This window comes from Sphingopyxis sp. NJF-3 (assembly GCF_053514865.1).
This window is the reverse complement of the sequence record NZ_CM130726.1, coordinates 3,104,542-3,160,360: the sequence shown is the minus strand read 5'-3', so window position 1 is coordinate 3,160,360 and position 55,819 is coordinate 3,104,542. Positions and strand designations below refer to the sequence as shown.

55 protein-coding genes and 3 pseudogenes (2 of these 58 running past the window's edge) are annotated in these 55,819 nt (G+C 65.4%); 31 read left to right on the top strand and 27 right to left on the bottom strand.

Going from position 1 to position 55,819, the window contains the following annotated elements; genetic code table 11:
• Positions 1–87: the beginning of a hypothetical protein gene (locus ACOTSS_RS15390; protein ID WP_448688969.1), read on the bottom strand. It extends 630 nt beyond the left edge of the window; the window shows 87 of its 717 coding nt (coding positions 1–87); the start codon lies at positions 85–87; the stop codon falls past the left edge of the window.
• Positions 88–251: 164 nt separating this feature from the next.
• On the opposite strand from ACOTSS_RS15390, the gene ACOTSS_RS15385 reads away from it, so the two are divergent.
• Entirely contained in the window at positions 252–482 is a 231-nt protein-coding gene (locus tag ACOTSS_RS15385; RefSeq protein WP_294029592.1) for a hypothetical protein, read from the top strand.
• A gap of 20 nt (positions 483–502) precedes the next feature.
• On the opposite strand, the gene ACOTSS_RS15380 is transcribed toward ACOTSS_RS15385, so the two are convergent.
• Genes ACOTSS_RS15380 through ACOTSS_RS15365 form a run of 4 tightly spaced genes read right to left on the bottom strand, consistent with a single transcriptional unit; the run spans position 503 to position 2,819 of the window.
• Positions 503–1,534 (bottom strand): JAB domain-containing protein, encoded by a 1,032-nt coding sequence (locus ACOTSS_RS15380; protein ID WP_448688968.1) that lies wholly within the window; start codon positions 1,532–1,534, stop codon positions 503–505.
• Positions 1,444–1,914, bottom strand: a complete 471-nt coding sequence (locus tag ACOTSS_RS15375; RefSeq protein WP_448688967.1) for a hypothetical protein — start codon at positions 1,912–1,914, stop codon at positions 1,444–1,446. Before ACOTSS_RS15375 ends, ACOTSS_RS15380 begins: the two co-directional genes overlap by 91 nt.
• A gap of 41 nt (positions 1,915–1,955) precedes the next feature.
• Positions 1,956–2,291, bottom strand: a complete 336-nt coding sequence (locus tag ACOTSS_RS15370; protein WP_448688966.1) for a hypothetical protein — start codon at positions 2,289–2,291, stop codon at positions 1,956–1,958.
• Positions 2,292–2,351: 60 nt separating this feature from the next.
• Positions 2,352–2,819, bottom strand: coding sequence for a LuxR C-terminal-related transcriptional regulator (locus ACOTSS_RS15365; protein WP_448688965.1), 468 nt, complete (start codon positions 2,817–2,819; stop codon positions 2,352–2,354).
• A gap of 319 nt (positions 2,820–3,138) precedes the next feature.
• On the opposite strand from ACOTSS_RS15365, the gene trbB reads away from it, so the two are divergent.
• The 13 genes from trbB (at position 3,139) to ACOTSS_RS15300 (ending at position 17,497) form a co-directional block, all read left to right on the top strand.
• Positions 3,139–4,068, top strand: a complete 930-nt coding sequence (trbB, locus tag ACOTSS_RS15360) for a P-type conjugative transfer ATPase TrbB (RefSeq protein ID WP_448688964.1) — start codon at positions 3,139–3,141, stop codon at positions 4,066–4,068.
• Positions 4,069–4,070: 2 nt separating this feature from the next.
• On the top strand, positions 4,071–4,403 hold the full coding sequence (locus ACOTSS_RS15355) for a TrbC/VirB2 family protein (protein WP_037553363.1): 333 nt from the start codon (positions 4,071–4,073) through the stop codon (positions 4,401–4,403).
• On the top strand, positions 4,403–4,672 hold the full coding sequence (locus ACOTSS_RS15350) for a VirB3 family type IV secretion system protein (protein ID WP_037553365.1): 270 nt from the start codon (positions 4,403–4,405) through the stop codon (positions 4,670–4,672). Before ACOTSS_RS15355 ends, ACOTSS_RS15350 begins: the two co-directional genes overlap by 1 nt.
• Positions 4,669–7,110 carry a conjugal transfer protein TrbE gene (gene trbE / locus ACOTSS_RS15345; RefSeq protein WP_052181969.1) on the top strand — a complete coding sequence of 814 codons (2,442 nt, stop codon included), beginning with the start codon at positions 4,669–4,671 and terminating at the stop codon, positions 7,108–7,110. Before ACOTSS_RS15350 ends, trbE begins: the two co-directional genes overlap by 4 nt.
• Entirely contained in the window at positions 7,107–7,823 is a 717-nt protein-coding gene (gene trbJ / locus ACOTSS_RS15340) for a P-type conjugative transfer protein TrbJ (RefSeq protein ID WP_037553367.1), read from the top strand. Before trbE ends, trbJ begins: the two co-directional genes overlap by 4 nt.
• Positions 7,824–7,918: 95 nt before the next feature.
• On the top strand, positions 7,919–8,074 hold the full coding sequence (gene trbK-alt, locus ACOTSS_RS15335) for a putative entry exclusion protein TrbK-alt (protein WP_448688963.1): 156 nt from the start codon (positions 7,919–7,921) through the stop codon (positions 8,072–8,074).
• Positions 8,071–9,357 carry a P-type conjugative transfer protein TrbL gene (trbL, locus tag ACOTSS_RS15330; RefSeq protein WP_037556046.1) on the top strand — a complete coding sequence of 429 codons (1,287 nt, stop codon included), beginning with the start codon at positions 8,071–8,073 and terminating at the stop codon, positions 9,355–9,357. The genes trbK-alt and trbL overlap by 4 nt, the downstream gene beginning before the upstream one ends.
• A gap of 4 nt (positions 9,358–9,361) precedes the next feature.
• On the top strand, positions 9,362–10,045 hold the full coding sequence (trbF, locus tag ACOTSS_RS15325; RefSeq protein WP_037556047.1) for a conjugal transfer protein TrbF: 684 nt from the start codon (positions 9,362–9,364) through the stop codon (positions 10,043–10,045).
• Positions 10,042–10,878, top strand: a complete 837-nt coding sequence (gene trbG / locus ACOTSS_RS15320) for a P-type conjugative transfer protein TrbG (RefSeq protein ID WP_081933119.1) — start codon at positions 10,042–10,044, stop codon at positions 10,876–10,878. The genes trbF and trbG overlap by 4 nt, the downstream gene beginning before the upstream one ends.
• Positions 10,875–12,098: a TrbI/VirB10 family protein gene (locus tag ACOTSS_RS15315; RefSeq protein ID WP_052182310.1), complete on the top strand. Its 1,224-nt coding sequence runs from the start codon at positions 10,875–10,877 to the stop codon at positions 12,096–12,098. The genes trbG and ACOTSS_RS15315 overlap by 4 nt, the downstream gene beginning before the upstream one ends.
• Positions 12,095–12,310 carry a DUF2274 domain-containing protein gene (locus ACOTSS_RS15310; protein WP_037556048.1) on the top strand — a complete coding sequence of 72 codons (216 nt, stop codon included), beginning with the start codon at positions 12,095–12,097 and terminating at the stop codon, positions 12,308–12,310. The genes ACOTSS_RS15315 and ACOTSS_RS15310 overlap by 4 nt, the downstream gene beginning before the upstream one ends.
• 158 nt (positions 12,311–12,468) lie before the next feature.
• Positions 12,469–14,229, top strand: a complete 1,761-nt coding sequence (locus tag ACOTSS_RS15305; protein WP_037556049.1) for a competence protein CoiA family protein — start codon at positions 12,469–12,471, stop codon at positions 14,227–14,229.
• 61 nt (positions 14,230–14,290) lie between these two features.
• Positions 14,291–17,497 (top strand): hypothetical protein, encoded by a 3,207-nt coding sequence (locus ACOTSS_RS15300; protein ID WP_448688962.1) that lies wholly within the window; start codon positions 14,291–14,293, stop codon positions 17,495–17,497.
• Here the strand turns inward: ACOTSS_RS15300 and ACOTSS_RS15295 are convergent, their stop codons facing one another.
• Positions 17,498–18,766, bottom strand: a complete 1,269-nt coding sequence (locus ACOTSS_RS15295) for a site-specific integrase (protein ID WP_120218387.1) — start codon at positions 18,764–18,766, stop codon at positions 17,498–17,500.
• A gap of 516 nt (positions 18,767–19,282) precedes the next feature.
• On the opposite strand from ACOTSS_RS15295, the pseudogene ACOTSS_RS15290 reads away from it, so the two are divergent.
• A pseudogene (locus ACOTSS_RS15290) lies at positions 19,283–19,603 on the top strand (ATP-binding protein); the annotation flags it as partial.
• 110 nt (positions 19,604–19,713) lie between these two features.
• Here ACOTSS_RS15290 and ACOTSS_RS15285 read toward each other — a convergent pair.
• Positions 19,714–20,508 carry a tyrosine-type recombinase/integrase gene (locus ACOTSS_RS15285; RefSeq protein WP_448688961.1) on the bottom strand — a complete coding sequence of 265 codons (795 nt, stop codon included), beginning with the start codon at positions 20,506–20,508 and terminating at the stop codon, positions 19,714–19,716.
• A gap of 409 nt (positions 20,509–20,917) precedes the next feature.
• Here ACOTSS_RS15285 and ACOTSS_RS15280 point away from each other — a divergent pair, with 409 nt between their 5' ends.
• From ACOTSS_RS15280 to ACOTSS_RS15265, 4 genes are all read left to right on the top strand, one after another.
• Positions 20,918–21,226 (top strand): hypothetical protein, encoded by a 309-nt coding sequence (locus ACOTSS_RS15280; protein ID WP_448688960.1) that lies wholly within the window; start codon positions 20,918–20,920, stop codon positions 21,224–21,226.
• A gap of 136 nt (positions 21,227–21,362) precedes the next feature.
• A complete protein-coding gene (locus ACOTSS_RS15275) occupies positions 21,363–22,574 on the top strand; it encodes an NAD(P)/FAD-dependent oxidoreductase (RefSeq protein WP_448688959.1) in 1,212 nt (403 codons plus the stop codon).
• Positions 22,575–22,591: 17 nt separating this feature from the next.
• A complete protein-coding gene (locus ACOTSS_RS15270; RefSeq protein ID WP_448688958.1) occupies positions 22,592–23,671 on the top strand; it encodes an SDR family NAD(P)-dependent oxidoreductase in 1,080 nt (359 codons plus the stop codon).
• 62 nt (positions 23,672–23,733) lie between these two features.
• Complete coding sequence (locus tag ACOTSS_RS15265) at positions 23,734–24,276, top strand: LOG family protein (RefSeq protein ID WP_448688957.1); 543 nt, start codon at positions 23,734–23,736, stop codon at positions 24,274–24,276.
• A 78-nt stretch (positions 24,277–24,354) separates the two neighbouring features.
• Here the strand turns inward: ACOTSS_RS15265 and ACOTSS_RS15260 are convergent, their stop codons facing one another.
• From ACOTSS_RS15260 to ACOTSS_RS15220, 9 genes are all read right to left on the bottom strand, one after another.
• A complete protein-coding gene (locus ACOTSS_RS15260; RefSeq protein WP_448691362.1) occupies positions 24,355–25,185 on the bottom strand; it encodes an alpha/beta fold hydrolase in 831 nt (276 codons plus the stop codon).
• A 244-nt stretch (positions 25,186–25,429) separates the two neighbouring features.
• Complete coding sequence (locus ACOTSS_RS15255) at positions 25,430–27,289, bottom strand: PAS domain-containing sensor histidine kinase (protein ID WP_448688956.1); 1,860 nt, start codon at positions 27,287–27,289, stop codon at positions 25,430–25,432.
• Positions 27,286–29,292 carry an ATP-binding protein gene (locus tag ACOTSS_RS15250; protein WP_448688955.1) on the bottom strand — a complete coding sequence of 669 codons (2,007 nt, stop codon included), beginning with the start codon at positions 29,290–29,292 and terminating at the stop codon, positions 27,286–27,288. The genes ACOTSS_RS15255 and ACOTSS_RS15250 overlap by 4 nt, the downstream gene beginning before the upstream one ends.
• Positions 29,293–29,315: 23 nt before the next feature.
• Positions 29,316–29,696, bottom strand: coding sequence for a response regulator transcription factor (locus ACOTSS_RS15245; protein ID WP_448688954.1), 381 nt, complete (start codon positions 29,694–29,696; stop codon positions 29,316–29,318).
• Between the two features lie 94 nt (positions 29,697–29,790).
• Entirely contained in the window at positions 29,791–30,444 is a 654-nt protein-coding gene (locus ACOTSS_RS15240) for a response regulator transcription factor (protein WP_448688953.1), read from the bottom strand.
• The gene (locus ACOTSS_RS15235) at positions 30,444–30,980 is read right to left on the bottom strand and encodes an RrF2 family transcriptional regulator (RefSeq protein WP_448688952.1); all 537 of its coding nucleotides are present in this window, start codon (positions 30,978–30,980) and stop codon (positions 30,444–30,446) included. Before ACOTSS_RS15235 ends, ACOTSS_RS15240 begins: the two co-directional genes overlap by 1 nt.
• Positions 30,981–31,083: 103 nt before the next feature.
• Positions 31,084–31,689, bottom strand: a complete 606-nt coding sequence (locus tag ACOTSS_RS15230) for an outer membrane protein (RefSeq protein ID WP_448688951.1) — start codon at positions 31,687–31,689, stop codon at positions 31,084–31,086.
• 76 nt (positions 31,690–31,765) lie between these two features.
• The gene (locus tag ACOTSS_RS15225) at positions 31,766–32,191 is read right to left on the bottom strand and encodes a hypothetical protein (protein WP_448688950.1); all 426 of its coding nucleotides are present in this window, start codon (positions 32,189–32,191) and stop codon (positions 31,766–31,768) included.
• A 22-nt stretch (positions 32,192–32,213) separates the two neighbouring features.
• Positions 32,214–32,963, bottom strand: a complete 750-nt coding sequence (locus ACOTSS_RS15220; protein WP_448688949.1) for an SDR family NAD(P)-dependent oxidoreductase — start codon at positions 32,961–32,963, stop codon at positions 32,214–32,216.
• 98 nt (positions 32,964–33,061) lie between these two features.
• Between ACOTSS_RS15220 and ACOTSS_RS15215 the strand changes: the two genes are divergently transcribed.
• Entirely contained in the window at positions 33,062–33,949 is an 888-nt protein-coding gene (locus ACOTSS_RS15215; protein ID WP_448688948.1) for a LysR substrate-binding domain-containing protein, read from the top strand.
• A 151-nt stretch (positions 33,950–34,100) separates the two neighbouring features.
• Here the strand turns inward: ACOTSS_RS15215 and ACOTSS_RS15210 are convergent, their stop codons facing one another.
• Positions 34,101–35,015, bottom strand: a complete 915-nt coding sequence (locus ACOTSS_RS15210) for an MBL fold metallo-hydrolase (RefSeq protein ID WP_448688947.1) — start codon at positions 35,013–35,015, stop codon at positions 34,101–34,103.
• Positions 35,016–35,398: 383 nt separating this feature from the next.
• Between ACOTSS_RS15210 and ACOTSS_RS15205 the strand changes: the two genes are divergently transcribed.
• The gene (locus ACOTSS_RS15205) at positions 35,399–35,887 is read left to right on the top strand and encodes a GFA family protein (RefSeq protein ID WP_448688946.1); all 489 of its coding nucleotides are present in this window, start codon (positions 35,399–35,401) and stop codon (positions 35,885–35,887) included.
• A 537-nt stretch (positions 35,888–36,424) separates the two neighbouring features.
• Here the strand turns inward: ACOTSS_RS15205 and groL are convergent.
• The gene (gene groL, locus ACOTSS_RS15200; protein WP_448688945.1) at positions 36,425–38,044 is read right to left on the bottom strand and encodes a chaperonin GroEL; all 1,620 of its coding nucleotides are present in this window, start codon (positions 38,042–38,044) and stop codon (positions 36,425–36,427) included.
• Positions 38,045–38,091: 47 nt separating this feature from the next.
• Positions 38,092–38,406, bottom strand: a complete 315-nt coding sequence (gene groES / locus ACOTSS_RS15195) for a co-chaperone GroES (RefSeq protein ID WP_448688944.1) — start codon at positions 38,404–38,406, stop codon at positions 38,092–38,094.
• A gap of 261 nt (positions 38,407–38,667) precedes the next feature.
• Between groES and ACOTSS_RS15190 the strand changes: the two genes are divergently transcribed.
• Complete coding sequence (locus ACOTSS_RS15190) at positions 38,668–38,895, top strand: hypothetical protein (protein WP_448688943.1); 228 nt, start codon at positions 38,668–38,670, stop codon at positions 38,893–38,895.
• Positions 38,892–39,161, top strand: coding sequence for an usg protein (locus tag ACOTSS_RS15185; RefSeq protein ID WP_184644391.1), 270 nt, complete (start codon positions 38,892–38,894; stop codon positions 39,159–39,161). Before ACOTSS_RS15190 ends, ACOTSS_RS15185 begins: the two co-directional genes overlap by 4 nt.
• Before the next feature lie 102 nt (positions 39,162–39,263).
• Here the strand turns inward: ACOTSS_RS15185 and ACOTSS_RS15180 are convergent, their stop codons facing one another.
• From ACOTSS_RS15180 to ACOTSS_RS15170, 3 genes and pseudogenes are all read right to left on the bottom strand, one after another.
• Positions 39,264–39,743 carry an Hsp20 family protein gene (locus ACOTSS_RS15180; RefSeq protein ID WP_448688942.1) on the bottom strand — a complete coding sequence of 160 codons (480 nt, stop codon included), beginning with the start codon at positions 39,741–39,743 and terminating at the stop codon, positions 39,264–39,266.
• Between the two features lie 228 nt (positions 39,744–39,971).
• Positions 39,972–40,157: a YdcH family protein gene (locus ACOTSS_RS15175; RefSeq protein ID WP_448688941.1), complete on the bottom strand. Its 186-nt coding sequence runs from the start codon at positions 40,155–40,157 to the stop codon at positions 39,972–39,974.
• A 502-nt stretch (positions 40,158–40,659) separates the two neighbouring features.
• Positions 40,660–40,971, bottom strand: a pseudogene (locus ACOTSS_RS15170) (transposase); the annotation flags it as partial.
• On the opposite strand from ACOTSS_RS15170, the pseudogene ACOTSS_RS15165 reads away from it, so the two are divergent.
• A pseudogene (locus tag ACOTSS_RS15165) lies at positions 40,970–41,290 on the top strand (ATP-binding protein); the annotation flags it as partial. The pseudogenes ACOTSS_RS15170 and ACOTSS_RS15165 sit on opposite strands and share 2 nt — an antisense overlap.
• A gap of 169 nt (positions 41,291–41,459) precedes the next feature.
• The gene (locus tag ACOTSS_RS15160) at positions 41,460–42,086 is read left to right on the top strand and encodes an aldehyde dehydrogenase family protein (RefSeq protein WP_448688940.1); all 627 of its coding nucleotides are present in this window, start codon (positions 41,460–41,462) and stop codon (positions 42,084–42,086) included.
• Between the two features lie 69 nt (positions 42,087–42,155).
• On the opposite strand, the gene ACOTSS_RS15155 is transcribed toward ACOTSS_RS15160, so the two are convergent.
• Positions 42,156–43,223: a YncE family protein gene (locus ACOTSS_RS15155; protein WP_448688939.1), complete on the bottom strand. Its 1,068-nt coding sequence runs from the start codon at positions 43,221–43,223 to the stop codon at positions 42,156–42,158.
• A 145-nt stretch (positions 43,224–43,368) separates the two neighbouring features.
• Positions 43,369–43,716 (bottom strand): RidA family protein, encoded by a 348-nt coding sequence (locus ACOTSS_RS15150; RefSeq protein ID WP_448688938.1) that lies wholly within the window; start codon positions 43,714–43,716, stop codon positions 43,369–43,371.
• 161 nt (positions 43,717–43,877) lie between these two features.
• Here ACOTSS_RS15150 and ACOTSS_RS15145 point away from each other — a divergent pair, with 161 nt between their 5' ends.
• Genes ACOTSS_RS15145 through ACOTSS_RS15130 form a run of 4 tightly spaced genes read left to right on the top strand, consistent with a single transcriptional unit; the run spans position 43,878 to position 47,836 of the window.
• Complete coding sequence (locus ACOTSS_RS15145; protein ID WP_448688937.1) at positions 43,878–44,711, top strand: LuxR C-terminal-related transcriptional regulator; 834 nt, start codon at positions 43,878–43,880, stop codon at positions 44,709–44,711.
• Positions 44,699–45,799, top strand: coding sequence for an aminotransferase class I/II-fold pyridoxal phosphate-dependent enzyme (locus ACOTSS_RS15140; RefSeq protein WP_448688936.1), 1,101 nt, complete (start codon positions 44,699–44,701; stop codon positions 45,797–45,799). Before ACOTSS_RS15145 ends, ACOTSS_RS15140 begins: the two co-directional genes overlap by 13 nt.
• 4 nt (positions 45,800–45,803) lie before the next feature.
• Positions 45,804–46,778 (top strand): threonine/serine dehydratase, encoded by a 975-nt coding sequence (locus ACOTSS_RS15135; protein ID WP_448688935.1) that lies wholly within the window; start codon positions 45,804–45,806, stop codon positions 46,776–46,778.
• An 11-nt stretch (positions 46,779–46,789) separates the two neighbouring features.
• Positions 46,790–47,836: an alpha/beta hydrolase fold domain-containing protein gene (locus tag ACOTSS_RS15130; RefSeq protein WP_448688934.1), complete on the top strand. Its 1,047-nt coding sequence runs from the start codon at positions 46,790–46,792 to the stop codon at positions 47,834–47,836.
• A 14-nt stretch (positions 47,837–47,850) separates the two neighbouring features.
• Here ACOTSS_RS15130 and ACOTSS_RS15125 read toward each other — a convergent pair whose 3' ends face one another.
• The 3 genes from ACOTSS_RS15125 to ACOTSS_RS15115 are packed head-to-tail and all read right to left on the bottom strand — an operon-like array spanning position 47,851 to position 53,090.
• The gene (locus ACOTSS_RS15125) at positions 47,851–48,783 is read right to left on the bottom strand and encodes an ornithine cyclodeaminase family protein (RefSeq protein WP_448688933.1); all 933 of its coding nucleotides are present in this window, start codon (positions 48,781–48,783) and stop codon (positions 47,851–47,853) included.
• Between the two features lie 29 nt (positions 48,784–48,812).
• Entirely contained in the window at positions 48,813–51,374 is a 2,562-nt protein-coding gene (gene acnA / locus ACOTSS_RS15120; protein ID WP_448688932.1) for an aconitate hydratase AcnA, read from the bottom strand.
• A 6-nt stretch (positions 51,375–51,380) separates the two neighbouring features.
• The gene (locus ACOTSS_RS15115; protein WP_448688931.1) at positions 51,381–53,090 is read right to left on the bottom strand and encodes a tannase/feruloyl esterase family alpha/beta hydrolase; all 1,710 of its coding nucleotides are present in this window, start codon (positions 53,088–53,090) and stop codon (positions 51,381–51,383) included.
• Between the two features lie 209 nt (positions 53,091–53,299).
• Here ACOTSS_RS15115 and ACOTSS_RS15110 point away from each other — a divergent pair, with 209 nt between their 5' ends.
• Both ACOTSS_RS15110 and ACOTSS_RS15105 read left to right on the top strand, forming a co-directional pair.
• Positions 53,300–54,451 carry a C45 family autoproteolytic acyltransferase/hydolase gene (locus tag ACOTSS_RS15110; RefSeq protein ID WP_448688930.1) on the top strand — a complete coding sequence of 384 codons (1,152 nt, stop codon included), beginning with the start codon at positions 53,300–53,302 and terminating at the stop codon, positions 54,449–54,451.
• A gap of 34 nt (positions 54,452–54,485) precedes the next feature.
• On the top strand, positions 54,486–55,819 hold the 5' portion of the coding sequence (locus tag ACOTSS_RS15105; RefSeq protein WP_448688929.1) for an ABC transporter substrate-binding protein. It continues 202 nt past the right edge of the window; the window shows 1,334 of its 1,536 coding nt (coding positions 1–1,334); its start codon is at positions 54,486–54,488; the stop codon falls past the right edge of the window.

The following is a 55,819-nucleotide window of genomic DNA, read 5'->3' as shown; positions in this document are numbered from 1 at the left end:
GTCGCTGGCAAACGGCGAATGGCGGAGAATGCCCGGCGCGAAAAAGACGCGGCCATCTGGCGATTCCTCAGCGAGCGTTTTGGGCACCGTATCTCCTCTTCCGTACGGCTAAATCCATTGGCCACATTATATGGCGACTTTGTCGCTGCTCCTAATTTAGGTTGTCGCTGGCGCTTTGCGCCGGACTGGAAAGTTGCCATCCAAGGCCATAGTTCGATGGTCCGCGAATTGCCTGATTAAAGGAGTTTATCATGGACGAGGATGCGCTTTTTGCTGTTGGTTCAATATTGGCGGCGCTCGGCGGCGTGCTGGAGCGAAAAGGTGTCTGCACGACCAACGAATTTGCCGAAACGCTGGGCAGCGTGGCGCTGATGACGGCCGAGTCCGGGGATCAGTATAAGAACCGTGCTGCCTATATCGGGAGCTGGGCGCAGATGGTGCGCGCGGCCGCCGAACATTCGGGGAGTGCGCGCGACCATTGACGATGCGGCTTCGGCATCGCTCATTCGGCACCGGCTTCGAAATAGGCGCGTATCCGGTGGGCAATGACAGGATCGAGCCGGATGAAAGTCCGGCGCCCGTCGATCGGGTCGGGCACGCGGCGGGTGAGGCCAGCATCGCAGAGGCGCTGCGCCAGCCTCAGCGCGCTGCTCATCGGGATCGAGGATGTGACGCACAGCGCGCTGATGGAGAGGCGCTTGCGTTCGCATTCGTGAACGAAGAGATCGACCAGCATTTCCCACGCGGGATCGCCGAACAGTTCGGGTGCGCCGAACAGCTGCTGGCGGAGCAAACGGCGGCGCATCGCCGCCTTGGCGTTCTCGTATGCTGCATCGACAGAGGCATCCAGCGAACCGGTGCGTCTGCTCCGGAAGGTATAAGACGACGTTTCTGGCGGAGCTCCGGCGAGGGCGTCGCGATTTACGATGTGGTGCGCGTAGGCCGAGGTCACGACGATATGATCGACGACCGCGATATCGAGCGACCTCCCGATCTGATCCAGGCGCCGGGTCGCCTCGATATCTTCCGCGCTGGGCGTCGGGTCGCCGCTGGGGTGATTGTGCACGAGAATGATTCCGGCTGCATTATGCTCGAGGGCGCGGCGAAAAATGGTTCTCGGGTAAACGGCCATCTGCGCCAAAGTACCCCGCTGAAGCTGCTCGTCCGCTATCAGCCTCCGAGATTCGTCAAGAAATAGGACGCGCAACACTTCGTCGCTGAGAGATCCCATCGACGCGATCAGATAGCGACGGAGCGCTGGACTAAACGGGTCGATAGCGATCCCGCGCAGATCGCCTTCCATCGTTTCCAAGGCGGCTTCGCGCGCGCCAACAATTAGCGAAACCACCGCGGACCCGCGGCCCAAGAAGCGGTAAAGTGCTTCGGGCGATGCCGCCCAAATTCTTCCGAGGCTTCGAAATTCGTCCAGAAGCCGATTGGCAATCAGCTCGCTGTTGTCGGGTTCGATTGCGGCGATGAGCCGCGCCAGGATGGCTCGCTGCCGTGTTGCCTCACCCTTCGCTGGTGGCGCCAAGTTGCAATGATTAGGAGCGGGGCCACCGGCCAAGATGACGCTACCTGCATGATCATGTAAGCAGCAGGATGCAGCGCGATATCGAAGTAGCGGCTGAGGTGCGCAAGTAGTGGCAAAATGTGGAGCGCTGCCGCAATCATCGGCCAGAAGCGATAGGCAATTAACGCCAAAAACATCGTCGCACTGGCGCCGAAAATGTCGATCGCGAGGTGGCCGGTGTCGAGTGCCACATATGTCGGTGGGATCAAAAGATGCAAGGTCTGATCCGACGCGATCATGAGGGTTGCTATCGCCGCCATCGCCCTTTCTGGACCGCCCCCCTTTCGGAGAGCGTAACCGATGGCCACGAGCATGATCAGGAGGAAGATTGCTACGCGCATCCTCCTTTCTTTTCATGCTCATGGCTCCCGGTCAAATCGGCTCAAGCTGCTGCCGTTAATGGCACGACATTCGAGTCGGATGCCTTCGGGCACTCTTGGTGGAGATCATATCCGGCCGTCTCTCGGCCGATCTCGACAAGATCGCCATGCACGCGGTGGATGTCGCCGCTGAGGTCGACGAGCGCGAGTTGCGCCGTGGCGAGCCGACGGATGGTTGCATGTCCCTTGACCACGGGAACGCCTGACGTGTCGCGCCGAGCGGCAACGACGCTGCTCATGAGGGTGGAAATTGTGATGAGCGTATCATCCACGCTCGCTTCGGCTGCCGTAACGTCCTGTTGGAGCCGTGCCGCGGTTGGTGCGATTTCATTGGACATAACTTCTCCTGTTCCGGACGCGGCATCCGCGCCGGCAATGGTCGGCGACAAAGGAAGGGGTCAGCGAGTAATCAACGCGGTGAGCGTCTGCCCGATGGACAGCCCGCCAATTCCGATCAGGACGATGGTGCCAACGGCTGCCAAAGTGATCCCGACGCGCACTGCCGAACTATAATCGTGCCTCAACAAATCCCCGAACGGAGAGCGGCTGCTCGATGGCCGACCCAAGATCTGGGAACTGTCGTGCAATTCCATAAGGTTGGGCGGGCCTCCGTCTGGAAAGTTTGATGGCACCAGTTCGGGAACTGCCGGTAGTATGACCGGATCACATGGTATCCGATCATAGGTCTGGCGGAGCCGCGCATAGATGATCGCGGTCTCGTCGCGGTTGGCCGCGCCCAGCGTGTCGCGTGCGGTGGTGAGCCGCAGATCCACTGCCTGCTTCGATATGTCGAGGTCGCGGGCGATCTGTTTCGAGGTTTTGCGTTCCAGCAGCAAATCGAGACAGGCCCGCTGCTTTTCTGTCAAGCGCGTCCACCTCAAGAACTCGTCCGAATGCTGCGACCCCGAATCACTCATCCTGACACTGTTGTCAAAATTGGGCTCGGCACAACCCGCCGACCTTCATTTAATCGCTTCCGAATAGGAACTGATCGCATCACGGCCTACGCCATTCCCTGTCTTTCTTACCCACAGTACGACGCGCGCAAATCTCTGTTGAAAATAGTGAATCTCTGCGTCTCTTACTCATCCCCGTCGAGCCGGGCGCCTTTGCCCGGACCATCCAACGGGGACTATCATGGGCGCAGAACCAGTCCGTTTCGAGGCACAGGGACGTGGTGCCCGCATGCTGCGGACAGCGCTCGGCGGCGCGATTGCCGAGTGGCTTGCCGACCCCGCGGTCATCGAAATCATGCTCAATCCCGACGGTCGGCTCTGGGTCGATCGCCTCGGCGCGGGGATCACCGATAGCGGCATCCTGCTCGCGGCCACCGACGGCGAGCGCATCATCCGGCTCGTGGCGCATCACGTCGGCGCCGAGGTCCATGCCGGGTCGCCGCGCGTGTCGGCCGAGCTTCCCGAAAGCGGTGAGCGCTTCGAGGGTCTGCTGCCGCCCGTGGTCGCGGCGCCGACCTTCGCGATCCGCAAGCCCGCGGTCGCCGTCTTCTCGCTCGGCGATTATGTCGCAGCCGGCATCATGTCCGCACCGGCGGCCGAGGCGCTACGCTCCGGGGTCGCCGAGCGCCTCAATATCCTCGTCGCCGGCGGAACCGGGACGGGCAAGACGACGCTCACCAATGCCCTGCTCGCCGAGGTCGCCAAGACCAGCGAACGCGTCGTCCTGATCGAAGACACCCGCGAGCTCCAATGCGCGGCTCCGAACCTCGTCGCGATGCGCACCAAGGATGGGGTCGCGTCGCTGTCCGATCTCGTCCGTTCCTCGCTTCGGCTTCGGCCGGACCGCATCCCGATTGGCGAGGTCCGCGGTGCCGAGGCGCTCGACCTTCTGAAGGCTTGGGGCACCGGACATCCCGGCGGCATCGGGACGATCCACGCGGGCAGCGCGATCGGCGCGCTCCGCCGCATGGAGCAGCTCATTCAGGAAGCCGTGATCACGGTCCCGCGGGCCCTCCTCGCAGAAACGATCGATCTCGTTGCCGTTCTCGTGCGCGACGGCGCCGGGCGGCGCCTTGCCGAACTCGCCCGCGTCGACGGTCTCGATGCGTCGACCGGCGACTATCGCATCACCCCCCTCTTTACCCCCGAAGGAGACTGACCATGACCCACGCCGCCCGGCGGGAGGCGCCGCGCTTCCTGCTCGCCTCGACCGCTCTCTATGTCGCGCTCGTTACCGCCTTGCCCGCTCGGGCCGGTGGCTCGTCGATGCCGTGGGAAGCGCCGCTGCAATCGATCCTCGAAAGCGTCGAGGGGCCCGTCGCGAAGGTGATCTCGCTGATCATCATCATCATCACCGGGCTGACCATCTCGTTCGGCGACACGTCGGGCGGTTTTCGCCGCATGGTCCAGATCGTGTTCGGGCTGTCGATCGCCTTCGCGGCGTCGAGCTTCTTCCTGACCTTCTTTTCCTTCGGCGGCGGAGCCGTCGTCTGATGGATGCCCCGGCCGAAGTCACCGGTTTCTTCGCGCCCGTGCACCGCGCGCTCGCCGAGCCGATCCTGCTCGGCGGCGCGCCGCGCGCCCTCGCGATCGCCAATGGCACGCTCGCGGCCGGGATCGGCCTTGGCCTCCGCCTCTGGATCGCGGGTCTCGTCCTCTGGATCGTCGGCCATGCGCTCTCGGTCTGGGCGGCGCGCCGCGACCCGCAATTCGTCGACGTCGCCAAGCGTCACCTCAAATATCCTGTCTGGATGCGGCCATGATGAACCTCGCCGAATATCGCTCGAAGTCGGCCTGCCTTTCCGATTATCTCCCCTGGGTCGCGCTGGTCGCCGAGGGCGCGGTGCTCAACAAGGATGGCTCGTTCCAGCGAACCGCGGCCTTCCGCGGCCCCGATCTCGACAGCGCCACCCCCGCCGAACTCGTCGCGGTCACCGCCCGGCTCAACAATGCGATCCGGCGCCTCGGCTCCGGCTGGGCCTTGTTCGTGGAGGCGCAGCGGCTGCCGTCGAGCGATTATCCCGCATCCTCATTTCCCGATCCGGCATCCGCTCTTGTCGACATGGAGCGCCGCGAGCAATTCCGGGAGGAAGGGGCGCATTTCGAGAGCCGCTATTATCTGACCCTCCTGTGGATGCCGCCGGCCGAGGATGCCTCGCGGGCGGAGGGCTGGCTTTATGAGGGTATGGAGCGCTCGGGGGTCGATCCGAAGGAGCATCTCGCGAGCTTCATCGACCGGTCGAACCGCATCCTTCATCTCGTCGAAGGCTTCATGCCCGAGGCCGAATGGCTCGATGACGGCGAGACGCTGACCTATCTCCATTCAACCGTATCGACGAAGCGGCAGCGTGTCCGGGTTCCCGAGACGCCAGTCTATCTCGACGCGCTGCTGACGGACCAGCCGCTCATCGGCGGGCTTGAGCCGCGGCTCGGCGAGCAGCATCTGCGGACCCTGACGATCACGGGCTTTCCGACAGCGACCTGGCCCGGCCTCCTCGACGATCTCAACCGGCTGGCCTTCGCCTATCGCTGGTCGACCCGCGCGATCATGCTCGACAAGACAGACGCGACCAAGCTGCTGACGAAAATCCGGCGACAATGGTTCGCCAAGCGCAAGTCGATCGCGGCGATCCTCAAGGAGGTGATGACCAACGAGCAATCGGCGCTCGTCGACAGCGATGCCTCGAACAAGGCGGCCGACGCCGACATGGCGTTGCAGGAGCTCGGCGCCGATCATGCCGGCGTCGCCTATGTGACCGCGACCGTCACCGTGTGGGACAGCGACGCGGCCCTCGCCGCCGAGAAGCTCCGGCTGGTCGAGAAAGTCATCCAGGGGCGCGACTTCACCTGCACGATCGAGGGCATGAACGCGATCGAGGCCTGGCTCGGGAGCCTGCCCGGCCACGCCTACGCCAATGTCCGCCAGCCGCCGATTTCCACCCTCAACCTTGCCCACATGATCCCCCTGTCTGCCGTGTGGGCGGGGGCGGAACGGGACGAGCATTTCGGAGACGCCCCCTTGCTCTATGGCAAGACCGAAGGCTCGACCCCGTTCCGCCTTTCCCTCCATGTCGGCGACGTCGGTCATTGCCTCGTCGTCGGTCCGACGGGGGCAGGCAAATCGGTGCTGCTCGCGACGATGGCGATGCAGTTTCGCCGCTATCCGGGCTCGCAAATCTTCGCGTTCGATTTCGGCGGCTCGATCCGCGCCGCAGCCCTCGCGATGGGCGGGGACTGGCAGGATCTTGGCGGGGCGCTCCACGATGGCGAGGGCGGCGTGGCGTTGCAGCCGCTCGCCCGGATCGACGAGGCGTCCGAGCGGAGCTGGGCTGCCGAATGGCTCGCCGCGCTGTTCGCGGGCGAAGGCATGATGATCGACCCGGCGGCGAAGGAGCATCTCTGGTCGGCGCTGACCTCACTCGCGACGGCGCCTGTCGCCGAACGCACGCTGACGGGGCTCGCGGTGCTTCTCCAGTCGCGCGACCTCAAGCAGGCGCTCGCGCCCTATTTGGTCGGCGGACCCTGGGGGCGGCTGCTCGATGCCGACGAGGAGCGCATCGGGGCCGCGCGCGTGCAGGCCTTCGAGACCGAAGGCCTTGTCGGCGCCGCGTCGGCGGGACCCGTCCTGTCCTATCTGTTTCACCGGATCGCCGGACGGCTCGACGGCTCGCCGACGCTCATCATCATCGACGAAGGCTGGCTCGTGCTCGACAGCCCGGCCTTCGCGGCGCAGCTCCGCGAATGGCTGAAGACGCTCCGCAAGAAGAATGCGAGCGTGGTCTTCGCGACGCAGAGCCTTGCCGACATCGAAACCTCTAGCATCGCACCCGCGATCATCGAGAGCTGTCCGACCCGCATATTTCTGCCGAACGAGCGCGCGCTCGAGCCGCAGATTGCCCGCATCTACGAGCGCTTCGGTCTCAATGACCGGCAAATAGAGATACTGAGCCGGGCGACCCCGAAGCGCGACTATTATTGCCAGTCGCGGCGCGGCAATCGCCTCTTCGACCTGGGGCTAGGCGAGGTTGCGCTCGCCTTCACCGCGGCATCTTCGAAGACCGATCAGACGCGCATCGCGGAGCTGTTCGCAGCGCACGGCCCCGAAGGGTTCGCGGCCGCCTGGCTTTCCCACCGCAAGCTCGAATGGGCGGCCGAGCTGCTCCCCACCATTGCCGCCCCCAATGAGGAGTGCCCCCGATGAAGAAGAATATCGTCCGCGCCGTCGCTGCCGCGGCACTTGTGTTGCTGCCCGTGTCGGGCGCGATGCTGGCCGTCCCGGCGAGCGCCCAGCTCGGCGGCATCGTCCACGATCCGCGCAACTATTCGCAGAATATCCTGACCGCGGCGCGCACGCTCGAGCAGATCAACAACCAGATCAAGCAGCTGCAGAATCAGGCGACCTCGCTGATGAACGAGGCGAAGAACCTCAACAGCCTGCCGACATCGACGCTGGGCACGCTCGAGGCGCAGGTCGACCAGACGCGCCAGCTCCTCGCGCAGGCAGAGGGCATCGCGTTCAACGTGTCGGACATCCAGAAGGGGTTCGAGGCGCGCTACAAGGGCGGAGCGCTGACGGGCTCTGCCGCCGAGATGGTCGCCAATGCCGAGGCGCGCTGGAAGGACAGCGTCGGCGCCTTCGAGGATGCGATGAAGGTGCAGGCCGGCATCGTCACGAACATGGGCGGAACGCGGACGTCGATCTCGACGATCGTCGGCGCCAGCCAGTCGGCAACCGGCGCGCTGCAGGCCGCGCAGGCGGGCAACCAGCTGCTCGCCATCCAGTCGCAGCAGATCGCCGATCTCGCCGCCGTCATGAGTGCGCAGGGCCGCGCCGAGATGCTCGATGCCGCGCGCGCGGCGGCCGCCGAGGCCGAAGGCCGCGAGCGCTTCCGCCGCTTCCGCAAGGGCAATTGAGATGGGCCGGGCGGGCGGGCTGGTGATGGGGGCAATCGTCCTGGGTCTTGCGCTGACCCTTGCCCTTGTCGCCGCGCTCGATCCGCCCGCGCCCCGTGCGTCCGCCCCCGCGATCTCCGGGGCGGACGCACCCCGATTATGGCGACACGCTTCGTCGCTGCCGAACCGCCACCGAAGCCGATCCCGAATGCGAGGCGGCCTGGGAAGCGAAGCGGCGCCATTTCTTCCGGACCGAAAAGAGCAAGCCATGAACGACACCGGCGTCATCGATAATTTCCTGTCGGTCTTCTCGACCTATATCGACAGCGGGTTCGGTCTGCTCGGCGGCGAGGTCGGCTTCCTGTCCTCGACGCTGATCGTGATCGACATAACGATCGCGGCGCTCTTCTGGGCATGGGGCACCGACGAGGATGTGCTGCAGCGGCTGGTGAAGAAGACGCTCTATATCGGCGTCTTCGCCTTCATCATCGGCAATTTCCAGGCGCTGGCCACGATATTGCTCGAGAGCTTCGCCGGGCTGGGCCTGAAAGCGGCAGGAAGCGCGATGGCGATCGGCGATTTCATGCGCCCCGGCATGATCGCGTCCACCGGCCTCGATGCCGCCGAGCCCTTGCTCGACGCGACCGCCGATCTTGTCGGCCCGGTGGGGCTCTTCACCAACTTCGTCCAGATCCTGATCCTGCTGATCGCCTGGGTGATCGTCGTGATCGCCTTCTTCATTCTCGCGGTGCAGGTCTTCGTCACGATCCTGGAGTTTAAATTGGTGACGCTCGCGGGCTTCGTCCTGCTGCCCTTCGCCTTCTTCGGACGTACCGCCTTCATGGCCGAGCGCGTCCTCGGCCATATCATCTCCTCGGGCATCAAGCTGCTCGTGCTCGCGGTCATCACCGGCATCGGCACGACCCTCTTCCAGCGCTTCATGGACGCGGGGCTCGGGACCGAACCCGACATCCGCGAGGTGATGGCGATCGCCCTCGGCGCCTTGACCCTGCTCGGTCTCGGCATCTTCGGTCCGAGCGTCGCCAACGGCATCGTGGCGGGCGGCCCGCAGCTCGGCGCAGGCGCCGCCGCAGGCACGACCCTCGCGGCCGGCGCCACGATCGCCGCCGGGGCCGCCGGCGCGACGCTGGCGGCGGGCGCGGCGAGCAGCGCCGTCGGTCGCACCGCGCTCGGCGCCTCGCGCGCGTCCGGCAGCGCTTCGGCATCCTATGCCCGGGGCGCGGCCGGGAAGAGCGGGATGCGGGCGTTCGGTGCGGGGCTCGCCAATGTGGCGCGTGACACGGCGCGCGGCGCGGGTTCGCCGCTCCGCGCCGCGGCTGACCGCCTGCGTCAAAGCTATGCCGCGGGGCAGGCGGGCAAGTCCGTGGCCGGCGCTGCCACCGCGAGCGACGGCGCGGCGTCGCCCCCGACCTGGGCGGCCGCCATGAAGCGACGTCAGGCCGTCACCTCGGGCGCCACCATCGCCTCGCAGACCCTCAAGGCCGGCGACAGCCATGGCGCCGGCTCCGCTCCCGACATCAGCCAGAAGGATTGAACCCATGTTTCGACGCCCGTCCCAACATTATGGCAAGTCCCCGGTCCCGGTTACGCCCTACCAGCGCGCGGCGCAGGTCTGGGACGACCGCATCGGCTCGGCCCGCACCCAGGCGAAAAGCTGGCGCCTCGCCTTCTTCGGCTGTCTCGCGCTTTCGGGCGGACTCGCCTCGGCGCTCGTGTGGCAGTCGCTCCGCGGCACGATCACCCCTTGGGTCGTCGAGGTCGACAAGCTCGGCGAGGCAAGATCGGTGGCGCCCGCCGATGCCGACTTTTCGCCGACCGACCCGCAGATCGCATTCCATCTCGCGCGCTTCATCGAGCATGTCCGCTCGATCCCGGCCGATCCGGTGGTGCTCCGAAAGGACTGGCTCAGCGCCTATGACTTCACCACGCCCAAGGGCGCGCAGGCGCTGAGCGATCACGCCCGCGCGAACGATCCCTTTGCCGAAGTCGGCAAGATGCAGGTCGCCGTCGATGTATCGAGCGTCATCCGCGCATCGCGCGACAGCTTTCGCATCGCCTGGACCGAGCGCCGCTATCAGGATGGCAGCCTGGTCGAGACGTCGCGCTGGTCGGCGATCCTGACCACCTCGATCCAGCCGCCCCGCACTCCCGACGCCCTGCGCCGGAACCCGCTCGGCGTTTTTGTCACCGCTATTTCTTGGTCGAAGGAGCTCAGCCAATGATCCGCCTTACCCTTCTTCTCGGCGCTGCCGCGCTCGCGCTGCCGGCGCAGGCGGCACCCGCCGATCCGCGCACGCAGGTCGGCCGCGCGAACGACGCGGCGCGCGTCCAGCCCGAGCGCGCGACCTTCCTCAACGCCATCCAGAAATATGCCTGGGCCGATGGCGCGCTGTTCCAAGTCTACACCGCCCCCGGACAGGTCACCGACATCGCATTGCAGGAAGGCGAGGAGCTTGTCGGTCCGGGGCCTGTCGCGGCCGGCGACACCGTGCGCTGGGTGATCGGCGATACGGTGAGCGGGACGGGCGCGTCGCGCCGCGTCCATATTTTGGTGAAGCCCACGCGCCCCGACATCATGACGAATCTGGTCATCAACACCAGCCGTCGGACCTATCACATCGAGCTGCGCGCGACCCCCGCCACCTATATGGCGGCGGTCTCCTGGTCCTATCCGCAGGACGAGCTGATCGCGCTTCGCTCCGCCGAGACCGAACAGGCGCGGCTCGCTCCGGTTGCAGGCGGGATCGATTTCGCGGCGTTGAGTTTTGCGTATCGCATCTCCGGCGCGAAGGTCCCCTGGCGGCCGGTGCGCGTTTTCGACGATGGGCGCCAGCTCTTCGTCGAGTTCGGTGCTGCGATCGCAACCGCGGACATGCCCCCGCTGTTCGCGGTCGGCGAGAAAGGCGCGGCGGAGCTGCTCAACTACCGGGTCGACGGCCGTTACATGATCGTCGACCGCCTTTTCGATCGCGCTGAACTCCGGCTGGGGAGCGGGCGCGGCGCCAAGGCCGTGCGGATCGAACGCGAAACGCCGCGCGCGCGAGGCCGGTCGTGACGGCGCCCGAACAGCCGGGCACGGAAGCTGTGCCCGCCGAGGCCGAGGTTGCGCCGATCGCCCCTGCGAGCCCCGATGCGTTCCGCTTGGCGGGTGAGACTCCGCGGGTCATGCGTCTGTCACGGAAAACGCTGGCGGTTATCGGCGGGGCCGGCGGTCTTGCGATTGCGGCATCGCTCATGTGGGCGCTGCGAACGCCGGCCCCGGCCGAGCGTCGGGAGCTCTATGAAGCGAGCAACAATGCGCGGCCCGACGCGGTCCCCGGAGCACCCGCCGATTATGGCGCCGTGCCGAAGCTCGGTCCGCCGCTCCCCGGCGACCTTGGCCGGCCGATCGTTGCGGCGCAGGGGAGCGGCGAAGCCATCCCCGTCCCGCCGATCGGCGCGGAAGGGCGCAATCCTCCCGATCCGCGCGTGGCGGCCGCCGAACAGGCGCGGCAGCGGGCACTGCAGGAGCGCGAGAGCGCCCAGACGAGCCGGCTCTTTCTGGGGGGCGGAACCGCAAGTTCCGCAGCAACAGATATTGTGCCCGCCGAGGCGGCCGCGCCCGAACAGGCGGCGGAGCCTCGCACGGCCAATGAGGGGCGGCGTCAGTTTCTGGCATCGGGTTCGAAACGGCCCCTCGAAAGTGGCGAGCGGCTGATCGCCCCGAGCTCCGCGCTGATCGTCCAGGCCGGGACTGTCATTCCGGCAGCGCTCATCACGGGCATACGCTCGGACCTTCCGGGCCAGATCAGCGCGCAGGTGACGCAGAATATCTATGACAGTCCGACCGGGCGTATCCTGCTCATCCCGCAAGGGTCGCGGTTGATCGGCGAATATGACAGCGAGATCGCGGCGGGACAGAGCCGGGTGCTCCTCGCATGGGATCGCCTCATCTTGCCCGGCGGACGATCGATCCGCCTCGAACGGCAGCCCGGCGCCGACGCCGCAGGCATGTCGGGGCTGGAGGATCGGGTGAACAATCATTGGGGCCGGATGGTCCGCGCCGCGCTCGTCTCGACCCTGCTCGGGGTCGGGAGCGAGCTCAGCGTCGGCGGCGACGACGAACTCGCCCGGGCGCTCCGCTACGGGATGCAGGACAGCACGAGCCAGGCCGGGCGCCGCATCGTCGAGCGCGAACTGGCGGTGCGTCCGACGCTCACCATCCGGCCGGGTTTCGCGCTCCGCGTAGTCGTCACCCGCGACCTTATTCTCGAGCCGCAGGCGGATTGGAGATGAGTCGGCTGCGACTTGGGCCGATCGTCGAGGAGAAGCCGGTCAAGGCTACTGTCGAACTCACGGGCAAGCTTGCGCGCGATCTCGCTGACTATGCCGCGGCACATGCGAAGGAAAATGGCCTGTCGGAGCCGTTGTCGATCGAACGGCTCATACCGCCGATGCTGGAACGGTTCGTCGCGACCGATCGCGGTTTTGCGAAGGCGCGGCGTTAGGCGGTAAAGAGTATTTTGTATGCGCACACAGGGTCGATTATGATCGCCCTGTGGACGAGCATTTTGCTCCTGAGCGGCCGACCCAACCTCCGCGGCCTTGCACAACGAAGCCCGATCCCTCGGGCTTGCGGGTGCCATTCGCTGCATGCGGCGATGGCGTGGTTCGGCACGTCGAACAGATCGTATCGCACCGCGACGGCCCCTTTACCTGCCTTGGATGCAAGGAACGACTGACCCTTCGGCTCCCGAAGAAGATGCGGAAGCATTTCGCGCACCAGTCCGACAGCCGATGCTCAGGCGAGACGGCCCTGCATCTCTACGCCAAGCTGCTGCTGGCTGCTGTCCGGTGGGTCACCCTGCCAAGCCTTGTCCTCCGCGAGGAGCGATTGGAGGAGGTCGTTTTCGAAGGCGGGCAATTCGCGCTCGACGAGGTGAGGCTAGAGACATCGGAGGGCGATTTTCAGCCCGATGCCATGGTGTGGATCGGGTCCGATCGCCGCGCGGTGGAATTCAAGGTGTCGCACGCGGTCGATGAGGAGAAGCAGCAGAAGGTCGCGCGCGCAGGCTGCCCGATGATCGAGATCGATCTTTACGGAGTGCGTTGGCGCCAGCTTGATGGCGCCGAACTCGACCAGCAGATTTTGCACGACGCACCGCGGCACTGGATCCATCATCCGGATCGCGAGCGTTCCGCGCAGCGCCTGTCCGAGCGGGTCACGGCGGAAGCGACGCGCAAGGGCGAGGCGCTCCGATGGCATATCCGGGAGCGACCGCAGAAGCCTCCCGTCGATACCGAATGGGTCGCGGAGATCATGGCCGACCTGCAATATGCCGAACTGGACTATCTGTTCGGGGCCAAGAGCCGGATGGGCCATTGGTTCACGGTAAGGCCGCAGCTTTGGCAGGCGGCGCTCGTGCATGCCCTGATCTACACGCCGAGCATCAAATACTCGGCGGGATCGGACATCCATATCCATGGCGAGTGGCCGAACGAGGCCAATCTCGAGAGCGTGCTGCCGACATGGATGCTGCGCACCGACCTCAGCAATTACAAACCGAACGCGCTGGCAGCGGCCGGCTACTCGCGGGAGAGTTTCGGGTCGCCCAGCCAAGCCGTGACCGAATATCTCTTCAATCTCTTCACCGATCGGCAGGCTGTGGTGTGGGAGCGTGACGAGCAGCGCTTCTATGTCGACCCCGATCTTCATGCCCGCGTTCACAATCGCTACGACCTTGAGCGCACCGTTGCCTGCATCGCCAAGGATGCCGGCCATCCCGATCCCGATGGTTTCAGCCGGCGCTGGATGCGGCGATATAATGTCGACGGCCGAAATCCTTGGAAGGTGGCGGCGGAAGGCGGCGATGATTTTCACGCGCTGGACAAGCGGGTCCGGGCGATCTTCGACATGTCGCGCAGCTATCGCGACCTTCCCATCGTCGACGATCTTTGCGGATTGCCCTTTCAGGAGTGGCGCGACGGTATCCGACAGAAGCGCGAGGCGAAGGAAGCCGCCGAGCGCAAGCGGATCGAAGACGCAAAGGAAAGCCGGCGGCGGAACTTCGCCATTGCCGCGAAAAACGCGCTCAAGGACGAGGCCGAGACCTGGCTCGCATCGACGGTGGTCGATGGAGTGCCGATCACCGAGTGGGCGTGTGGCAGCGACGATCTCTATTGGCGAGCCTTCAGCCATATCGAGCGCGCCGAGGACGTGAGGAAGCGCCGGGTTTTGGCGGCGGAAGCGGCGGAGGAATTTCGCAAGCGGCTCACGACCGCCTCCAACAAGGCCTTCCGCGATCCCGACCGCGCGCACCTTTTTCTCAACAGTGCGCACCCGAAGCTTGCCGGTCGTCGCCCGATCGAAGCTTGTGAGACCGATGCGGATTTGAGAGTCGCTCTGGCGCTTCTCCCGAAAGTGTAGCGGAGCAGGCCGGAAGGAATTCCCGCTCGCGTGTGAAATCGCGATGTTCTAGACTTGTTCTATGGACCAGCCCGACGATTCGGCCGATCAGCTTGCGGCAACACGCGCCATCCTTCCCTCGGAATTCATGCGCCAGCTGAGACCCGACGAGTTTTCCGATAGCGGGTCCGAGCCTGCCTTCATCCTCGAAGCCTATGAGCTGGAGCAGCGCCTCGAGTATGTCACGGCGCGCAACGAGACCCATGATTTCGAGATTTTCTGTCGGAAGCTTTGCGAGCGGATCGTCTGCAAGAATCTGAAGCCTGCGACGGGCCCGGAGGGCGGCGGTGACAGCAAGGCCGACAGTGAGACCTTTGCGGTCTCCGACGAGATTACGACACTTCACTATGTCGGCGAGGCCAACTCTGGAAGCGAGCGCTGGGCGTTTGCTTTCAGCGCGAAGAAGCAGTGGCAGCAGAAGGCGCGATCGGACATCGAGGGGATCGCGGCGACTGGGCGTCCCTATACGAAGGTGTTCGTCGTCACCTCGCGTTATGGCCGCTCCAAAGATGTCGCCAAGATTCAGGATGAGCTGTCAGAGAAATTCGGCTTTCGCGTCGAGATATTCGACCGAAGCTGGATCATCGACCGGGTTCTGACGCACGGAAATCAGGATATCGCTGTCGACTATCTCGGAGTCGGTAAGCGAAACGAGAAGGCGCGTGTCGGGCCAGCCGACTACGCGCGGTCGCAGCAACTCGAAGATCTGGAGAAGGCAATCCAGGACCCTGCCGCTTATGCCGGCATCGAGGCGCAGCGCGTGACCGACGCCCTGCTCGCTGCGACGCTTTCGAAGGAGTTGGAGCGGCCGCCTTTCGAGACCCATGGGCGATTTGATCGGGCGATCCGCATCGCCGATCAACATGGTCTGCTCAGCCAGCAGATCGAAGCACGCTATCAGCGGCTTTGGACGGCCTTCTACTGGTTCGACGAGTTTGACCTCCTGGACCGCGAGTTTGACGCGTTCGCTGAACTCGCGTTTGGCTCGCCCGCGGCGCGACACGCGGAACGCCTTGCAAACCTTCTGCAATGCCTGATTACGGCGGTCGCACAGGGCTATCGTTCAGCCGAACAGGTTCGCCTCTCGGAACGCCGGTCCGCGTTGGTCGCTCGCCTCGAATTTTTTGCGGGTCAGAAGGACCGTCCCAACAATGCGCTCGAAGCGCGCACGACCTCCCTAATGCTCGAGATCACCTCCCTTGCGTTCGATCGACGCGACGAAATCTCCCCCTTTTGGCAGGAAGCCGAAGCTATCCTCGAAGCGGCGTCGGGGCTCGCTGAATATGATGCCGAGCGGCTCGCGCAGCTGATCGAGGAGGTGGGGCCGCTTGCCGGGAACGATCCGGCCTATGGTGAACTGGTCGACAAGCTCGCAGACTTCATGGGCAAGCGGGTCGGCGAAGGCGAGAGTGGACGTATTTTGCTGCGAAGGGCGCGGCGGCTCGACACAAATGCGGACCGTCTTGAGATAATTCGTCTGCTCGGACGGGCCACGCATCAACTCACCAAGCGCGAATATGCGGAAGAGCTCATCGAAGCGAGCTACATGCTCGCGGTCGCCTATCGGGGCACCGGTACGCTCTGGGCTGCGCGTGCCGCGGCGCTGTTTGCTGTCGCATCGATAATTGCAGATTCGGAGCACGATAGCCATCCATCGGTCACCCTCGTTCCCGCGTTGATGCTCCTCATCTGGATAGACATCGAGTTGCGGCTGCTGCCCGAGGCGCTCGACGCGATCCGGATGGTGAATGGTTGCCGAAAGTTGCTGCCGATCGACGACGCTTCGAAGGTTCGCGTCGACGAGAGGTTGAAGGAATTTGATGGCGTCCTCACTTGCCAGTTTCTCAACAGCTCGGCCGATGACTTCGAGGCGATGGCGGGCCTCCCGACGGTTCTGGAACGCCTTGGTTTGCCTATGTCCTGCGGCGCGCTTCTCTACGCCTTGGGCTATGCGGAGCGCCTGGGTGAACGTCAGCCCGAGGAGGAGCCGGAAGGGGGACTTGAAGGCATGTTCGCGCGCGCGGCCAACCAGCCAGCGGGCGACCTCGGTGGTCGGCCGCTGGTTACCGGCAGCCCGCGACCGCACAGCATCGAGACCCGCGTTATCGGCATGCGCGTCGCGGTGCATCTATCGGGCAGCGACACAGCGCTGCTCGCCGGCCAAACCCTGCTGGCGGTTATCGACACGCTGTTTGCTACGGTTATCGGCCTGCGGATCGGAGCATTCGTCGAGCGCTTTGATATCGATCTCGTGGAAAGCGATGTTGCCACAGCACCGAACGTTGATTTCGATGGCAATAACATGCGCGCCAAACTTCATTGGCCTGCCGGATCGACACCCGCCGATCATCTCGGTGAGAGCGGAACCCATAGCCAATTCCTGCTTCTCTCAACGCTGATGCTCGTCGCGACCTCACTCGCCGACCGGCAAAAAATATCTCTGGAGAAGCTTTTTCGGGAAGAATCACTCCTTGAGCGCGTCAGCGCCGCAGTCGCGAGTTCGAACAGCCGCATCCGGGCGATGAACAGTCCAGCGTCGCGACTGACGGATTGGAACGAGCTATCGCTCGAGCGGTTTCCGCCGAAGGCCGACCGGCCGGTAATTGTAAGGGTGCCAGAGGCTGATCCCGAAGAAGAAACAATCAGCGAGCGATACGCGACTGGCGATCACCGCAGCGTCGAAGTGCGCTCGATCTTGGACATTCCGCAATGGGAGCAGGCCCGCTGGATCGGCGTGATGCTCGGTCTGCAGCATGATCTCCCGATCGTCGGATTGCACTTTGAGGATCGCGAGGCGGGACGCCAAATTTTCGAGCGTTGGCGCGAACGGTTCGGCGCACGAGATGCCAAAGGGGCTATCCACATCGCGATCTTGCGCGAACTACCTGGTCGGCCCCCGTCCCACTATGCGGTGCTATTGATGGCGGGAACTGAGCCAGGGGATTTCGCTGGTACGCTGGTGAGCATGCCGAGCCGCCTCAAGCTGCTCGAACCTGCCGCCGACACGAATCTGAGGTTCTTTCTCGATAACTATCCCGCGGGTGGCTCGTTCATTCTGGTTCCCACTTACGTGAAGGAGAATGGCGAGCCCGATCTGATGATGGACCTTGCCATACTAAAGCATGACCTCTCGATCCGGAGAGTTGCCGATATCGGCAAGTCCGATTTGGAAATCATCGGAGTGCAGCTTCTCGAGCAAATGGAGGCGCGCGACGGTTCGCCGCCTTGATCAGGCGGCGAACTTCATCTTTGCCGCCTTCCGCACGCCAGTCTCAAGATGTTTTGCGATCTCGTCCGAAGTGCGGCTGACCGCCAGCTTCACGGCTTCATCGATATGAACATAGTCCTGCGTCACACTTTGCGACGCGTGGCCTAGCATCGCGCGGATCGTGAGCTCGGAGAAGCCGAGTTCGCCCGCCATGCTGCCGAAGGTGTGGCGCAGCGTATGCGGCGTTACGCCCTCAATGCCGGCCGAGCGGCATAGTCGGGCCAAGCAGTCGCTGACGGCGGTAAACGGGCCTTCGCCATTCGACGCGGGAAAGACGTAGGGGCAGCCGGCTATTTCGGGTTGAGCGACGACGATCTTGATCGCCTCGGGTCCGATCGCCCGAAATTGTGCATCGCTCTTCGTGTCGGGGAACGCGACGTAGCCGCCCATGGGGTTAACCCACTGCCGCTGCAGCGCCTGCGCCTCTTCGCGCCGATAGCCGGTCAGAAGGAGCGTCCTGACAATTGCGAGCGCAACGGGGTTCTCGGAACCCAGTTCGGCCCGGCCGATCGCCCGACCCAGCAGCTCGATCTCGGCGATGCTGAGACGCCGGGTCCTTTTCTTGGTCGCGAGCTTCTTCGCGCCCTTCGTAGGATGTTCCGCAATCAGTCCCTTGTGCTTTGCATGGCCTAGGATGGCCTGGAGGGTGCCGAGGCTCCTCCCGGCAACGCCGGCACCGCCCGTCGGGCGGCCGCCGCGCCCGCCCGAAGGAGGCTTTCGGGTCTGACCGGTTGCAATGTCATTTTGCATTGCCTCGACGTCGGCGATCGTCAGCTTCCGCACGAGGCGTTTGCCCATCAGCGGGATGATATGCGTCAGGATGCGGCTCTCATCCATGTTGAGCGAGGTGTCCTTGATCGGGCGGTTCTTCCGTCCAAGAATGCGGCCGGCTCGCGCTTCGACGAGATACCATTCGCACATCTCGGCGACATTGAGATCCTTCCGGACCCGGCGCGACTCCTCTGCGGGATCTTCGCCAGAGGCGACCTTGCCCAACTGAATCTTCGCGAGCTCGCGGGCTTGCTCGACCGTCATCACGCCGAAGCGCCCGATCTTCACTCGCCGAACCCGGCCTTCCTCATTCATATACTGGATGACGAAGGTTTTCGTCCCGGTTGCGCCGACACGGACACCGAAACCTTTGATCTCGGTATCCCAAAGAAATGCCTGGCCTGTCGCTGGTGCAGCCAGCGCATCGACCGTCCGCTTATTGAGCTTCGCAAGCGCCACAAGTTCCTCCATCATATTACGCGAGGGTGGCCGATTCGAAAAGTAATGAGGACGTAATAGAAAATCACCGCTTCGCAGGGTAGGGCTAGGATAAATTATCGTAGGCCGAAGTCAACAAATGCTTGGATTTTCGTACCTTGGCGTAGAAAAAGAAGCTCTGGGGTATTTGCAGTAATTTCTTGCCAAGGTTGGGGTCGAGGGTTCGAATCCCTTCGCCCGCTCCAGTTTTTCCCAAGAAAAACGGAATATTGGCGGAATTCGAACCGCTATTTTCTTGGAGACAAGCCGCATCGCAGCTGGCTTTGTCTCCATATTGTCTCCAAAAATTCTCCAGAAATATGCTGCTCTAGCGTGCGGCAGCGTAAGCTCCTCGAATCCATCTCGGCAATCTGCGCTGTAGTGAGCCGAAGGCCTCGTGCTTGGACGCATTTTACGCGATGCTTTCGGTGTCGTTATGCCTCTGGTTCGGGTGCGGCCGTTTCGTCGGCGGCCGTCAGGCTCAATCGAAAGGAGAAATTGGTGACACGCCTCGAAGAGGAGACCCGGATCGGCAAGGGCGGGACCCTGGCGGCGCAGCTGTCGCGGCTCGACCTGATCGTGCTCGACGAGCTCGGTTATCTGCCGTTCGCCCGCTCCGGAGGGCAGTTGCTGTTCCACCTCATCAGCAAGCTTTATGAGCGCACCAGCGTCATCATCACCACCAACCTCGCCTTCGGCGAGTGGCCTACCGTCTTCGGTGATCCCAAGATGACCACGGCGCTGCTCGACCGCGTCACCCACCACTGCGATATCATCGAGACGGGCAACGACAGCTGGCGCTTCAAAAACCGCAGCTGACCGCCACCTTCGGCCCCTTCAAAAATCTATCTTGCGCTGCGCGCGCCTCCGGTCGGGCTACGCCCGCCCTCCGCCGCACGCAGCGCAAGGCGACCTTCAACTAACCGGCATCATATCCGAAAAGGGGGTCCCTCTTCGACGCCGATATCGACACCGTCTTCGAGCCGGTGAGTGGCGAAGCTGTGGCGCAGCGTATGCGGTCCGACGCGCTTGTCTATGTCCGCCGCCTCTGCGGCCTCGACGACGACACGGTAGAGCTGCCGCGTGCTGATCGGGGCCGCGGCGCTCTGTCCGGGGAAGAGCCAGCCATCGGGAACGAGGATGCCTTGTTGCCGTCCGGCGCGCCACCAGTCGCGCAGCAACAGGAGCAGGCCTTCGGGCAGCATGGCATTGCGGTAGCGGCCGCCTTTGCCGCGCTCGATCCGGAGCAGCATCCGCTTGCTGTCGATGTCGGTGACCTTCAGCGCCGACACCTCGGCGACGCGCAGTCCCGCGCCATAGGCGACCGACAGCGCGGCCTGGTGCTTGAGGGAGCGCGTCGCATCGAGCAGCCGTTTTACCTCGGCCATCGTCAGCACGACCGGGATCTTGCGAACCTGTCTGGTGCGGACGAGCTTGCGCGCGAGGTCGGGGCGGTCGAGCGTGTGCGTGAAGAAGAACCTAAGCGCGCCAACGATGCTGTTCATCGTCGGCGCCGGGACGCCCCCCTGCTGCTGCTCGATCTGGAACTGGCGTATATCTTCTGCGCTCGCAGTGTGGGGCGAGCGCCCGAGCCAGGTCGCGAACCGTCCGACATCGCGCAGATAGTTACGCTGCGTCTCCGTGGAGAAGCGCCGCATGGTCATGTCGTCGATCAGCCGCTGACGCAGCGGGCTGATCGGAGCAATCTGTACAAGCTCATTCATCGTTCGACTCCTCAGTTGAAGGAGTCGAAAGGGTCTGCATGCGGCAGCCCGCGTTCAATCAGGCGCGGCGCTCGCGGGGCCGCTTTACATCGCCACTAGAGCCAATCCGCGAAGCGGTTCGTGCAGCGGCCAAGGTCCGCCGTCCGGCCGGACTGCAGTCGCACATTAGGCCAGCGGGTTGCCGGCCTCATATCTTCGAACAGCGGTGCTATGCTCCCCGTACAATGGCTGAGGAGCCGTCTTGCACGCATTTTGTCATCGGATCACCGGGACAAATGTCATGCGAGCCGAACGTCAAACAGATTCACGCCCAAGCCGAATAAGCGGCCGGAGACATGCGCTCGGATTATCGAGGGAGGATAGGGGGCTCCTTCCTTCGGCACTCGCACTCGGGTGCTGGGCATGTGCCTTGCCGGCGGGCGCGCCGCGTCTCGTTGTTGTTGCTGTCGCCGCTTTTGCGGTTCTCGAACTGGTGTCGAGCCTGGTCAGCGAAGGGAAGCGATTGCGGAGACGTGAGCCGCTCGTCAGCGCGCCACTTCCTGCATTTGAAACCATGGTCACGCTCGTTGCGCTTTCGATGCGCCTGTCGCCGGTCGAACGCGATTTTGTCGCTGCCAGCCTGCTTGCGCTGTCGTTCCGCTTCTGGAGGCCGGCGCGGAAAACGCGGCAATTCCAACGGCGACAGAGTCCCGCCGGTTTGCCCTGTTCCAAGGAATAGATCGGCTTCGCCGTCGGTGTATCGCGGCTAGCCCCTCGCACGATAGGCGATCGCCGCGCCGCTCGCGATGATCGGACTCATCCTCCACGCCCGGCAAACGGTCCTGCGGAGGTCCCATCCACCGAGGAGACATCGCATGGCAAAGGAAATCGTCATTATCGGAGCCGGCTTTGCCGGGCTGCTCGCCGCTCTTTCGGCGGCGCGCCTGCGCGACGAGAAAGGCGTTTCGCCTGCCGATCTGAAGGTCACGGTCGTCGCGCCCGAGGCCGCGCTGATTGTCCGGCCGCGGCTTTACGAACGCGATCCGGCATCGATGGCCGCGCCGCTGGGAGAGGTGTTCGCAGCGACCGGCATCGACTTTCGCGCAGGATGGGTCGAGACCATCGACGCAGAGAAGGGACATATTGGCGTTAAAGGCGACGGAGGCGTCGACATCCTCCCCTATGACCGCCTGATCGTTGCAGCGGGAAGTCACGGCTTCCAACCGCCGATCCCCGGCCTTGCCGATTATGGCCACAGCGTGACCGATCGCGACGGCGCGGTCGCGCTCGACAATCATCTGCATGGCCTCGCACAACGGCCCGATTCTCCGGCGCGCAACACGGTCGTGGTCGGCGGCGGCGGTTTTACCGGGATCGAGGTTGCGACCGAGATGCCAAGCCGGCTGCGCGAGATTCTGGGGCAGGATACGCCGGTGCGGGTGATCATCGTCGAACATGGTCCATGCGTCGGCCGCGACATGGGCGAGGAGCCCCGCCCCTATATCGAGGCGCGTCTGGAGGAACTGGGCATCGAAACGATCGTCGGCTCGGGCATTGCCGGGCTCGACGCGGGCGGTGTCATCCTCGACGATGGCAGGCGGATCGAAACCGACACTGTAATCTGGTCGGCGGGCATGCGCGCGTCGCCGTTGACAGCGCAGCTGCCCGCCGATCGCGACAATCTTGGCCGGGTCATCGTCGATCCCGACCTGCGCGTCCCCGGTGCGCCGCATATTTTCGCCACCGGCGATACCGCAAAAGCCGCGACGGACGACAAGGGCAATTTCTCGCTGATGTCGTGCCAGCATGCGCGCCGGCTGGGCGCATTCGCCGGTCACAATGCCGCGGCCGACCTGCTGGGCGAGCCGGTGCTGTCCTATGACCAGCCGTCCTATGTCGTGTGCCTCGACCTGGGCCCCGATGCCGCGATCTTCACGCGCGGATGGTCGCCTCGGGCTGTCGAACTGACAGGTGTCGAGGCGAAAAAGGTCAAGATGGAGGTCAACAGCGTGTGGATCTATCCGCCGGTGGCGGAGAAGGCGGCGGCCTTCCAGAACGCACTGGACGCCCGCACCATCGATTTCTGAAAGCGCGTCGGCTGGCCTTGCACAAGCGGGGGCATCGACGCGCCGTCCATCAACAAAATTTTTACGGCGGGCCGCCGACCGGCCCGTCGTTTTCGATCGAAAAGGAAACGGATATGATTGCCTTTCAGAGGCCGCTTGGCACGACCTTTGGCCCTTTCACCACCGCCGCAGAAGTCGCGCTCGGTGCCGATCTTTCCGGCAAGACCGCGATCGTAACGGGCGGCGCATCGAACCTTGGTCATGAAACGGTCCGGATTCTCGCCTCGCAGGGGGCGTCGGTGATCGTGCCGGCCCGCGATGCAGGCGCGGCGCGGCAAGCGCTGTCGGATATCCGGAACGTCGAGGTGGCGGCGGCGGACTTCCTCGATCCGTCCTCAATCGACGGTTTCGCGGCCAGCTTCCTCGACAGCGGGCGAGCGCTCGATCTCCTCGTCCTGAGCGCCGGGGTGATGGCAACCCCGCTGTTCCGCGATGCGGCAGGACATGAAGGCCAGTTTGCGACCAACCATCTCGGGCATTTCGGCCTGACGGCTGGACTCTGGTCGGCCCTTCTTCGCGCCGACGGAGCGCGGGTGGTCGCCCTTTCCTCGCGCGCGCATCAGCTTGGCGGGCTCGATCTCTCCGACCTTGATTTCAGCCGCCGCGCCTATGATAAATGGCTGGCCTATGGTCAGGCAAAGACGGCGAACGCGCTTTTTGCCGTGGCGCTCGATGCGCGCGGGGCCGATCGGGGCGTGCGCGCCTATTCGGTGCATCCCGGCTCGATTCTGGGCCCGCTCGCCAAGCACCTGACCCGCGAGGAGATCGAGCAGTTCGGTGCCGTGGGAGCGGATGGTTCGCCGGTCGTCGATCCCGCCCGTGACATGAAGAATGCGCAGCAAGGCGCCGCGACGACGATCTGGTGTGCCACCTCGCCCGACCTCGATGGCATTGGCGGGGTCTATTGCGAGGATTGCGATATCGCGCCCGTCGAAGCGGACGGCGAACTTGGTGGACCCGGTGTGCGTCCGTTCGCGATCGATCCCGAAACGGCGGAAGCCCTGTGGCTGGAAAGCGCGCGCCTCCTCGGCATTCGTCAACCTGGATATTGCTGCTGACATCCGGAGCATCGGCAACAGGGCGCCGCAGCATCTGTGTCTTTTCCGGATCGAGCGCGGGCGTGGCGCCAGCCTATGTCGAGGCCGCGCGGGCGCTTGGCGAACAGTTCGCGCGAAGCGGCATCGACCTTGTCTATGGGGGTGCGTCGGTCGGGTTGATGGGCGCGGTCGCCGATGCGGTGCTGGAGGCGGGCGGCCATGTCACCGGGGTCATCCCGCGGGCGCTGGTTGACAAGGAGGTAGCGCACCTCGGCCTGACCGATCTGCGCATCGTGAACTCGATGCACGAGCGCAAGGCGCTCATGGCAAATCTCTCCGACGGCTTCATCGCGCTGCCGGGAGGGATCGGAACGCTCGAGGAATTGTTCGAGGTCTGGACCTGGGCTCAGCTTGGAAGCCATGGCAAGCCGTGCGCGGTGCTGAACGTCCTTGGCTTTTACGATGGGATGCTGGAGTTCCTCGATCATGTGGTGGGACAGGGCTTTCTGAAGCCGGTCCATCGCGACATGCTGCTCGTGGAGGGAGATCCGGCGCTGATCCTGCGCGCCATGGCGCACTATCGGGCACCCGCCGATGGGAAGTGGATCAGCCGGGCGGAACGGTGATCCGCTTGTGCTGATCATATCGGTGCTGCACCGGCGGTTGCCGGGACGAACGCGACCGTTCGTCCCGGCCTTTTCCTGTCAGCTTCGGATGAAGGTCAGCATATCCCCGTTGATCACGTCCGCATGGGTCGCCGCCATGCCGTGCGGATAGCCATCATAAGCCTTCAGCAAGCCCTTCGCGAGCAGCTTGGCCGACAGCGGCGCGGAATCCGCGAAGGGCACGACCTGGTCGTCGGTTCCGTGCATGACGAGCGTCGGCACCTGAATCTTCTTCAGATCTTCGGTGAAGTCGGTTTCGGAGAAGGCCTTGATGCAGTCGTAATGCGCCTTGGCGCTGCCGACCATGCCCTGGCGCCACCAGTTCCGGATCAGGCCCTGGCTGACCTTGGCGCCGTCGCGATTGAAGCCGTAGAAGGGACCCGAAGCGATATCGAGGTAGAATTGCGAGCGGTCCTCGGCCAGCGCCTTGCGGAACCCGTCGAATACCTCGACCGGAAGACCGCCGGGGTTGCTCGCCTTCTTGACCATGACGGGAGGAACGGCTCCCACCAGGACCAGCTTCGCGATGGTGCCGGACTTGGCGCGCGCGGCATAGTGTGCCGCCTCGCCGCCGCCGGTCGAATGGCCGATATGCACCGCGCCTTTCAGATCGAGCGCGGCGACCAGCGCCGCGACGTCGGCGGCATAGGTGTCCATCTCGTTGCCGTGGTCGGTCTGGGTCGAACGACCGTGACCGCGCCGATCGTGCGCGATGACCCGGTAGCCTTGCGCGAGGAAGAAGAGGAGCTGGTTGTCCCATTCGTCGGCGGTCAGCGGCCAGCCATGATGGAAGACGAGCGGCCGCGCGTCGCGCGGCCCCCAGTCCTTGTAGAAAATCTGTGCGCCATCGGCGGCGGTGATGAAGTTCATCGGATCGGCTCCTTGGTTTATGGTGGGTGGAGTTGCGCCAAGGCTCACCGTCGGCCAACCGAGACTGCCCGCCAAGGCCGCAGCGCCGCCGGTGGCGACGAACGCCCGGCGGTCGACCATGAAATCATGAAGTAGAGACATGTCGTGATCCTTCGCATCGAGCCAGCTGCGCTTCGGCGTAACCGGCCTCGTCTGCGATAATGAATCGGTGCGGATTCACGATTATACGGGGGAAGCGCCCACGCTATGCAAAGGTTGGGGGGTCTTGCCGACCAAGGGGCAGGGTGAAGGTGAAGCACGCGCCCGCCGGAGTGCTGTTTTCGGCCTGGAGGTGGCCGCCGTGCGCTTCGATGATCGAGCGGCAGATCGCGAGCCCCATGCCCATTCCCTCCGCCTTGGTGGAGAAGAAGGCTTCGAAGGCGCGATCGGGTTCGGGCAGTCCTGGCCCCGTATCGCTGATCTCGATTCGCACTGCATCCTCTGCGAGGATGGCCTCCAAACGCAGCTTTCGCTGATCTGGCGGCACATCGGCCATCGCTTCGACTGCATTTCGAACGATGTTCACGAGAACCTGCTGGATCTGGACCGGGTCGATCGGAACAGGCGGCAGGTTCCGCGCCAGCCGGATGTCGAACGAGATCTGGCTGCGCGCGAGTTGTTCGGCGAGGAGCTCGCGAACCTCCTCAACGAGCGGGCCGAGCGCCGATAATGTGCGCGAGCCGGTGGTTCGGCTGAAGAGCGCGCGGATATGGCTGACGATATCGGCGGCGGACTGGGCGTTTCGATCGACTCGCTCGATGATCGTCCGGGCACGTTCCACGTTCGGCGGGTCCGTGTCCAGCCAGCGCCGGCAGGCTTGCGCGTTAGTCATGATTGCGGCGAGCGGCTGGTTCACCTCATGGGCGATCGATGCCGAGAGTTCGGCGAGGCTTGCCGCCTGGCTCGCCGTCGCCAGCTTGTCCTGCGCCTGCCGCAATTCGTCCTGCGCGCGGACCTGGTCCTCGATATCGAGGCACACGCCGTTCCATTGCACGATTGCGCCATCTTCGCCCCGCATCGCGGCGATGCGGGTTTCGACCCAGCGATAGACGCCATCGAAACGGCGTTGGCGATGGGTCAGGGCATAGGCGTCGCCGGTCCGCAGCGAATGGGCAAAGCGCTCGCTTACCCGGTCGAGGTCGTCGGGGTGGATCACCGCGTCGAGAAGGCTCCGCAGCCGCGATACGCCAGATCTATCCTTCCCGGCGACGTCGAAGCCGAAAAACTCCCGCAGGCGGCGGCTGAAATAGATCGGCTCGCCCGCAGGTGTCATGCACCAGATGAGCGCCGGTGCGGTCTCGACCAGTTCGCGCAGCGAGCGTTCGCTCTCGCGCAAGGCTTCGTCGGTCTTGCGGAAGACGTCGATGTCGAAGCCGGTGCCGTACCAACCCGTGACGCGGCCGTCCTCGGCCCACGCCGGGCGGATCGCGAAGCGGTGCCAGACATAATCCCCGCTCGCGCGCAGCACGCGATACTCATAGTTGAATGGTTCGCCGGTGCGCATGCAGCGCCGCAGTTCGGCGGCGGCATCTTCATAATCCTCGGGATGCACCCCGTTCTTCCAGCCAAGGTCGCCGCCGTCCAGGAAGGGCTTGTCGCTTAGCGGTGCATTGAAATCGTCGAGCGTCATCGCGAGCGATGCCTGCGCCATCGGGGTGGCATAGGTGAATTGCCCTTCGGCGTCGAAGGCGAAGGCGGAGCCGTAAACATCCTCGATGATCTTCGCCGCGCGCACGGCATCTCCGGTTTCCCCCAGCGACGCGGCCAGCGTCCAAGCATCGTCCGGGGCATGCACCAGTGGCGGAACGGTGACGTTCGCGGAGTAGGGGGGATCGGCGCGATATTCGTGCCACCGCCAGCCGCCTTCGATGGCGCGCCGGCGATAGCTGACGACCTGTGGCACACCGCTGCAGAAGGCCCGCGCTTCGGCCTGTGCGATGGCTTCGCGGTCGTCGGGGTGAACAGGAGCCGACGCGCCGTTCGTCTCGATGCGCCGCCTTCGGATTAGTACAGCTGCCGTAACGCCAATACCGAAGCCGGTGAGGAGGCCAATGGGCTCGATCATGTCAAGGAGCGGGCGCGCGGTAACGCGACGCGGAACTCCGCACCCCCTTCGGCACGATTGGAAGCCGACAACGCGCCGCCATGTGCGGTGACGATCGACTGGCAGATTGCAAGGCCGATGCCCATGCCCTGCGCCTTCGTCGTGAAGAAGCCGTCGAAGATGCGATCAAGATTCTCGGGCGCGATTCCAGGCCCGTTGTCCTGCAAGGAGAGAATCGCGCAATCACCTGGCTCGGTTCCGGTCGCGACCAGAATTTCGCGCTCGGCTTCGTCCAGTCCTTCGACGGCCTGCACGGCGTTGATCAGCAGATTGACGACGACCTGCTGAAGCTGGATGCGGTCACCGATGACCAGCGGAAGCCTGCGGGCATAGTCGGTTGTCACACGGATGGCGCGCCGCTCGATCTCGTGATGAACGAACAACAGGCTTTCCCGAACGACATCGTTGAGTGCCAGCGGCGTCGACTCGGGCGCCTGCTTGACTGCCATGCTGCGGATGCGCTGGACGATATCGTCGGCGCGCCGTGCGCTGGTCGCAATGCGCGTCGTGAGTTGCTGGACCTTGCCGATATCGGGCTCGGGGCGTGCAAGCCAGCGCAGGCTCGTCTCGGCATTGGTCATGATCGCGGCGAGCGGCTGGTTGACCTCGTGCGCGATCGAGCTCGTGAGTTCGCCGAGCGTCGCGATGCGCGCTGCGTGGCCGAAATCGGCCTGGACCTGCCTGAGCTGCGTCTCCATCCGCAGCCGCTCGGTCACGTCTTCGAGACTGAATATCGTGGTATCGAGTTCGATGAGCGGTTCGGGATAGGTGACCGAGAAGCGCACGTCGAGCACGCGTCCGTCGAGCGTCCGGAGCTTCATGAGTTCGCTGTAATTTCTGTGGCCGCTGAATCGGCCGATCATCACACGGCGCAGCGAAGCCGGGCTCTCGGCGAACAGATAGCCGACAGGACGGATCAGGTCCTGCACATCCTTTCCTCCGACGAGCTCGATCGCGCTGCGATTTACGTCGGTCACCGGGACGCTGGTCGCGGCCAGTTCGACGAGCTCGGGATGGTCTTCGAGATATTGCTCGAAGTCGGTGACGCCGCGCGAGCGCAACTCGGCATATATCTTTCCCATACGGCTGGCGTCGACCTGCCAGAGCGCGACCGGCATATAATGGACGAGCTTGCGATAGCGTGCCTCGCTCGCGCGCAGAAACAGATAGGAACGATCGTCGTCCGCCGCCCCATTCACGGTAATGAACAAATGTCCTGGCCGATCGGCGCCTGCCCGCCATGTGGTGACGAGGGGGTCGCGCAGGATACCGTCGGAGGCAAGGCGGCGATGGAAACGCTTTCCTTCGCCGTCGCCGAGCGCCTCGACGATGAGGCCGGCAAGGATGGTCCGGCTTGCCACCGGCCAAAAGGCCGCAACCGACTGCCCTGCCATCAGCGCGCGGCCGCGGTTGCCGCCGACCAGCCGCGCGGTCCGTTCGTTGACGTCGACGATCCGCGCGGTTTCGACGAGACGGCGGTAAAGATCGTCGCGTTCATCTTTCCGCATGTCCCGCGCCTGCTCTGCGATACGGCCGAGGATATCGGCAGCGGGCGTGACGTCGATTTCCCAGCTCGCGGCCATCAGCCGGTCGGAGACGGGGCCATCCGATATAGTCGTGTCGCGTGCGTCATGGGCTGCGCGTGCATATTCGACGACATCGCGCACCGCCCCGGCCGCGTCGTAGCGCAGGTGCCGCCGCGCCTCCGCGATCCGCACGTCGCCGTCGCGCGTGAGCCGCTGGATACGCCCCTCCCACGCTCCTTCCTGCAACAGCTGCGACCAGGCGTGCGCCTCTTCGTCGGGCACGGGAGAGAGACGGGTGACGTCAGTGCCTCGAACCGCCAGCGCGGGCCATCCGAAGAGCTGCTCGGCAGCCGGATTCCAATATCCCACAACCCCTTGCGGATCGAGAACGACGATGCTTTCCGAAGCAAGTTCGGCGATTCCGGTTTCATCCGGCATAGGCGAATCGCACAGTGCCGCGGTCATCGTTCCGCGTCCGGATCCGCATTCTCCATCGCCGTCGCAATCGCGCCGAGCAGATGCGCATCGGTTACTGGCTTCGCAAGCCAGGCGCTGACGCCGAGCGCGAGCGCTTTCGCCCGTGTGGCCCCGTCGAGCACCGAGGACAGGACCACCACAGGCAATTGGGCGCGTTCGTTATTGAGGCGCTCCATCAGTTCGATTCCGGTCATTCCCGGCATGCGGATATCGGTCACGAGACAATCGAAGCGGCGGGATTGGCGCGCCGCCAGAAAGCCTGCCGCGCTTTCGAAGCATTGGCAGGCGAGACCGGAGACCATCAGCAGGTCGCCCAAGGCTTCGCGGACAGCCTCGTCATCGTCCACGATCGCGACGGTCGGCATATGGGGCAAGCGGCGACATCCTCTTCAACGCGGCCTCCGGGGCCGATGGGGTCAATGTCGCGCAGCTTGTAAGCCATTATAACCATACCAAAGTCTAGGCCGCGGCAGGTTCCCGCACCTCGGCGGGCAATTTTTCCCAGGCGCGAATCAGTTCGCCGACCGATGCGGCCTGCATCTTGCGCATCACGTTGCTGCGATGCAGCTTCACGGTAATCTCGGTAATGCCAAGGTCGTAGGCGATCTGCTTGTTCAGCCGACCCAGCGCGACCTCGCGCATGACCTGGGTTTCGCGCGGCGTCAGTGTCGCGTAGCGCTCGGCATGTTGCCGGACGATCTGCGCATTCGCCCGGTCGGCGATATCGCGCTCGATGCCCGCCGTGACGGCATCGAGCAACGTCTGGTCGCGCACGGGCTTGGTCAGAAAATCGACCGCGCCCGCCTTCATCGCCTGGACCGACATCGGAATATCGCCATGTCCGGTCAGGAAGACGATCGGCTTCGAGACCCCGGTCGACGCAAGATGTTGCTGGAGGTCGAGCCCGCTCGACCCGGGCATGCGGACGTCGAGGACAAGGCAGCCCGCGCGATCGAGCAGCGGTGAATCGACGAGATCGCGCGTCGAGGCGCAGCATTCGGCCTCGATCCCGACCGACAGCATCAATTCGCTGATCGCGGTGCGAACTTCCTCGTCGTCATCGACGACGAACACGAGCGGAGCTTCTTCCGCCTCGACGCTATGACTGGCCATCATTGCATATCCTTCGTTTGCGCTGGAGGGGCTCGACGCGCGGCGATCCGCCGGTCAAACCAGGCCCTGGTCTCGACACCGAATTCGCTCGGCGCCTTGCGTTCCAGCCGCCCGCCGATATCGGCGAGTGTCTCGCTCGCCAGCGCATCACGCATCGCTTTCTCCGCCTTGAGCATGACCGCGTGGACCGAGCAGACACCGCGGGTAGCCCACTCGGGGGCCTCCCCATCGAAAAGCGGGCAGCGCGTTCGGATTTCCTGGCATTCGAAGAGCGGTTTGCGGCCTTCGATCGCATCGACCAGTTCGAGCACGCTGATCGCTTCGGGAGTGCGCGAAAGCCGGTAACCGCCGCGCACGCCTTCGGCCGCAATAACGATTCCCGCCTTTTCGAGTTTTGCGAAAATCTTCGCGGCAAATGTCGGCGACACCCCCTGAAACGTCGCCAGGTCGCGTGCGCTACGCGGCGTCTCGCCTGCGTCGACCAGGCCGAGAAGGCAATGGAGGCCATATTCCACGCTCGCGGTCAGATGTGCCATAACGCGGAGTATATTTGTCCGCGTTTGACAGGGCAAGAAAATCCTTTCCTACCCTGTCAATAGCTTGCGTCCTTTTCACGCCGGATGCGGGCGAGGCCCGGCGTCAGAAATGCCAGGCGATTCCCGCGAGAACCTGATGCCGGTCCCATTTGGTGCCGCCACTGCCGAGGTCGCTGTAACGATATTCGACGCGCGCCGAGACACGGTCGGTAACGAAACGCTCAACGCCCCCGCCGACCGACCAGCCATCGAGATTGTCTTTACCCCGGCGCGGCCCTTCCAGGTCGAGGATCCGCACCGCGGTCCGGACATTCTCATAGCCGCCGCGTGCGTAGACGAGCGTCTTGTCGGCGACGAGATAGCCGGCGCGAACGCCGAGATCGAAGCCATATTCAGGATTGATCGCGGCCGACCTGTCCTTTTGCGAGCGCGCCAAGCCATCGTCGAAACCGAAATTCACCGCCCCTTCGGCCGACAGCACGACACCGGCGGTCGGCTGGATATTGTAGCCGACGAAAATGCCGGCGGTTGCCGAATCGCGCTTGTCGTCGATCCCGGCCGTGCCGAGATCGGTATCCACGGAACCAAGCTTGCTCTGGCTCCAGCCGGCCTGCGCGCCGACATAGGGGCCATCGAATGTTTGCGCGGCAGCGGGCGCCGCGATTCCAGCGGCCAGGGCTGCGCCGAGGGGGAGAGCGAGATATTTCACGGGTCTGTTCCTTTTTGCTTTCTGAGAAAAATGGGCGCGCGCGGACGGGGGAGGGGGAGGTCGCGCGCGCCCTGGGTCAGGCCGCTTTCCGACGTGGAGGCAGAAAGTTGCCATCGATGCCGCCCGGCCAGGGCGTCACCGTTTCACCGGCAACCATCCAGGTGCCGGAATCCTTGCGCAGGCGAAGCTCGTACATCGCCGGCGGCGCCTTAGGGCTCATGCGGCGATAGAGGATCGCCGTCGCGTGATCGCCCTGCTGCTCGACGTGCAACACGCGATGCTCGGTCGACAGCGGCTCCTCGCCGGTGTCGCGGCGCGCGCGGAATTCGGCGATGGAATCGTCGCGCCGCACCCGCGTCACATGGCCGTCGCTGCCCAGAACGAGGAAGGTCTGGTCGGGTGTGTAGAGCTTTTCCATGCCGTCGATGTCGTAAGCGCTGCCGACATGGACGACGTCGTGGATCAGCGCGGCGATGGCGGGGGCGATAGGAGTATCGGTCATTTCTAAGTCCTTCCAATGAGGGTCAAAGCAGCGCCATGCCGCCGTCGACGCGCAGGTTTATGCCGGTCACGAAGCTGCTGGCGTCGGAAGCGAGGAACAGCGCGGCGCGGGCAAGTTCGATCGGCTGGCCAAGGCGCCCGAGCGGAATCGCGTCCGCCATCATCTCGGCAAAGGCATCGCGATCTTCGGGGGCGACGCCGAGCTTGCCGAGGATTTCGGTCTCGGTCGGTCCGGGGCTCAGCATGTTGACGCGGATGCGCCGCGCCTTGAATTCGAGCGCCCAGCTTCGCGCAAAGGCGCCGATGGCGGCCTTGCTGCCCGCATAGACGGCGTGGCCATCCAGAACCTTCTCGCTCGCCAGCGAGCCGACGAGGATGATCGATCCGCCGTCCTGAAGCACGGGTGCGATCGCCTGGACGCCGAAAAAGGTGCCGCGCGCGTTGATGCCGAACTGCGCATCATATTCGGCTTCGGAGACCTCGGTCGAGGGCGTGATCGTGTTGACGCCCGCATTCGCCATATAGATGTCGGCGCCGCCGAAGCGCTCGCGGACGAGATCGGCGACATGGGCGTGATGCGCCGGGTCGGCGACATCGCCGCGGATCGCGGTCGCGGCGGGGCCGATGGCGCGGACCGCGTCATCAAGCGCGTCCTGACGCCGCCCGGTGATCACCACCTGTGCGCCTTGTTCGGCAAAGAGCTTGGCGCTCGCGAGCCCGATACCGCTGTTGCCGCCGGTGATGACCGCAACCTTTCCCTTCAGATTTGTCATAATCCACCTCTGCTGTTGGAGAGAGGAACGGATTTGGCTTTTCTCTCGTGGAAAATTAGTATGGACAAAGGCACATCTTCTTTTCCAAAAACTATCGAATGACGATCGGACCCGAATCTACGACCGGGCTTCAGGCCTTCGTTCGCGCGGTGGAGGCGGGCTCGTTCAGCGCGGCGGCGCGGATCGCCGGAACCACTCCGTCGGCAGTATCGAAGAACGTCGAGCGGCTCGAACAGCGTCTCGGTGTGAAGCTCTTCCTGCGCTCGACCCGCTCGCTTGCGCTCACCGTCGATGGCACCACCTATTATGAACGCGTCGCGCCGTTGCTGCGTGCGCTGGACGATGCCGGTGACGTGTTGAGCGGCGCCGCGCGCGGCCTGCTCCGCGTCAGCCTGCCGGGCGTGCTCGGACCCGCACTCGTTGAGTCGATCACCCGCGACTTCATGCCGCGGCATCCCGAGATAAAGATCGAGATCAGCATCACCGACCGCCATGTCGATCTGGTGCGCGAGGGCTATGATGTCGCGTTGCGCGTAGGGGAGGTCGCGGATGTCGACTGGATGGTCCGCCGCCTTGCGACCTTGCCGCTCATTCTCGTCGCGGCCCCCGAGTGGCTCGGTCGCGTTGGTCCTCCCGCCACGCGCGAGGCGCTCGCGGGTCTGCCGCACATCCGTTACCGCTTTGGCGCGCGCGCTTATCCGATCCGGTTTGCCGACGGCAGCGAACTGCTTCCCGAAGGCGTCCTCGATACGGATTCGGGGCAGGCGATGCGGATCGCGGCGCTCGGCGGTGTCGGGGTGGCGCAGCTTCTCCGTCTTGCGGTCGCCGATGACCTTGCGATAGGGTGCCTTGTCGAGGTGTTTCCGCAGGGCAGGCTTGCGTCGGTCCCGATCCAGGCCCTCCACGCGTTCGGTCGCCTCGCCCCGTTGCGGGTGCAATTGTTCATGGATTTTCTCGCCGGGATGCTCGCGCCCCATTCGGTTTGATCGCCCCGTGGCGGAGCGCGGCGCCGGTTCAGCCTTGTTGTGCATCTCTTGCCTTTCCGCAGAGGGGCCGCCTCGTCTGGTCGACCGGGTGGGGCGCGTATTCCTGCAATGCCGCGAACACGCGCCCCGGGGGGAGAGCCTTGGAGAGCGATCAGAAGTCCCAGAAGGCTGCGACCCATCGGAAGGCGTCGCCATCGACGGCAACGCGGCCGACCGACGGGAAGGGGAGGTGCGTCGCGACGAGATATTCGCCGCTCGCCGCAGCGTCCTGCAAAAGACGAACGCGTACGCGAACCGATTCCTCGGGATCATGTTCGAAGCCGTTGTGCCAGTCGGGGTGGTCGAAGCCGACAGGGAACAGGGCATCGCCGGCGAAGGTCAGCCGCTCGCCGCCCGACGCGACATGAACGACGCAGTGTCCCGGCGTGTGCCCCCCGGTAAGCCTGGCGATCACGCCGGGCGCGATTTCCTGCTCCTCGTCGAAGGTCTTTAGGTTTGCGCCATAGGCTTCGATGAACTGCGCGGCGGTTTTGCGCAGCACCGCCGGAACCGGGTTCGGCATCGCGGTCTGTTCGAAATCGGGGGTTCGCCAGAAGGCGACCTCGGCGGTCGTGACATGAATCCGCACGTCGGGGCGCAGGCGCTTCTTCACATCCTCGACCAGCAGCCCGCCGACATGGTCCATGTGCATGTGCGTAATGACGATGTCGGTGACCGACGCCAGGTCGATCCCTGCCGCTTCCAGCCGTTTGGGAAACTGGCCGGCGCGCGGAAAACCGGGGAATTGTCCGCCGAGGCCTGCATCGACGAGGATGACCTTGTCGCCGCTGCGCAGTACGAGGACGTTCAGGGCCCAGTCGAACATGTCGGGTCCGACAAACATGTCCTTGAACCACTGGGCGCGAACGTCGGGGTCTACATTGGTAGCCATGGTTTCGGTGGGCAGCGGCAACACGCCATCGCTGACGACGAGAACGTCGATCTCGCCGACCCGCAGCGCGTAACGCGACGGAACCAGTTCCTCGAAACCCGATTTCTCGGGCGTTGCAATACTATCGGGCTTCATGTCTCGATCCTCCAGAATGCCGTCTCAGTGACGACATTCCGGACGCTACGTGCCGGCCTCTTCGCGGTCGATTGGGTCGAGGAATCGGTTGGGGCATACCTTCGGACAGGTTGGTTAGTCGGCATTGGTAGGCGTGGCCAACCTGGGAGTCGTCCGACATAAGTGACTTGGGCCTGTCGGTGTTACGTATCCGACCAAGTTGGTGGTCGGAGGATGGTCTGGGACAAATCAGAGCCGGGCGGTTAGCCGAACGCCTGCTATTGCTATGTGGCTGTGAAGAGCTGCCGGTCTGCAAACGGCCGGGTCCAGCGGCTCGTTTCCGGAGGGCTTCCGACGCAACTATACTCCGTTCCGCAAGTTTTCCGATGCGAAAGGATCTGGCTATGCCCCTGAAGCTCGAAGGGTCGTGCCGCTGCGGGGAGGTCCGTTTCTCCGCAGACAGCCACGCGCCCGTACCGTTCATGCGCTGTTATTGTTCGATATGCAGAAAGACCGCTGGGGGAGGTGGCTATGCCATCAACCTCCACGCCGACAAGCGAACGCTAACGGTGGAGGGCGAGACCGCAGTCTTCCATGCCGATCTGGATGACGGGAAGGGCGGCTGCAAGCTCAGTTCGGCCGAACGCCATTTCTGCGCCAGATGCGCCAGCGCATTATGGGTGTTCAGTCCGGAATATCCCGATCTTTTCCATCCATTCGCCTCGGCGATCGATAGTGACCTGCCCAAGGCGCCGTCGAGCGTGCACATGATGCTCGCGTCGAAAGCATCCTGGGTCGAACCCCTGATCGGCCCGGATGATCAATGCTTCGAGGAATATCCCGAGGATGCGCTCGAGGACTGGCACCGGGCGCGGGGTCTCTGGATCGACTAGCGCTCCGGATTGGAGTGACTGCGGCGGAACAGGCCGCTGCGCATCAACTGGCATCAGTCGAGCGCCTCCTGCCAGTGCGGATAGCGGCCGGTTCCAGCCATCGCGTTAGCCTGAATGTACGACAGCTTTTAACGACCGGCATCGCGCCCGCGAACGGCGGCTATCTTGGCGATGGCTGACCTGCCAAACGGAGAGGGAACGGCAGCTATAGCCGGATGCGTTGCCGAAACCTGCCATTCTCCAACCGGCCAGTTGCAGTATGCACGAAAGCTGGAAGTGCGAGTAGCGGGTCCACGAAAGCGCACGCCGGCGGTCGTCCGACTGAGACGTGGCGCCGGACGACCGCGCGGCAGTACGTAAAAAGATACACATGGCGGCGTAGACGAAACGATCTGCGGAAAGCCTGTGTGCCGTCCAAATGCGGCTAGCGACAAAAGGTTTCACTCGCGCTCCGAAGAAAAGGCGTGCCGCTCTGCACCATCCTCCTGCAGTGCGTCGTTTGGGTGAGGGCGGCGGTTGCCCCGCCGCCCTCCGACGTCAGAAGTCCATCGCCGGCATGGGCGCGGCCTTCTCGTCCTTCGGCAGCTCGGCAACGAGCGCTTCGGTCGTGATCAGCAGCGAGGCGACCGACGCCGCGTCCTGCAGCGCGGTGCGCACAACCTTGGCGGGGTCGATCACGCCGGCCTTGACGAGGTCCTCATATTCGCCGGTGGCCGCGTTGAAGCCCCAGCTATATTCCTCGCTTTCGAGCAGCTTGCCGACGATCCAGGCGCCGTCTTCGCCGGCATTGTCGGCGATCTGGCGCGCCGGGGCGCGGAGCGCCCGGCGGACGATGTCGATGCCCGACTGCTGGTCGTCGTTCGCGGCCTTCAGGCCCTCGAGCGCCTTCAGCGCGCGGAGAAGGGCAATGCCGCCGCCGGGAAGAATGCCTTCTTCCACCGCCGCGCGCGTCGCGTGGAGCGCGTCGTCGACGCGGTCCTTCTTCTCCTTGACCTCGACCTCGGTCGCGCCGCCGACCCGGATCACCGCGACGCCGCCTGCGAGCTTGGCGAGCCGCTCCTGCAGCTTCTCGCGGTCATAATCGCTAGTGGTCGTCTCGATCTGCCGGCGGATCTGCGCGACGCGGGCGTCGATGTCCGACTTTCCGCCGACGCCGTCGACGATCGTGGTGTTATCCTTGTCGATGACGACCTTCTTGGCGCGTCCGAGCATGTTGATCGTGACGTTCTCCAGCTTGATGCCGAGTTCCTCGCTGACGACATTGCCGCCGGTCAGCACCGCGATATCCTCGAGCATCGCCTTGCGGCGGTCGCCGAAGCCGGGCGCCTTGACCGCCGCGACCTTGAGCCCGCCGCGCAGGCGGTTGACGACGAGTGTCGCGAGCGCGTCGCCCTCGACATCCTCGGCGATGATGAGCAAGGGCCGTCCCGACTGAACGACGCTTTCGAGCAGCGGCAGCATCGCCTGCAGGTTCGAGAGCTTCTTCTCGTGGATGAGGATATACGGATCGTCGAGTTCGACCTTCAGCTTCTCGGCATTGGTGATGAAATAGGGGCTCAGGTAACCGCGATCGAACTGCATGCCCTCGACCGTCTCGAGTTCGGTCGCGAGGCTCTTGGCTTCCTCCACGGTAATCACGCCCTCATTGCCGACCGTCTCCATCGCCTCGGCGAGAATCCGGCCGACCTCTTCGTCGCCATTCGCCGAGATCGTCGCGACCTGCGCGATCTCGCTGTTCGCCTCGACCGACTTGGCGTGGGCCTTGAGGTCCTCGACGACTTTGGTCACGGCAAGATCGATGCCGCGCTTGACGTCCATCGGGTTCATGCCGGCCGCGACCGCCTTCGAACCTTCGCGCACGATCGCCTGCGCGAGCACGGTCGCGGTCGTCGTGCCGTCGCCGGCCTTGTCATTCTGCTTCGATGCGACCTCGCGCAGCATCTGCGCGCCCATATTCTCGAACTTGTCGGCAAGCTCGATTTCTTTGGCGACGGTGACGCCGTCCTTGGTGATGCGCGGCGCTCCGAAGCTTTTGTCGATCACCACGTTGCGGCCCTTGGGGCCCAGCGTGACCTTCACTGCATTCGCAAGCGTATCCACGCCGCGCAGCATGCGATCACGCGCGTCCGACGCAAATTTCACTTCCTTGGCAGCCATTTTGACCTCCTTCTTGATGTCCTTTCAGTTGCTGGATGGATGCGGCGTCAGGCCGCCTGCTTGAGGGCCTCGGCCCGCTCGATCACGCCGAGGATGTCGCTCTCCTTCATGATGAGCAGTTCCTCGCCGTCGATGCGAACCTCGGTGCCCGACCATTTGCCGAACAGGATGCGGTCGCCGGCCTTGACGTCGAGCGCGGCGATGGTGCCGTCCTCGGCGCGGACGCCCGGGCCGACGGCGATGACTTCGCCCTCCTGCGGCTTTTCCTTGGCGGTGTCGGGGATGATGATGCCGCCTGAGGTCTTCTCCTCGGCTTCGATGCGGCGGACGACCACACGGTCGTGCAAGGGACGGAAATGCATGCATAACCTCCATATTGCATAACGATATGATAAGCCGGCGCGCCTGTCCGGGACGCGCGGCGCCGATGAGCTAGGAAGCGGATTTTTTCGCTTCAAGAGGGCGGTTGAAATTTTTTGGCACTCTTTGCGGGAGAGTGACAAAACACCCCTTATCAACAGCCTGCGCCCTCTTGACTCGACTCGCTTCGCTCCCAAAATCTGGTCCCGCGGCACCTTGCCGCAGGACGAGAAAGGAATGGCAACAAGGAAGGAGGCACGATCATGTCCGAGCCATTTTCCCGTTTTCTTCACCCCTTCGACGTGGCGCGTCACCCGAGCCTCGAGCCCGAGGTCAAGCGCGCTCTTCTCGCATCCTGGGCATCGGACCGCGCGTCGGTCCGCAACAAGCCTGCGCTTCGCAAACCGCCGGGCGCGCGCCGCGCCGTTCCGGTCGACGACGTGCTCGCGGCGCTCCGCTCGCTCGACGGCGGCGAGGCGCGCGCGCCATGACCGACCGCGCGCTGATCGCGCAGCTGGACGGCTATGGGCTGACCACCGCCGAAATCCATTATTACCGGCCCGATCACCCGTCGCTGCTCCAGCTGTACGTCTGGCAGGACTATGATCTTCCGCCCGACTTCCCGGTGCTGTTCGATTTTCTGGCGATGTGGCGTCGGCAGATCGAAGCCGCGCTTCATTCGGTGCGGATCGCGCATGACGCGTTGATCGGACCCGCCGAATGGCGCGCGGCGGATATTATCCGCGCGATCGACTGACCGGGCGACGGAGGCGTTTTCGCATGCCCGGTGGTTAGCCGGACCACTCTCCTGTATTGAAGGGAAGCGGGGCCACTGCTGAACCAGCGGCCCCGCAGGACGTCAGGCGTGTTCGAGCGCCTTTTCCTTCGACGATCCGATCCGGCGCGCTTCGGCGGCGTTGCTGCCGATCTCGATCTTGCGCGGTTTCATCGCCTCGGGGATGACCCGGTTGAGTTCGATCGCGAGCAGGCCGTCGGCGAAGCTCGCGCCGCCGACCTCGATATAGTCGGCGAGCTGGAAGCGACGCTCGAACGCGCGGCGCGCGATGCCGCGGTGCAAATAGGTGCTCTTCGCATCCTCTTCGGCCGGTTTGCCCGAGACCGTCAGCTGGTTCTGCTGCGCCACGATCTCGATCTCGTCGGCTTTGAAGCCCGGAACCGCCAGCGTGATCCGGAAGCGGTCGTCGGCCTCGCGCACGATGTCGAAGGCGGGATAGCCGTCGGACGTCTCGCTGCGCTGCCCTTTCTCGAGCAGATCGAAGAGGTGATCGAAGCCCACCGTCGAGCGACGGTAGGGGGTAAAGTCAAAGTCGGTTCTCATTTCCAAATCCTCCTGACTGAAGCAATTCGGGCATGAGATGCGCCGGTACATAGAGCCGGCGCTCTCTATGTCCTGAAGAACCCGAAAATCCGGCGTCCGCGAAAAAATTAGGAAGTCATTTTCCGGTTTCAAGATCCGTGATCGACACTGCGCGGCAGCTCGTCGCAGAGATCGGAAATGTCGGCCGTGACCGAGGTGCGGAGCCGCGGTGAGCGGCTCCGCGATGGGTCAGGCAACGCGGTTTCTGCCCATGTCACTGTTCCACGCAGCGATCTGGTCCTTGACCGCCAGCTTCAGCTTCTTGAGCCGCGCGATCAGGACCTCGTCGGGCAGGCGTTGCCGCGCTTCCCGATCGATTTCGGCGTTGAGGCGGGCATGCTCGCGCCGGAGATAGTGAATATGTTTGCTGGACATCTTCTTCTCCATGCCAAGTTGAGGATGTAGCAGCCGCGTTGGCTGCCGAGAGGATATAAGAAAGGACCGTCCCCGATTTCAATGGGTTGAGGTTCCTATTGCATTCACGCCCTTGTGGGCAACAACTGCGATTAGAATGACGAGTTTCTGACATCTTGTGTCCGCTATCTCGGGCCGGCGCTCGGGAGCAGACCGTCTCCAATCGTTGAGAGTTTCAGACGCCGCCAGGCGTCAGAAAGTCTTCGGTGCCCGAACCGCGGTGGTCATGAGCCGAGCTATGGGGAAAGCTGTTTTGCGCTGATGGTGGGGTAGCCGGGCGCAGCCCAAAAGCGGACGCTTCCGGTAGCGGATCGTCTGGATATGGGTCGTAAAAGCGGACCTGCAAAAGCAGACGGGCCGATTTTGGTGGTGTGGCGTCTGCTTTTGGGCGGCGCCGGCGTGAGCGGGTCCGCTTCCAGGCGCGGGTGTGCGCTGGATCGCGTCTGCACGAGGCCGTGCCGGATCACGGCGCAGGTGTCCCGGGTGCGAGGGATGGCGGTGGCGGTGCGCGAGGCAGATAGCGGCGCTCGAAGACCTCGATGATGATCATGGTACCGCCGCAGCACGGGCAGGTCGGCCGGGGCTCTGTATCGTCGGTCGGTTCCTCGGTCGGTGGCGGTGCGACATCGAGGAGGTGGCGCGCGCGTTCGAGATGGTCCTTGCGGCGTGCGCTGGCGAGGAGGCCATAGTGGCGGATGCGGTGGAACCCGCGCGGCAGGGCGTGGAGGAGGAAGCGGCGGATGAACTCGTCGGCGGCGAGCGTCATGACCTGCTTGGTGACACGCCTCGAAGAGGAGACCCGGATCGGCAAGGGCGGGACCCTGGCGGCGCAGCTGTCGCGGCTCGACCTGATCGTGCTCGACGAGCTCGGTTATCTGCCGTTCGCCCGCTCCGGAGGGCAGTTGCTGTTCCACCTCATCAGCAAGCTTTATGAGCGCACCAGCGTCATCATCACCACCAACCTCGCCTTCGGCGAGTGGCCTACCGTCTTCGGTGATCCCAAGATGACCACGGCGCTGCTCGACCGCGTCACCCACCACTGCGATATCATCGAGACGGGCAACGACAGCTGGCGCTTCAAAAACCGCAGCTGACCGCCACCTTCGGCCCCTTCAAAAATCTATCTTGCGCTGCGCGCGCCTCCGGTCGGGCTACGCCCGCCCTCCGCCGCACGCAGCGCAAGGCGACCTTCAACTAACCGGCATCATATCCGAAAAGGGGGTCCCTCTTCGACGCCGATAGGGGGTCCCTTTTGAACGCCGTTTGACAGGCGCCTTCTTCGCGGCCGGCCAGCGCTGTACCGCCACCTCGCGCATCATCGTCGAGGAAGCGGTCGCCGATGACCTTGCCGAGCGTCTCATCGCAAGGATCGCAGTGCTGTCGATGGGCGATCCGCGGGTGCCCGGAACGGCGATCGGGCCGCTCGTCTCGCTCCGGCAGAAGGAGGGCGTGGCGGCCGCGGTCCGCGCCGTCGAGGCGGCGGGGCCGCGGCCCGCAACCGGGGGCGGCGCCGTCGATGCTCCGCATGCCTTCTACCCGCCGACCCTGTTCCTCGACGTGCCAGCCGACTCTCCGCTCGGGCAAGAGGAGATTTTCGGGCCGGTTGCGGGGCTGTTCCGCGTTCCCGATTTCGACGGGGCGATCGATCGGCTCAACGGCAACCGGTTCGGGCTCTCCGCGGGCCTCTGCACGCGGTCCTTTGCCCATGTCGAAGCGTTCAAGGCCCGGGCGCGGGCCGGGATGCTGATGATCAACCAGCCCACCGCCGGGGTCGACTATCACGCCCCCTTCGGCGGGCGCGGCGCGTCGAGCCACGGCCCGCGCGAGCAGGGACGCGCTGCACGCCATTTCTATACTGCCGCGGTCACGAGCTACCAGTTGCCCATCTGAGGCGTCTTTCCGCGCCGGGATATGTCCGATCGGCGTCTCGCCGCTCAGGACGGCGCCGATCCGGAGACGTCACATCGGCTTGTAGGTGAGCACGACGAAGCTGTTCGGATGGAACTGCGGCGGGCTCGTCGTCCCGTCCGCCGCGGGGGCGGGCGTCGTAGCATCGGAGGTGATCAGATGCAGATTGCCCGTTCGCTCGTCGATCTGCATGATCCGCGCCTGCGGACGGGTCTGGACATTGCCGAGCAACCGGTAGCTGTCGGGTCCATCCTGCTTGATCACGGTCAGCGTCGAATCGGCGCCGTTCGAGGTCAGGATACGCCCCCGCTTCTCGTCGACCGCCATGCCGTCGATCCCCTTGCCGATCGGGATCGACGCGATCTGCCTTCCCGTCGAGGCGTCGAGCGCGATGAAGACCGGCTTGTCGCCGCGGCACCCGATCAGCAGGCGGTCGGTGTGCGCCTGATATTCGACCGCGACGACCTGCGTGCAGGCGATCGGCCAGCGCGCGGTCTCCTCCAGCGTTCGCGAATCGAGCTTCAGCAGCAGATTGTCGTAGCGCGCGGGCGCGAAGAGATTGCCTTTGCCGTCGGCGGCGGGCTCGTCCATCTTGGTGAAGGGGAAAATCTTCTTGCCAAGCAGCTTGCCCGTCGCGGGGTCGAGCGTGAACCAGGTCGACCGGTTCGGGCGCTGGCCGACGACCGCCTGCAGCCGCTTGGTCGACGGGTCGAACGAGATGGTGTTGAGCCCGCCGTCGTCGGACAGCTTCACCCGTTCGATGACCGCGAGCGTCTTGAGGTCGAAGCTCAGGAGATCGCCCTCGGTGGTGACCACATAGCCCCGATTATATTGCGGGAGAAGCAGCGGTCCATTGGCGCCGACGGAATTGGCGATGGTCGCGACGACCTTCCGGCTGTCGACGTCGAAGACAGTCAGCCCGTCCCTGCGGCGAGCGATGAAGAGCCGCGGGCCGTCGCGCTCCATCTTCATATAGTCCCAGTCGCTGCCGACGCCTGGCAGCACGGTGGCGCTGTCGAGCGTGTAGAGGAGGTCGTCTGCCGCGCGGGACGGCGCCGAAGGCGAGGCCGACGCCGCCAGCAACAGCAGCAGCGCGCCCGTCTTGATCCTTTTCGTCATTCGCATTTCTCCCTTGGTGTTGGCGAAGCGAAGGCCGCTCCTTCGATCGCTCCTCTTTCCACATTCGAAATGTTTTATAAATGTAAAAAATGCAATATCGTCGAAGCACGCGCCGACGGGAAGGAGGCTGACGGATCTTTCCGCGTCAGGGCAGTGCGGCGATGATGATCACTTCGACCCGGTAGTCCGGCGCGGCGAGACGGACTTCCCCCGTAGCGCGGACGGGTGCGTTGGCGCCGTCGACCCATGCGTCCCCCACAGCGTTCATCGCGGCGAAGTCGGCCATGTCGGCGAGCCATATGGTCGCCTGCAGCAAATGCGAGCGATCGGTGCCGGCCCGCTCGAGCAGCGCGTCGACCGATGCGAGAATGGCGCGTGTCTGGGTCGCGGCGTCCTCGCCGGCGGCGCCGACCTGCCCGGCAAGATAGACGATGCCGTTATGGATGACGGCCTGGCTCATCCGCGCGTTGCCGTCGAGGCGTTCGATCTTCATTTCATTCTCCCTGATTCGCGATTCGAGGCGGAAGGAAGGCAAAGGGCAGCAGCGCGCCGGTCACCATCCCCCCGGGGAGGGGGAGGGTGGCATCCATCGTTGAAATGTCCTTTTGAGTGTTTTAATACATTGTAAATCCATCCGGACGAAGGAAGCTGGCCGTGCATGCAACCTGTGCGACATTGACGCAGATCGTCGGAGCGATCGGAGCGCCCGATTTCCCGTCGCGCGCGGCGGAGGAACTCTGCGGCTTCGCCGGCTTCGATCTCGCCGCGGTCATCCTCCATCACGACCGCCGCCGGGCCAGCGTCCTCTTCGACAATTTCGACCGCGTCGAGGGACGCCGGGGGATCGAAACCTATGTCCGCGCGACGCGCCGTATCAATCCGATGGTGTCGCATGACCGCAGGCCCGGCGCGATCCGGGCGCGCGATTTTGCCGGAGGGTCCGGCACGTCGCGGTTATGCGACGATATCGTCGATGCGCCCGACGAGGAACTCGGATATCGCACCCGCGGCTGGCCCGCGCTCCAGGAAGAGATCGGATTATATTTTCCGGCGCCCGGCGGTCTGATGGAGATCGGCCTTTATCGAAAGCGCGCTGCCCGCGCCGCGTCGCCGGGGCTCCTTGCCGCTCTGGACGTGATGGCCGGGCCGGTGGCCGCGGCTTTCGAACGTCATGGCAAGCTGCGGAGCGAAACGGAGGCGGCAGGCGATACCGCGCCGTCCTGCCCGGTGCTGACCCGTCGCGAGAAAGAGGTCTGCCGCCTGCTTTTCCTCGGATGTTCGACGGCGTCGATCGCGCTCCGCCTGTCGATCAGCCCCTTCACGGTCAAGGACCACCGCAAGAATATCTTCCGGAAGCTCGCGATCTCGTCGCTTGCCGAACTCTTCTCGCTCGCCCACCGCTTCCCTCTTTGGAGGGATGGAATCGCGGCCGCCGGAGTTCCAGATAGCCCCGTTTCAAATCTGGGGAGTGTGACATGCGTTATGTAAGAATGCCGATCGAGGTCGAATCGCCCGAAGAATATGGCTATGGCAAGATTCGCTACAATCTGTCCGAAAGCTCGATCGCCGACCAGTCGCTCGGCAGCCTCGGTCTGACCGTTCCCGACCTCACCCTCCTCTATGGCGAGCATCGCGGCAGCGAGCGGCTGCGCGAGCTGGTTCTCGAAGATACGCCGGGGCTCGGCATCGACGACGTGCTGATCACCGGCGGCGCCGCGGGCGCGCTGTTCATCATCGCGACCGCGCTGCTCGGGCCGGACGATCATCTCGTCGTCGTCAAGCCCAACTATGCGACCAATCTGGAAACGCCGCGCGCGATCGGCTGCGCGATCAGCCTCGTCGATCTCGAATTCGAGCAGGGCTTCGCGCTCGATTTCGACCGGCTCGCGGCGGCGGTGACCCCGCGCACGCGCCTGATCAGCGTCACCTGCCCGCACAATCCGACCGGCACGATGATGAGCGCGGCCGATCTGGACCGCCTCGTCGCCTTCGCGAAGGAGCGCGGTTGCCTGCTGCTGGTCGACGAAACCTATCGCGACCTGGCGCTGACTGCGAAGCTGCCGCTCGCCGCCTCGCTCGGTGACCATGTCATCGGCGTCGCTTCGCTGTCGAAGGCGTTCGGGGTTCCGGGCATCCGCGTCGGCTGGGTCATCAATCGTTCGCCCGCGCTGATGGAGCAATTTCTCGCGGCGAAGGAGCAGATCAGCATTTGCGGCAGCGTCATCAACGAATGGGTTGCGGAGCAGATTCTCGCGCAGCGCGATGCCTTTCTGACGCCGACCCTCGCCGAATGGCGCCGCCGCCTTGACCGCGTCGCCGAATGGATCGCGGGCGAGCCGATGCTTGAATGGGTGCGCCCGGCGGGCGGCGTCGTCGCCTTCCCGCGCATGGTCGCCGACCCGCCTGGGGGAACCGACGCCTTCTATCGCCGCCTGCTGGAGGAGCATGGCACCTATGTCGGCCCCGGCCACTGGTTCGAGATGCCCGATCGCTATTTCCGCCTGGGCTTCGCCTGGCCGACCGCCGATGAGCTCGAAGGCGGCCTCGCTGGCATTTCGGCGGCGCTGAAAGGATAGGGTGATGGATCTCGCACCGCTGTTCGCACGCATCGAAGAGGCCGACCGCGGCATCCGGCCGCAAGTGATCGAAACGCCGCTCGATCACAGCCGAATGCTTTCGGACGAGTTCGGGATCGACGTCTGGCTGAAGGCCGACCATCTTCAGCCGACCGGCACCTTCAAGATCCGCGGCGCGACGAACAAGATCCGGACGCTGACCGACGCCGAGCGCGCGCGCGGCGTCATCACCGCATCGACGGGCAACCACGGCCTCGGCGCCGCGCTCGCGGGGGCGCTCGCGGGCTGCCCGGTCACCGTCTATGTCGTCCCCTCCGCGCCGGCGGCGAAGCTCGCGGCGATCCGTTCCTTTGGCGCAGAACTGGTGTTCGTCGAAGGCGCGCCGCTCGATGCCGAGCTCGAGGCGCGGCGGCAGGCCGAGGCGCAGGGCAAGGCCTATGTCGCGCCCTATAACGACATCGAGACGATGGCAGGGCAGGGAACGCTGGGAATGGAGCTCGCGCGCCAGGCGCCCGATCTCGACGCGGTCTTCGTCTGCGTCGGCGGCGGCGGGCTGATCGGCGGCGTCGGGGCCGCGATCAAGACGCTGTCGCCGCAGACGCGCATCGTTGGGGTCTGGCCCGAGGCGTCGACCTGCATGCGCGATTCGATCGCGGCGGGCGAGATCGTCGCGACGCCGGAGCGCGAAACCCTGTCCGAAGCCTCGACCGGCGCGGTCGAGCCGGGATCGGTGACCTTCCCGGTGTGCCGGACGGTGATCGACGAGATGCTGACCGTGTCGGAAGTCGAGATCGCCCGCGCGATGCGCCGGATCGCGGTCGGCGAGCGCTGGATGGTCGAAGGCGCGGCGGGGGTCGCGGTCGCGGGGCTGATCCAGGCGGCCGAACGCTATCGCGGGCAGAAGGTCGCGGCGGTGCTGTGCGGCCGCAACATCGCGCTCGACCTGTTCCAGCAGGCGATGCGGCTGGCCGGGGATTGAAGGAGAGAGCGATGGCGCGAGCGATTTGGAGCGCGGGCCTGGGACTGATCGGCCTTGCCGCCTGCGCGGCGGTTGCGGCGACCACGCCGTCGGCCGAGACGGCGGAGGTTCTGGCGAAGACGAACCGCGCCGATCCTTTCCCGGTGCTCGAGGCCGCCTATCCGGGCGGCATCGTCGCGCGGCCGCATGTCGAATTCGCCAATTACACCGGCTACCGTCCGCTCCAGCTCGACCTCTATCTCCACGCCGACCGCGACCGCGCGGCGCCGCGGCCGCTGGTCCTCTGGGTTCATGGCGGCGGCTGGCAGCGCGGCGACGCGCGCCAGTCGGGCGCTTTTGCCGACTGGCCCGCGGTGCTCGCGTCGCTCGCGGCGCGCGGGTTCGTCGTCGCCTCGGTCGACTATCGGCTGACCGGCGAGGCGCGTTTCCCGGCGCAGGTGCAGGATGTGAAGGCGGCGATCCGCTATCTGCGCAGCCAGAGCGCGGCCTTCGGCATCGACCCCGCGCGCGTCTATCTGTGGGGCGGATCGGCGGGAGGGCATCTCGCCGCGCTCGCGGCGGCAAGCTGCGGCGTCGCGGCCTTCGATCCGCCGGCGTCGACGGGCCGGCTGCCGGGTTCGCTGGCCAAGGCCGCGCGGCCGCTACCGCAGTCCGATTGCGCGCAGGGCGCGGTCATCTGGTACGGTGCCTTCGACCTTGCGGACGCGGGCGAGCCGCAGGGCAGCGCGCTCGGCCCCGAAATGCGCGAACGCGTGCTCGGCTGCGAGCCCGACCGCTGTGCCGCCGCGGCCGCCGCCGCGAGCCCCATCGCCTATGTGTCGAAGGCGACGCCGCCGATGCTGCTGATCCACGGCACGGCCGACACGACCGTCCCGATCCGCCAGTCCGAAGCGATGGCGGCGCGGATGCGCGCGGCGGGCGCGCGGGTCGATCTCGTCGCCCTGCCGAGGGCGGAGCATGGCTTTCTGGGGGCGACGCCCGATGCGACGCGCCGCGACAGCCGCGACGCGCTCGCGCGCTCCTTCGCCTTTTTCGATCGTCTTGCGCAACAGGAGTGACGGCAGAGGGGCCGTCAGGCGGTGCGCTCCCTGATGGCGGTCCACACCGCTTTGGCGATCGCCAGGTCCTGAACGGCGATGCCGGTCAGGTCGACCACGACCGTTTCGCCGTCGCCGAAATCCCGCGGAGTGCCGAGCAGCAGGCCGAACTCCTGCACCGTTGCGGGGTCGATCAGCCCGGCGCGGACCGCCCAGCCGGTCTCGCCATGATCGACGCATTGATCCACCGAATCGACGATGACCGTGGCCGCGGCGAGGATCGCGGGGTCTAGCTCGCGCTTGCCCGGCGCGTCGGCGCCGACGGCGACGATCCGCGAGCCCGGCCGGACCCAGTCGCGGGCGATCAGTATCTCGCGTGACGAGGTCGCGGTGACGATGATGTCGGCGCGCCCGCATAAATCCTCGATCGACGTCGCCGCGCCGCCGATCGTCTCCGCGAGCGCCCGCGCCGCCTCGGGCCGCCGCCCGGCGATCAGCACGTCGGCCCGCGCGATGCCGAGCGCGTCGGAGACCGCTTCGGCCTGCCGCTGCGCCTGGCCGCCGGTGCCGACGACGCCCAGGATGCGGCTGCCCGGCTTGGCGATCAGCCGCGCGGCCGCGACACCGGCCAGCGCGGTGCGCAATTCGGTCAGTTCGCCGCGGTCGTGCAGGATCGCTTCGATCGCCCCGGTTTCGGCATTCGACAGGATCACGATGCCGTCCTGCACCGGCAGGCCGCGCGCGCGATTGGCGGGGACGCCGTTCACGAATTTGGCGGCGAAGAAAGGCTCGGCATCGGCCAGCGCCGCCTTGATGTGGCAATCGCCGCTGCCGCCAAGGTCGAGATAGCCGACTGGCGAGAGCTGCACCTTGCCCGCGCTATGGCTGCGAAAGCCTTCTTCCAGCGCGGCGACGACGGCGTCGTGGTCGATAGCGGCCAGAATCCGGTCGAGTTCGATGATCTGCATTGGTCGTCTTTCCTCGGCGTTCGGGGCGGTCAGCCCGCAAGATAGCGCTGCAGGATCAGCGGAATGATTCCCCCGGCACGCAGGGCTTCCACTTCCATCTCGGTCTCGACCTCGGCCTGCGCAGTGAATCGCTCGATTCCGCCGTCGGCGCGGAGGATGGCGACCGCGATGCGTGCGTGCGGAGCCAGCGCGCCCGCTTCGGCGTCGATCTCGATCCGGTCGCCGGGGCGCAGCGCGAGCCGCTCGGGATGCCGGTTCGCTGGCAGGGCAAGCGGCAGCAGGCCCATATTGACGAGGTTGGAGCGATGGATGCGCTCGAAGCTGGCGGCGAGCACCGCGCGCACGCCGAGCAGCGCCGCACCCTTCGCCGCCCAGTCGCGCGAAGAGCCGGTGCCGTACCGCTCGCCGGCGATCAGGACGAGCGGCTCGCCTGCCTCTGCATAGCGCCCCGCGGCCTGCCACAGCGGCAGGACGTCACCGCTCGGCGCATGGATCGTGCTCCCGGCCGGGATCGCCTCGCCCAGCAGGTTGCGGACATTGGGATTGGTGAACAGCCCGCGCAGCATCACCTCCCAATTGCCGCGACGCGACGAAAAAACGTTGAGGTCGGCAGGGTCGGCCCCGTGCGCGACCAGCCAGCGTGCGGCCTCGCCGTCGGGAGGGATCGCGCCCGCGGGGGATATATGATCGGTCGTGACGTCGTCGCCGAGCACGAGCAGCGGCGCCGCGCGATAGCGGCCCAGCCGCGCGTCCCCGCCGGCCTGAACGAAGGGCGGTGGCCGCAGATAGGTCGAGGCGGGGTCCCAGGGGAAAACCGGCGCCGTGGGCGCGTCGAGTTCGCGCCATGCCGCGCTCGCCTCGGCCGACGCATAGCATTCGGCATAATCGCCGGCCTGCATCGCCCCGGCGGCTACGGCGTCGATTTCATCGCCGCGCGGCCACAGGTCGGCGAGCCGCACCGCGCGCCCATCGGGGGCGGTCGCGATCCGGTCGCCTGCGATGTCGATGGCGGCATCGCCCGCCAGCGCAAAGGCGACGACGAGCGTGGGCGCGGCCAGAAAGGCGTCGCGGATGCGCGAATGGACGCGGCCGGGGAAATTGCGATTGCCGGAGAGCAGCGCGACCGGCTCTATATGGCCCGCCGCCATCGCCGCTTCGACGGCCGGGGTCAGCGGCCCCGAATTGCCGATGCACACGGTGCAGCCATAGCCGGTGATCGCGAAGCCGAGCGCTTCGAGATCGTCCATCAGGCCGGCGCGGGCCAGCAGACGCGCGGCGGTCGGCGATCCGGGCGCGAGCGAGGTCTTGACCCAGTCCGGCACGGTCAGGCCGAGCGTGCGCGCCTTGCGCGCGACAAGGCCCGCGGCGATCAGCTGGCGCGGGTCGGAGGTGTTGGTGCAGCTGGTGATCGCGGCCAGCGCGACCGGTCGGGCGGGAAAGCCCGGCGTACGCAGGCCGGGGCCGCCGAGCAGTGCGGGAAGGTCGCCCGGCGCGACCAGATCCTGCGGCCGGCGCGGCCCCGCGAGCGACAGCGCGACGGCGCCAAGGTCGATGACGACCGTTTCGGCATAGACCGGCGCGGCATCGGGGTTGAACCACAGCCCTGCCGCGCGGGTGGCATCGCGGACCAGCGCGATCTGCTCCGCGCTTCGTCCCGTCTCGCGCAAATAGGTCAGCGTCGCCTCGTCGACCGGAAAGAAACCGGTCGATGATCCATATTCGGGCGCCATGTTGGCGACCACCGCGCGTTCGCCCGCCGACAGCGCCGCCACGCCCGGACCGAAAAATTCGACGAAGCGTCCCGCCAGGCGAATCCGGCGCAGCCGGTGGGTGACGTGGAGCGCGAGGTCGGTCGCGGTCACCCCTTCGCGCAGCCGCCCGGTCAGCCTCACCCCGACGACCTCGGGGACGCGCAGCATCACCGGCGCGCCGAGCATCACGCTCTCCGCCTCGAGCCCGCCGACCCCCCAGCCGAGCACCCCGATGCCGTTCACCATCGGCGTATGGCTGTCGGTGCCGATCAGCGTGTCGGGCAGCGCCCAGAGTTCGCCGTCGCGCTCTTCGGTCGCGACGACGCTCGCGAGGCGTTCGAGGTTGATCGTGTGCATGATCCCCGTGCCCGGCGGGTGCACGGTGAAACCGTCGAGCACCGCGGCGCCCCATTTCATGAAGGCGAAGCGTTCGGCGTTGCGCGCCATCTCGCGCGCCATATTCTCCGCATCGGCGCCGCGGCGGCCGAAGACGTCGACCGCGATGCTGTGGTCGGTCGAGACGTCGACCGGCACCACCGGGCCCAGCCGCGCAGGATCGGCGCCCGCCGCCGCCAGCACCGATCGCGCCGCGGCGAGGTCGACGAGCGCCGGGCCGCAGGTCGTGTCGTGCATCATGATCCGCGCCGGCCAGAAGGGAATCTCGGCGGTGCTCGCGCCGGTCTTCAGCCAGTCGGCGATCATGTCCGGATCGCCGCCGCCGCGGCGCAGCAGATTTTCGAGCAGGATGCGGTGGACGATCGGCAACCGCGCGGTGCCGAACGCCGCGAGGTCGACGATGCGATAGCGTCGCCCGCTGCTTTCGATGACGGTCGAGGACATGGGGCTTCAGTCGTGCGGGGGGTTTTCGCAGGCGAAGCTGGTCGCCGCCTCGGTCGGCCCGCCGCGATAGACGGGTCGCTCGGGATAGACGCAGACCGGCCGCTGAAAGGCGATCGGCGCCGTGCCGGGGGCATGGTCGATCCCGTCGTCGACATAGCGGGTTGCGACCAGCGCGCCCGGCGCCTCGCCCTTCTCGACCCAGGCATAAAGCGCTGCCTTCACGTCATGCTTCGCGTCGCTGATCGGCGGCACCGAATCGCGCGTCGAGGAAGAGAAATGGGTGGCGCCCGGTCCCTCCGCCGAATGCCCCATGCCGGGCACCATATAGAGGCGCAGGAAGCGCTGCGTGTCGGCGCGGCGTTCGGCGACGGTCTCGCCGCGGCCCAGTGCCTCGACCTGCTCATAATAGTTGATCGCCTCGATCGGCGAACCGACCGGGTCGAGCCAGCCCATCACCATGATCATCTTGCCGCCGCTCGTCGCGAACCGCTCGAGATTGGGATCGACCGCGTCGAAGATCGGCGCCAGGCGCCGGTGCATCGCATCGACATCGTCGGCCCAGTCGAACGTCCACCAGTTCCACTTCGGGTCGTTGAACACCCAGTAGCGGAACATGTCGGCGCGCGACGGCTCGCCCGGATTCGCGGTTTCGGACCAATAGCCCGACCAGCCGGGCCTGGTGGCATGGGCATCGGGCATCACGCCCTCGCTGCCGAACGGATAGCCGGGATAGAGTTGTTCGCCGGTGCGGGCGTGTTTCGGCCCGGCATAGATTTTCCGGGCCGCGTCGATCTGTTCCTGAGTCAGGCAGGTGCCGGCTTTCGCCTCGCCGCGGCAGGCAAGCGTGGCGATGTCGAAGCGGCATGCGGGCGGATAGGCGATCACCCCATCGGCGACCCCGTCGATCGTGTCGCAGGCCGCGACGACCCTGCGGTTGAGGAACCGAAGGTCGTCGTTCGACAGGATCTGCCGGCTGTCGTCGCCGGGCCGATGGTTGGCGAGATAGTTCCAGAGGAATGCGAGCGTCAGGTTGGTGCGGTTGTTACCCGGCGCGCAGGAGATGATGCCGTCGAAATCGTCGGGATAGCGCTGCGCCTCGCTCAGCCCCTGATAGCCGCCGGTCGAACAGCCGCTGAAATAGCTCCACTTCGCGGGCGCGCCATAGAAGGCGGCGGTGACCGCCTTTGCCGCGACGACCGATTCATGGACGGCGCGATAGCCGAAATCGACGATCCGGTCGCGGTGGTTCCAGCCGAAGATCAGGTCGGTGCCGCTATGCCCGGTATCGGTGCCGACCGCGACCTCGCCATCGTTCAGCCGCGGGATCATCTCCTCGTAGGAAATATTGGAGACATAGGCGCCGCCACCGATCATGTGCAGCCGCCCGGTCCATCCCTTCATCGGCATCCATATCTCGAAGCCGATCTTCGATTCGGGCACCGGGCGTGCAAAACCATAGACGCGGCAGAAGGCGGGAAGATTGTCATAGGTCCGCATCGGACGGCCGACCGACACATCCTCGGTGTAGCTGCCCTCGACGACCTGGGCGATGCGGATTTCGACCTTCGGGATATCGAGCGCCTTGAGCGCCGCGCAATCTCCCGGCGCCGCCGCCGCGGCGGGAAGAGCCTGGGCGCCGAGGAGGCAGGCAAGGGCGACGCCGATGCGCCTGCAACGACCCGCCAGCGATCGTCGCGCTTCGCTCTTCATTCCCATCGACACTCCCCTCGTCACCGCCCGCCGATCTGCCGGGCTCTGCCGATTCATCATGTATCAATGGCTTTTAAAATACAATACCTATGCCGCGAGCGGAGGCCTATGAGACCGAGAATGGCTGAAATTCAAGAAGGACAATTTTGTCTTTTTAAATTCAGCAAAACAGTGCTACCGATTCGCCGTCCACAGGATAAGGGGTGTAGACGTCCATGGCTGCAGCGTGCCGACTCATCGAAATCTGGGGTTCGCCCCGCGACCGCGGACTCCGCTACGGCGCGGCAGCGGAGCCGGAAATCCGGCGAGGGGTCAAGCATTATCTGGACCAGATGGCGGCATCGGGGCTGGCCGAGGCATCGGTTGCCGAACTGGCCGAAGCCTATGTGCCGCGCATCGCCGATTTCGATGCGGATCATGTCGAGGAAATGCGCGGCATCGCCGAAGGGGCCGATGTCCCCTTCGCGCATATCCTGCTGCTCAACGCGCGCACCGAGCTGCTCAAGATGGCGGGAAACCCGGCGCTGCGCCGCGGCCTGCTCGCCGAGCGCGGCGCCGACGGCTGCACGACGATCATCGTGCAGCCCGAACGGACGCCCGACGGAACGCTGATCCACGCGCACAACTGGGACTGGAAGGCGAGCTGCGCCGAAACCTGCGTCGTGCTTCGCGTCCGCGGCGACGGCGGCCCCGACATCCTGACCTTTACCGAGGCCGGCACGCTCGCGCGCTTCGGCTTCAACGGTGCGGGGATCGCCGTCACCGGCAATTATCTGGAATGCGAGCGCGACTATACGCAGATCGGCGTGCCGCTCGCGCTGATCCGGCGCAAGGTGCTCCAGCAGGACAATCCCTCGCTCGCCTTCGACGCCATTTACTCGACCGCCAAGTCGGCGTCGAACAATCTCGCGCTCAGCCACGCCGGAACCGGCATCGTCCACGACCTCGAATGCGCGCCCGACGAGACTTTCGTGGTAGAACCGCGCGATGGCGTGCTCGTTCACTCCAACCATTGGCTCAGCCCGGTCGCGCTCGCCAAGTTGCGCGAAACCGGTATCTCCGGTTCGCCCTGCAGCTTCTGGCGCGACCAGCGCGCGCGCCGGCTGCTCGCCGCCTCGCCGGTGATCGGGATGGAGCAGGTGCGCGCGGCGCTGCTCGACGACGCCGGCTCGCCGCTGTCGATCTGCGTGCCGCCGCGGCCGTCCTCGCTCACCGGAACCACCGCCACGGTCGCCTCGATCCTGATGCGGCCCGGGCTCGGCGAGATGGAGATCGCGATGATGCCGTCGCAGGGGGCCGACTATCGGCGCTATGGCCTGTCGTCCGAAACGGCGGCTGCGAGGCCGCGTCAGGCGGCCGATGCCTAGCATCCGGCGCGCTCTTGTCCTGGGCGCGGCCGGCATGGCGGCGCTGCTCTCGGCATGCTCGTCCGCGGCGCCCGAGCCGGAGGGCAGCGTGCTGCGCGCCCGGCTAAACGCCGACATCGTCTCGTCCGACCCGGGCATGAAGCGCGACGCGAACACCGATGCCGTCATCCTGCACGTGGTCGAGGGGCTGGTGGCGGCGCGCGAGGACGGGTCGGTCGGCCCTATGCTCGCCGATCGCTGGACCGTATCGCCCGACGGGAAGACCTATCGCTTTCACCTGCGCGAGGGGGTGCGGTTTCACAATGGCGCGCCGCTGACCGCGGCCGACGTGGTCTGGTCGCTCAACCGCTATCTCGCGCCCGGCAGCCGCTGGCGCTGCAAGGCCGATCTGTCGAGCGGCGGCGTCGCGCCCGTCCAATCGGTTCGCGCGGACGGCCCAGATGCGGTCGAGGTGCGGCTCGAACAGGCGGCGCCGCTGTTCCTTGCCGAACTCGCGCGGCTCGACTGCGGCGGCACCGGCATCACCCACCGCGATTCGGTCGATGCCGACGGCAACTGGCGCTATCCGATCGGGACCGGTCCCTTCCGCTGGGGCGAGTGGCAGCACAAGCAATATATCGACCTGCTGCGCTTCGACGCCTACCGTCCGCTGCCCGGCGCGCCCGACGGCATCGGCGGCGGCAAGCGCGCGCTGGTCGACCGCGTCCGCTTCTCGGTCATCCCCGACGGATCGGCGGCGGCGGCGGCGCTGGTGCGCGGCAGCCTCGACGTGCTCGACGCGCTCGCGCCGAACGAGCTCGCCAACGTGACGGGCGTGCCGGGCATCCATTTGTCCTCGGCGCCGTCGCTCGATTTCTATGGCGTGCTGTTCCAGGTCAAGGACCCGGTGCTCGCCGATCCGCGCCTGCGCCGCGCGATCGCGCTCAGCATCGACGTCGGCGCCCTGACGCGCGTCGTCACCCACGGCACGGGCAGCGCCGACAGCTCGCCGATCCCCACCGCCAGCCCCTTTTTCGGTGTGGTCCAGCGTCCCCTGATCCAGCGCGATCTCGCCGCAGCGCGGGCGCTCGCGAAGGCGGCCGGCTACAAGGGCGAGCCCATCCGGCTGGCGACGAGCCACAGCCCACCCGAAATGTATGACGCGGCGATCCTGATCCAGGCGATGGCGCGCGATGCGGGCATCAACATCGAGGTCGAGACGATCGACTGGGCGAGCCAGCTCGCGCGCTATACGAACGGCAATTATCAGGCGATGGTGTTCGGCTTCTCGGCGCGGCTCGATCCGTCGCTGACCTATGGCGTGCTGATCGGCGACAAGCGCGAGGAACCGCGCAAGACATGGGACACGCCGGAGGCGCGGGCGCTGCT

Bases quoted from the DNA above. Each gene is read 5' to 3' on its own strand.
- ACOTSS_RS15125 (WP_448688933.1), bottom strand. From the start codon at position 48,783: ATGCAGATCATCGAACTCGACCGGATTCTGGCCGCTATCGACCACGAC.
- ACOTSS_RS15350 (WP_037553365.1), top strand. From the start codon at position 4,403: ATGGATGCCCCGGCCGAAGTCACCGGTTTCTTCGCGCCCGTGCACCGC.
- ACOTSS_RS15355 (WP_037553363.1), top strand. From the start codon at position 4,071: ATGACCCACGCCGCCCGGCGGGAGGCGCCGCGCTTCCTGCTCGCCTCG.
- ACOTSS_RS15310 (WP_037556048.1), top strand. From the start codon at position 12,095: ATGAGTCGGCTGCGACTTGGGCCGATCGTCGAGGAGAAGCCGGTCAAG.
- ACOTSS_RS15275 (WP_448688959.1), top strand. From the start codon at position 21,363: ATGGCAAAGGAAATCGTCATTATCGGAGCCGGCTTTGCCGGGCTGCTC.
- ACOTSS_RS15210 (WP_448688947.1), bottom strand. From the start codon at position 35,015: ATGAAGCCCGATAGTATTGCAACGCCCGAGAAATCGGGTTTCGAGGAA.
- ACOTSS_RS15115 (WP_448688931.1), bottom strand. From the start codon at position 53,090: ATGGGAATGAAGAGCGAAGCGCGACGATCGCTGGCGGGTCGTTGCAGG.
- ACOTSS_RS15375 (WP_448688967.1), bottom strand. From the start codon at position 1,914: ATGCGCGTAGCAATCTTCCTCCTGATCATGCTCGTGGCCATCGGTTAC.
- ACOTSS_RS15180 (WP_448688942.1), bottom strand. From the start codon at position 39,743: ATGAGAACCGACTTTGACTTTACCCCCTACCGTCGCTCGACGGTGGGC.
- trbJ (WP_037553367.1), top strand. From the start codon at position 7,107: ATGAAGAAGAATATCGTCCGCGCCGTCGCTGCCGCGGCACTTGTGTTG.
- ACOTSS_RS15370 (WP_448688966.1), bottom strand. From the start codon at position 2,291: ATGTCCAATGAAATCGCACCAACCGCGGCACGGCTCCAACAGGACGTT.
- ACOTSS_RS15225 (WP_448688950.1), bottom strand. From the start codon at position 32,191: ATGACCGATACTCCTATCGCCCCCGCCATCGCCGCGCTGATCCACGAC.
- trbF (WP_037556047.1), top strand. From the start codon at position 9,362: ATGTTTCGACGCCCGTCCCAACATTATGGCAAGTCCCCGGTCCCGGTT.
- ACOTSS_RS15205 (WP_448688946.1), top strand. From the start codon at position 35,399: ATGCCCCTGAAGCTCGAAGGGTCGTGCCGCTGCGGGGAGGTCCGTTTC.
- ACOTSS_RS15300 (WP_448688962.1), top strand. From the start codon at position 14,291: ATGGACCAGCCCGACGATTCGGCCGATCAGCTTGCGGCAACACGCGCC.
- ACOTSS_RS15240 (WP_448688953.1), bottom strand. From the start codon at position 30,444: ATGGCCAGTCATAGCGTCGAGGCGGAAGAAGCTCCGCTCGTGTTCGTC.
- ACOTSS_RS15155 (WP_448688939.1), bottom strand. From the start codon at position 43,223: ATGACGAAAAGGATCAAGACGGGCGCGCTGCTGCTGTTGCTGGCGGCG.
- ACOTSS_RS15150 (WP_448688938.1), bottom strand. From the start codon at position 43,716: ATGAAGATCGAACGCCTCGACGGCAACGCGCGGATGAGCCAGGCCGTC.
- ACOTSS_RS15110 (WP_448688930.1), top strand. From the start codon at position 53,300: ATGGCTGCAGCGTGCCGACTCATCGAAATCTGGGGTTCGCCCCGCGAC.
- ACOTSS_RS15140 (WP_448688936.1), top strand. From the start codon at position 44,699: ATGCGTTATGTAAGAATGCCGATCGAGGTCGAATCGCCCGAAGAATAT.
- ACOTSS_RS15220 (WP_448688949.1), bottom strand. From the start codon at position 32,963: ATGACAAATCTGAAGGGAAAGGTTGCGGTCATCACCGGCGGCAACAGC.
- ACOTSS_RS15385 (WP_294029592.1), top strand. From the start codon at position 252: ATGGACGAGGATGCGCTTTTTGCTGTTGGTTCAATATTGGCGGCGCTC.
- ACOTSS_RS15135 (WP_448688935.1), top strand. From the start codon at position 45,804: ATGGATCTCGCACCGCTGTTCGCACGCATCGAAGAGGCCGACCGCGGC.
- trbB (WP_448688964.1), top strand. From the start codon at position 3,139: ATGCTGCGGACAGCGCTCGGCGGCGCGATTGCCGAGTGGCTTGCCGAC.
- ACOTSS_RS15190 (WP_448688943.1), top strand. From the start codon at position 38,668: ATGTCCGAGCCATTTTCCCGTTTTCTTCACCCCTTCGACGTGGCGCGT.
- groES (WP_448688944.1), bottom strand. From the start codon at position 38,406: ATGCATTTCCGTCCCTTGCACGACCGTGTGGTCGTCCGCCGCATCGAA.
- ACOTSS_RS15130 (WP_448688934.1), top strand. From the start codon at position 46,790: ATGGCGCGAGCGATTTGGAGCGCGGGCCTGGGACTGATCGGCCTTGCC.
- trbL (WP_037556046.1), top strand. From the start codon at position 8,071: ATGAACGACACCGGCGTCATCGATAATTTCCTGTCGGTCTTCTCGACC.
- ACOTSS_RS15185 (WP_184644391.1), top strand. From the start codon at position 38,892: ATGACCGACCGCGCGCTGATCGCGCAGCTGGACGGCTATGGGCTGACC.
- acnA (WP_448688932.1), bottom strand. From the start codon at position 51,374: ATGTCCTCGACCGTCATCGAAAGCAGCGGGCGACGCTATCGCATCGTC.
- ACOTSS_RS15175 (WP_448688941.1), bottom strand. From the start codon at position 40,157: ATGTCCAGCAAACATATTCACTATCTCCGGCGCGAGCATGCCCGCCTC.
- ACOTSS_RS15235 (WP_448688952.1), bottom strand. From the start codon at position 30,980: ATGGCACATCTGACCGCGAGCGTGGAATATGGCCTCCATTGCCTTCTC.
- trbG (WP_081933119.1), top strand. From the start codon at position 10,042: ATGATCCGCCTTACCCTTCTTCTCGGCGCTGCCGCGCTCGCGCTGCCG.
- ACOTSS_RS15285 (WP_448688961.1), bottom strand. From the start codon at position 20,508: ATGAATGAGCTTGTACAGATTGCTCCGATCAGCCCGCTGCGTCAGCGG.
- ACOTSS_RS15255 (WP_448688956.1), bottom strand. From the start codon at position 27,289: ATGATCGAGCCCATTGGCCTCCTCACCGGCTTCGGTATTGGCGTTACG.
- ACOTSS_RS15215 (WP_448688948.1), top strand. From the start codon at position 33,062: ATGACGATCGGACCCGAATCTACGACCGGGCTTCAGGCCTTCGTTCGC.
- ACOTSS_RS15260 (WP_448691362.1), bottom strand. From the start codon at position 25,185: ATGAACTTCATCACCGCCGCCGATGGCGCACAGATTTTCTACAAGGAC.
- trbE (WP_052181969.1), top strand. From the start codon at position 4,669: ATGATGAACCTCGCCGAATATCGCTCGAAGTCGGCCTGCCTTTCCGAT.
- groL (WP_448688945.1), bottom strand. From the start codon at position 38,044: ATGGCTGCCAAGGAAGTGAAATTTGCGTCGGACGCGCGTGATCGCATG.
- ACOTSS_RS15245 (WP_448688954.1), bottom strand. From the start codon at position 29,696: ATGCCGACCGTCGCGATCGTGGACGATGACGAGGCTGTCCGCGAAGCC.
- ACOTSS_RS15250 (WP_448688955.1), bottom strand. From the start codon at position 29,292: ATGCCGGATGAAACCGGAATCGCCGAACTTGCTTCGGAAAGCATCGTC.